This window comes from Erwinia mallotivora, from assembly GCF_000590885.1.
In the GTDB taxonomy this organism is placed as follows: Bacteria; Pseudomonadota; Gammaproteobacteria; order Enterobacterales; family Enterobacteriaceae; genus Erwinia; species Erwinia mallotivora.
This window is the reverse complement of sequence record NZ_JFHN01000045.1, coordinates 1-57671: the sequence shown is the minus strand read 5'-3', so window position 1 is coordinate 57671 and position 57671 is coordinate 1. Positions and strand designations below refer to the sequence as shown.

General features: G+C 51.4%; 52 protein-coding genes (1 of these 52 running past the window's edge). 27 read left to right on the top strand and 25 right to left on the bottom strand.

Annotated elements, in window-relative coordinates; genetic code table 11:
• The 4 genes in view from mlaC to mlaF are tightly spaced (at most 7 nt apart) and all read right to left on the bottom strand, a layout consistent with a single transcriptional unit that may run on beyond the window.
• Positions 1-249, bottom strand: the 5' end (the start) of a protein-coding gene (gene mlaC, locus BG55_RS09075) for a phospholipid-binding protein MlaC (protein ID WP_034937365.1). Its footprint begins 387 nt before the window's first position; the window shows 249 of its 636 coding nt (coding positions 1-249); its start codon is at positions 247-249; its stop codon lies beyond the left edge, outside the window.
• Positions 249-809 (bottom strand): outer membrane lipid asymmetry maintenance protein MlaD, encoded by a 561-nt coding sequence (gene mlaD, locus BG55_RS09070; RefSeq protein WP_034937363.1) that lies wholly within the window; start codon positions 807-809, stop codon positions 249-251. The genes mlaC and mlaD overlap by 1 nt, the downstream gene beginning before the upstream one ends.
• 4 nt (positions 810-813) lie before the next feature.
• Positions 814-1596 (bottom strand): lipid asymmetry maintenance ABC transporter permease subunit MlaE, encoded by a 783-nt coding sequence (mlaE, locus tag BG55_RS09065; RefSeq protein WP_034936735.1) that lies wholly within the window; start codon positions 1594-1596, stop codon positions 814-816.
• A 7-nt stretch (positions 1597-1603) separates the two neighbouring features.
• Positions 1604-2416: a phospholipid ABC transporter ATP-binding protein MlaF gene (mlaF, locus tag BG55_RS09060; protein WP_034936733.1), complete on the bottom strand. Its 813-nt coding sequence runs from the start codon at positions 2414-2416 to the stop codon at positions 1604-1606.
• A gap of 225 nt (positions 2417-2641) precedes the next feature.
• Between mlaF and BG55_RS09055 the strand changes: the two genes are divergently transcribed.
• The 11 genes from BG55_RS09055 (at position 2642) to npr (ending at position 10716) form a co-directional block, all read left to right on the top strand.
• Positions 2642-3622 (top strand): calcium/sodium antiporter, encoded by a 981-nt coding sequence (locus tag BG55_RS09055; protein WP_034936731.1) that lies wholly within the window; start codon positions 2642-2644, stop codon positions 3620-3622.
• Between the two features lie 15 nt (positions 3623-3637).
• A complete protein-coding gene (gene kdsD / locus BG55_RS09050; RefSeq protein ID WP_034936730.1) occupies positions 3638-4624 on the top strand; it encodes an arabinose-5-phosphate isomerase KdsD in 987 nt (328 codons plus the stop codon).
• A gap of 15 nt (positions 4625-4639) precedes the next feature.
• On the top strand, positions 4640-5206 hold the full coding sequence (gene kdsC / locus BG55_RS09045; protein WP_034936727.1) for a 3-deoxy-manno-octulosonate-8-phosphatase KdsC: 567 nt from the start codon (positions 4640-4642) through the stop codon (positions 5204-5206).
• Positions 5203-5778, top strand: a complete 576-nt coding sequence (gene lptC, locus BG55_RS09040; RefSeq protein ID WP_034936724.1) for an LPS export ABC transporter periplasmic protein LptC — start codon at positions 5203-5205, stop codon at positions 5776-5778. The genes kdsC and lptC overlap by 4 nt, the downstream gene beginning before the upstream one ends.
• The gene (gene lptA / locus BG55_RS09035; protein ID WP_034936722.1) at positions 5750-6298 is read left to right on the top strand and encodes a lipopolysaccharide ABC transporter substrate-binding protein LptA; all 549 of its coding nucleotides are present in this window, start codon (positions 5750-5752) and stop codon (positions 6296-6298) included. The genes lptC and lptA overlap by 29 nt, the downstream gene beginning before the upstream one ends.
• A gap of 6 nt (positions 6299-6304) precedes the next feature.
• The gene (gene lptB, locus BG55_RS09030; RefSeq protein WP_034936719.1) at positions 6305-7030 is read left to right on the top strand and encodes an LPS export ABC transporter ATP-binding protein; all 726 of its coding nucleotides are present in this window, start codon (positions 6305-6307) and stop codon (positions 7028-7030) included.
• A 47-nt stretch (positions 7031-7077) separates the two neighbouring features.
• Positions 7078-8511 carry an RNA polymerase factor sigma-54 gene (gene rpoN, locus BG55_RS09025; RefSeq protein WP_034936717.1) on the top strand — a complete coding sequence of 478 codons (1434 nt, stop codon included), beginning with the start codon at positions 7078-7080 and terminating at the stop codon, positions 8509-8511.
• 22 nt (positions 8512-8533) lie between these two features.
• Positions 8534-8821 (top strand): ribosome hibernation promoting factor, encoded by a 288-nt coding sequence (gene hpf / locus BG55_RS09020; protein ID WP_034936715.1) that lies wholly within the window; start codon positions 8534-8536, stop codon positions 8819-8821.
• 205 nt (positions 8822-9026) lie between these two features.
• Complete coding sequence (gene ptsN / locus BG55_RS09015) at positions 9027-9509, top strand: PTS IIA-like nitrogen regulatory protein PtsN (RefSeq protein ID WP_200871613.1); 483 nt, start codon at positions 9027-9029, stop codon at positions 9507-9509.
• Between the two features lie 83 nt (positions 9510-9592).
• Entirely contained in the window at positions 9593-10447 is an 855-nt protein-coding gene (rapZ, locus tag BG55_RS09010) for an RNase adapter RapZ (RefSeq protein WP_034936714.1), read from the top strand.
• Entirely contained in the window at positions 10444-10716 is a 273-nt protein-coding gene (npr, locus tag BG55_RS09005) for a PTS phosphocarrier protein NPr (RefSeq protein WP_034936713.1), read from the top strand. Before rapZ ends, npr begins: the two co-directional genes overlap by 4 nt.
• 45 nt (positions 10717-10761) lie before the next feature.
• On the opposite strand, the gene mtgA is transcribed toward npr, so the two are convergent.
• On the bottom strand, positions 10762-11481 hold the full coding sequence (gene mtgA / locus BG55_RS09000; protein WP_034936711.1) for a monofunctional biosynthetic peptidoglycan transglycosylase: 720 nt from the start codon (positions 11479-11481) through the stop codon (positions 10762-10764).
• An 871-nt stretch (positions 11482-12352) separates the two neighbouring features.
• Positions 12353-14689, bottom strand: a complete 2337-nt coding sequence (gene arcB, locus BG55_RS08995; protein WP_034936710.1) for an aerobic respiration two-component sensor histidine kinase ArcB — start codon at positions 14687-14689, stop codon at positions 12353-12355.
• 1097 nt (positions 14690-15786) lie between these two features.
• On the opposite strand from arcB, the gene gltB reads away from it, so the two are divergent.
• Both gltB and BG55_RS08985 read left to right on the top strand, forming a co-directional pair.
• Entirely contained in the window at positions 15787-20244 is a 4458-nt protein-coding gene (gene gltB, locus BG55_RS08990) for a glutamate synthase large subunit (protein WP_034936708.1), read from the top strand.
• A gap of 9 nt (positions 20245-20253) precedes the next feature.
• Positions 20254-21672: a glutamate synthase small subunit gene (locus BG55_RS08985; protein WP_034936705.1), complete on the top strand. Its 1419-nt coding sequence runs from the start codon at positions 20254-20256 to the stop codon at positions 21670-21672.
• A gap of 90 nt (positions 21673-21762) precedes the next feature.
• On the opposite strand, the gene sspB is transcribed toward BG55_RS08985, so the two are convergent.
• From sspB to zapE, 5 genes are all read right to left on the bottom strand, one after another.
• A complete protein-coding gene (gene sspB, locus BG55_RS08980) occupies positions 21763-22260 on the bottom strand; it encodes a ClpXP protease specificity-enhancing factor (protein WP_034936702.1) in 498 nt (165 codons plus the stop codon).
• Positions 22261-22265: 5 nt separating this feature from the next.
• Positions 22266-22907, bottom strand: a complete 642-nt coding sequence (gene sspA / locus BG55_RS08975; protein ID WP_034936699.1) for a stringent starvation protein SspA — start codon at positions 22905-22907, stop codon at positions 22266-22268.
• A 316-nt stretch (positions 22908-23223) separates the two neighbouring features.
• Positions 23224-23616, bottom strand: a complete 393-nt coding sequence (gene rpsI, locus BG55_RS08970; protein WP_016190582.1) for a 30S ribosomal protein S9 — start codon at positions 23614-23616, stop codon at positions 23224-23226.
• 15 nt (positions 23617-23631) lie between these two features.
• A complete protein-coding gene (rplM, locus tag BG55_RS08965; RefSeq protein ID WP_034936694.1) occupies positions 23632-24060 on the bottom strand; it encodes a 50S ribosomal protein L13 in 429 nt (142 codons plus the stop codon).
• Between the two features lie 244 nt (positions 24061-24304).
• On the bottom strand, positions 24305-25432 hold the full coding sequence (gene zapE, locus BG55_RS08960) for a cell division protein ZapE (protein ID WP_034936691.1): 1128 nt from the start codon (positions 25430-25432) through the stop codon (positions 24305-24307).
• 187 nt (positions 25433-25619) lie between these two features.
• Here zapE and zapG point away from each other — a divergent pair, with 187 nt between their 5' ends.
• The 3 genes from zapG (at position 25620) to degS (ending at position 28661) form a co-directional block, all read left to right on the top strand.
• Positions 25620-26024 (top strand): Z-ring associated protein ZapG, encoded by a 405-nt coding sequence (gene zapG, locus BG55_RS08955; RefSeq protein ID WP_034936689.1) that lies wholly within the window; start codon positions 25620-25622, stop codon positions 26022-26024.
• A gap of 122 nt (positions 26025-26146) precedes the next feature.
• Complete coding sequence (gene degQ, locus BG55_RS08950; RefSeq protein WP_034936687.1) at positions 26147-27526, top strand: serine endoprotease DegQ; 1380 nt, start codon at positions 26147-26149, stop codon at positions 27524-27526.
• Positions 27527-27602: 76 nt separating this feature from the next.
• Positions 27603-28661 (top strand): outer membrane-stress sensor serine endopeptidase DegS, encoded by a 1059-nt coding sequence (degS, locus tag BG55_RS08945; RefSeq protein ID WP_034936684.1) that lies wholly within the window; start codon positions 27603-27605, stop codon positions 28659-28661.
• 43 nt (positions 28662-28704) lie between these two features.
• On the opposite strand, the gene mdh is transcribed toward degS, so the two are convergent.
• On the bottom strand, positions 28705-29640 hold the full coding sequence (gene mdh / locus BG55_RS08940; protein ID WP_034936682.1) for a malate dehydrogenase: 936 nt from the start codon (positions 29638-29640) through the stop codon (positions 28705-28707).
• Positions 29641-30079: 439 nt separating this feature from the next.
• Here mdh and argR point away from each other — a divergent pair, with 439 nt between their 5' ends.
• The 3 genes from argR to yhcN (BG55_RS08925) all read left to right on the top strand — a co-directional run bounded on the left by argR (position 30080) and on the right by yhcN (BG55_RS08925) (position 32114).
• Positions 30080-30550: a transcriptional regulator ArgR gene (gene argR, locus BG55_RS08935; protein ID WP_034936680.1), complete on the top strand. Its 471-nt coding sequence runs from the start codon at positions 30080-30082 to the stop codon at positions 30548-30550.
• 916 nt (positions 30551-31466) lie between these two features.
• Positions 31467-31730 carry a peroxide/acid stress response protein YhcN gene (gene yhcN, locus BG55_RS08930; RefSeq protein WP_034936678.1) on the top strand — a complete coding sequence of 88 codons (264 nt, stop codon included), beginning with the start codon at positions 31467-31469 and terminating at the stop codon, positions 31728-31730.
• A gap of 120 nt (positions 31731-31850) precedes the next feature.
• Positions 31851-32114 (top strand): peroxide/acid stress response protein YhcN, encoded by a 264-nt coding sequence (gene yhcN / locus BG55_RS08925; RefSeq protein WP_034936676.1) that lies wholly within the window; start codon positions 31851-31853, stop codon positions 32112-32114.
• A gap of 92 nt (positions 32115-32206) precedes the next feature.
• Here yhcN (BG55_RS08925) and BG55_RS08920 read toward each other — a convergent pair whose 3' ends face one another.
• From BG55_RS08920 to aaeX, 5 genes are all read right to left on the bottom strand, one after another.
• The gene (locus BG55_RS08920; RefSeq protein ID WP_034937359.1) at positions 32207-32476 is read right to left on the bottom strand and encodes a barstar family protein; all 270 of its coding nucleotides are present in this window, start codon (positions 32474-32476) and stop codon (positions 32207-32209) included.
• A 52-nt stretch (positions 32477-32528) separates the two neighbouring features.
• Complete coding sequence (locus BG55_RS08915) at positions 32529-33980, bottom strand: NAD-dependent succinate-semialdehyde dehydrogenase (protein WP_034936673.1); 1452 nt, start codon at positions 33978-33980, stop codon at positions 32529-32531.
• A gap of 120 nt (positions 33981-34100) precedes the next feature.
• Positions 34101-36059, bottom strand: coding sequence for a p-hydroxybenzoic acid efflux pump subunit AaeB (gene aaeB, locus BG55_RS08910; protein WP_034936670.1), 1959 nt, complete (start codon positions 36057-36059; stop codon positions 34101-34103).
• A 4-nt stretch (positions 36060-36063) separates the two neighbouring features.
• Complete coding sequence (aaeA, locus tag BG55_RS08905; protein ID WP_034936668.1) at positions 36064-36996, bottom strand: p-hydroxybenzoic acid efflux pump subunit AaeA; 933 nt, start codon at positions 36994-36996, stop codon at positions 36064-36066.
• 7 nt (positions 36997-37003) lie between these two features.
• A complete protein-coding gene (gene aaeX / locus BG55_RS08900) occupies positions 37004-37207 on the bottom strand; it encodes a p-hydroxybenzoic acid efflux pump operon protein AaeX (RefSeq protein WP_034936665.1) in 204 nt (67 codons plus the stop codon).
• Positions 37208-37478: 271 nt separating this feature from the next.
• On the opposite strand from aaeX, the gene aaeR reads away from it, so the two are divergent.
• Positions 37479-38396 (top strand): HTH-type transcriptional activator AaeR, encoded by a 918-nt coding sequence (gene aaeR / locus BG55_RS08895; RefSeq protein WP_034936662.1) that lies wholly within the window; start codon positions 37479-37481, stop codon positions 38394-38396.
• 33 nt (positions 38397-38429) lie between these two features.
• Here the strand turns inward: aaeR and tldD are convergent, their stop codons facing one another.
• From tldD to csrD, 8 genes are all read right to left on the bottom strand, one after another.
• Positions 38430-39875, bottom strand: coding sequence for a metalloprotease TldD (gene tldD, locus BG55_RS08890; protein ID WP_034936661.1), 1446 nt, complete (start codon positions 39873-39875; stop codon positions 38430-38432).
• Between the two features lie 194 nt (positions 39876-40069).
• The gene (gene yhdP, locus BG55_RS08885) at positions 40070-43870 is read right to left on the bottom strand and encodes an AsmA2 domain-containing protein YhdP (RefSeq protein WP_034936659.1); all 3801 of its coding nucleotides are present in this window, start codon (positions 43868-43870) and stop codon (positions 40070-40072) included.
• 31 nt (positions 43871-43901) lie between these two features.
• Positions 43902-45371 (bottom strand): ribonuclease G, encoded by a 1470-nt coding sequence (gene rng / locus BG55_RS08880; RefSeq protein ID WP_034936657.1) that lies wholly within the window; start codon positions 45369-45371, stop codon positions 43902-43904.
• The gene (locus tag BG55_RS08875; RefSeq protein WP_034936655.1) at positions 45361-45957 is read right to left on the bottom strand and encodes a Maf family protein; all 597 of its coding nucleotides are present in this window, start codon (positions 45955-45957) and stop codon (positions 45361-45363) included. The genes rng and BG55_RS08875 overlap by 11 nt, the downstream gene beginning before the upstream one ends.
• A gap of 8 nt (positions 45958-45965) precedes the next feature.
• On the bottom strand, positions 45966-46454 hold the full coding sequence (gene mreD, locus BG55_RS08870; RefSeq protein WP_034936653.1) for a rod shape-determining protein MreD: 489 nt from the start codon (positions 46452-46454) through the stop codon (positions 45966-45968).
• On the bottom strand, positions 46451-47482 hold the full coding sequence (gene mreC / locus BG55_RS08865; protein WP_034936652.1) for a rod shape-determining protein MreC: 1032 nt from the start codon (positions 47480-47482) through the stop codon (positions 46451-46453). Before mreC ends, mreD begins: the two co-directional genes overlap by 4 nt.
• A gap of 71 nt (positions 47483-47553) precedes the next feature.
• On the bottom strand, positions 47554-48597 hold the full coding sequence (mreB, locus tag BG55_RS08860; protein ID WP_003855260.1) for a rod shape-determining protein MreB: 1044 nt from the start codon (positions 48595-48597) through the stop codon (positions 47554-47556).
• Between the two features lie 312 nt (positions 48598-48909).
• Positions 48910-50859: an RNase E specificity factor CsrD gene (gene csrD, locus BG55_RS08855; RefSeq protein WP_034936650.1), complete on the bottom strand. Its 1950-nt coding sequence runs from the start codon at positions 50857-50859 to the stop codon at positions 48910-48912.
• 191 nt (positions 50860-51050) lie between these two features.
• Here csrD and acuI point away from each other — a divergent pair, with 191 nt between their 5' ends.
• The 7 genes from acuI (at position 51051) to BG55_RS08815 (ending at position 57637) form a co-directional block, all read left to right on the top strand.
• Positions 51051-52025, top strand: coding sequence for an acrylyl-CoA reductase (NADPH) (acuI, locus tag BG55_RS08850; RefSeq protein ID WP_034936648.1), 975 nt, complete (start codon positions 51051-51053; stop codon positions 52023-52025).
• A 140-nt stretch (positions 52026-52165) separates the two neighbouring features.
• A complete protein-coding gene (msrP, locus tag BG55_RS08845; protein WP_034937358.1) occupies positions 52166-53167 on the top strand; it encodes a protein-methionine-sulfoxide reductase catalytic subunit MsrP in 1002 nt (333 codons plus the stop codon).
• Complete coding sequence (msrQ, locus tag BG55_RS08840) at positions 53167-53769, top strand: protein-methionine-sulfoxide reductase heme-binding subunit MsrQ (RefSeq protein WP_034936646.1); 603 nt, start codon at positions 53167-53169, stop codon at positions 53767-53769. Before msrP ends, msrQ begins: the two co-directional genes overlap by 1 nt.
• A gap of 238 nt (positions 53770-54007) precedes the next feature.
• The gene (aroQ, locus tag BG55_RS08835) at positions 54008-54460 is read left to right on the top strand and encodes a type II 3-dehydroquinate dehydratase (protein ID WP_034936644.1); all 453 of its coding nucleotides are present in this window, start codon (positions 54008-54010) and stop codon (positions 54458-54460) included.
• Between the two features lie 21 nt (positions 54461-54481).
• Positions 54482-54955 carry an acetyl-CoA carboxylase biotin carboxyl carrier protein gene (gene accB, locus BG55_RS08830; RefSeq protein ID WP_034936641.1) on the top strand — a complete coding sequence of 158 codons (474 nt, stop codon included), beginning with the start codon at positions 54482-54484 and terminating at the stop codon, positions 54953-54955.
• Between the two features lie 11 nt (positions 54956-54966).
• Entirely contained in the window at positions 54967-56316 is a 1350-nt protein-coding gene (gene accC, locus BG55_RS08825; protein ID WP_034936638.1) for an acetyl-CoA carboxylase biotin carboxylase subunit, read from the top strand.
• 104 nt (positions 56317-56420) lie between these two features.
• Positions 56421-57637, top strand: a protein-coding gene (locus tag BG55_RS08815) for an IS3 family transposase (RefSeq protein WP_152542550.1) whose coding sequence is annotated in 2 segments (ribosomal slippage) — positions 56421-56765 and positions 56768-57637 — 1215 coding nt in all. Because the reading frame shifts where the segments join, the coding sequence is not laid out codon by codon here.
• Positions 57638-57671 lie beyond the last annotated feature (34 nt).

The window sequence follows — 57671 nt, the reverse complement described above, 5'->3', positions numbered from 1 at the left end:
ACGATAGTAACGCCCCAGTACCAGAGCGCCGGCATACTTTGTCTGAACATAAGGCAACAACTCTTCACGAACAATCTGGCGTAAATAATCAGGATTTTGTTTGATCTTAGGTTGCTCATTTTTAAGGCGGGTAAAGGTTTTAGCTGCCGCTTCATTCATCAGCTGATAAGGATTGGTTTGATCAGCCGCTGCATTAACCGCAATGGGTGCAATAACCAGCATCGCGGCCATCAGGAAACGTTTAAACATCATTTGCCCTCTTCTGAGTGAGTCGTTGCGGTCGGCGCAGATTGTGCATTTGTTTCGGGTGCCGCCGACGAAGCGTTTTTGTTATCACTGGCGTTGCCACTCTTGTACAGGAACTGGCCAATCAGGTCCTCAAGAACCATCGCTGATTTGGTATCCCGCAATGTGCTGCCATCCTTAAGCATAGACGTTCCCATTTCCGGATCGTCAAAACCGACATTCAACGCCAGAAATTGCTCGCCCAACAGCCCTGACGTTCTGATCGCCAGTGAGCTGGTATCCGGCAGTTGATTGTATTTGTCATTAATATTCATCGTGACGCGAGGCGAATACGTTTTGCTGTCCAGCTCTATATCGGTGACCCGACCAATCACCACACCACCGATTTTCACTGGCGAGCCGGTTTTCAATCCGCCAATGTTGTCGAAGGTGGCATACAAACGCCAGGTCGGCTCACTGCCTGACAATTTGAGATCGGCCACCCGCAGGCAGAGGAAAAGCGCAGCACAGAGTGCAAGTATTAAAAATGCGCCCACCCAAATTTCACTTTTTTTCGTTTGCATTGCTTCAATTCCCAAACATCAGTGCTGTCAGCACAAAATCTAAACCGAGTACCGCCAGAGAAGCGTGTACCACTGTGCGCGTCGTGGCCCGACTGATCCCCTCTGAAGTTGGGATCGCATCATAGCCATTGAAAAGAGCAATCCAGCTGACGGTAACAGCGAAAACAGCACTCTTGATTACACAGTTAATGATATCAGTTCGTACATCGACGGCATTTTGCATGGCAGACCAGAAGAAACCGCTATCAATCCCTTTCCAACTCACGCCAACAACCGCCCCGCCAAGGATACCGACGGCAACAAAGATTAACGTCAGCAATGGCATACTGATAAAACCAGCCCAGAAGCGCGGTGAAATAATCCTGCGCAGAGGATCGACAGCCATCATTTCCATGCTGGAAAGTTGTTCCGTCGCTTTCATCAGGCCAATCTCAGCGGTCAGCGCCGATCCCGCCCTGCCTGCGAAGAGCAATGCGGTCACCACCGGTCCCAACTCACGCAGCAGAGATAACGCCACCAACATGCCAAGACTGCTTTCCGCACCATAAGTGTTTAACACGAGGTAACCTTGTAACCCCAACACCATCCCAATAAACAGGCCGGAAACAACAATGATTAACAGCGACAGCACGCCAATGCTGTACAGTTGTTTAATTAATAGCGGCGCATGCTTACGAAAATGCGGTACGCCCACCAGCGAGTGAAAAAGCATTAATCCTGCACGACCAAAGGATGCACAGGTATTGATTGCCTTGCGTCCCACCAATGCCAGTCCTGATAAAAACATCAGTCAATTAACTCCCTGAGCCGGTTAAATCTTGCAGATAGTCTCCCGCGGGGAAACGAAACGGCACCGGGCCGTCAGCAATGCCATCAATAAACTGACGTACCCTTGCATCCTGATTCTCACGCAACGCTTTCGCCGTACCCTGAGCGATAACCTTCTGTCCGGCAATGATATAGGCATAGTCAGCAATACTTAGCACTTCCGGTACGTCGTGGGAAACCACGATGCAGGTCATGCCAAGAGCATGATTCAGCTCGTCAATCAGCTTAACCAGCACCCCCATCGTAATCGGATCCTGACCCACAAAGGGTTCATCGAACATGATTAGCTCGGGTTCCAGCGCAATGGCTCGCGCCAACGCGGCCCGTCGTGCCATGCCACCTGACAGTTCTGACGGTTTTAACTGCGCTGCGCCACGAAGTCCGACGGCCTCAAGTTTCATCATTACCGTGCTGTGCAGTAGCTCAGGTGACAACTGCGTATGCTCACGCAGAGGCCAGGCGACGTTATCAAAGACGTTGAGATCAGTAAATAAGGCACCGGACTGAAAAAGCATGCTCATTTTCTTACGCGCTTCGTACAATCCGGAACGAGAAAGGCTGGGAATATTCTCGCCGTTAAACCAGATTTCACCGTGGTCTGGCCGCAGTTGACCGCCAATCAGACGTAATAACGTGGTTTTACCAATGCCTGAAGGCCCCATAATGGCCGTTACCTTCCCTCTGGGTACCGTCAGCGAGATGTTATCAAATACCGGCCGATCGCCACGGGAAAAACTGACCCCGCGAACATCCACCAAATTCACCTCCGTCTGCCCCATAGTTACCTCTTATCCTCTTTTTCAGGCATAAAATTTTCTCCGATGGTATCGCATATGCGTGCATCCAGGACACTTTTACAGAAACTTACCCTGAAGACGTGGCTAAAGTTGGCATAAGTTTTACTTTTTGCTTTCAGATCGTCAAAATCAGCGCATTCTTTTGCGCTCTTGCCTCAGATGTCGCGCCAGACCAGCCGACGATTATATCCGATCAAAGGACATTACATGCTCGTAGCTACAGCACTATTCATTATCGGTTTGGTCCTGCTGGTATATGGTGCAGATCGTCTGGTGTTCAGCGCTGCCATTCTTTGCCGTGCTTCAGGCATTCCACCGCTGATTATCGGCATGACCGTAGTGGGCATTGGCACCTCACTGCCTGAACTGATTGTCTCTTTCTCTGCGGCCACGCACGGGCAGATGGATATTGCTGTTGGTACAGTGATAGGTTCGAATATTACGAATATTCTGTTAATTCTCGGAGGCGCTGCCCTGCTTCATCCATTGACAGTGCATTCAAATTTAATCCGCCGCGAGCTGCCGCTGATGCTGCTGGTCACTCTGCTGTGCGGCGTGATGCTGTTCGATAACAACCTGAGTCGCAATAACGGACTGGCGCTGATCACTATCGCCGTCATTTACCTGCTTTTTATTATCAAAATCGCCCGTAAAGCCGAGCGCGATAACAATGATGCTCTCACGCGTGAGCAGCTGGCCGAACTGCCACGGGACGATGTGGGCAATACGGTAGCGTTTCTCTGGCTGGCGGTGGCGTTGATTATTCTGCCAATGTCGACGCGGATGGTGATCGACAACGCAACGGTCATTGCAGATTTCTTTGGTATCAGCGAACTGGTTATTGGGCTGACAATTATTTCGGTTGGCACCAGCCTGCCTGAACTGGCAACGGTAATCGCAGGTGCCCTGAAAGGCGAAGACGATATTGCTGTGGGAAATTTGATCGGCTCCAATATCTACAATATCGCGATTGTTCTGGGCATCCCCGCAGTGGTTCACCCGGGAAGTGTCGATATGCATGCTTTTGCCCGTGACTATTGGGTGATGCTGGGCGTCAGTGCGCTGTTCACCCTTATTTGCCTGCAACGCAGCCGCCGTATTGGACGGGTAGCCGGTGCCATACTGTTGAGCGGCTTTATAGCCTGGGTCACTGTACTCTACTGGCAGCCCACGGCCACCTTCTGGTAAAAGGATTAAAAAATTATGTCACCAGTTATCCCTGAGCCCGGTTTTGATTTTCAGCAGGCGGGAAAAGAGGTTCTGAATACAGAACGTGAAGGTCTGGAACAACTCGATCAATACATCAATGCTGACTTTACGGAAACCTGTAAGCGTATCTACAGCTGCATGGGTAAAGTCGTGGTGATGGGGATGGGTAAATCCGGTCATATCGGTAAAAAAATGGCGGCTACCTTTGCCAGTACTGGCACTCCCGCTTTTTTTGTTCATCCGGCAGAAGCGAGCCACGGCGATCTGGGCATGGTGAGCGCCGGTGATATTGTAATTGCCATCTCTAACTCTGGTGAATCTTCTGAGATTCTGGCGCTGATCCCCGTGCTGAAGCGTTTGCAGGTGTCACTCATTTGCATGACCAGTCGGCCAGAGAGCGCAATGGGCCGGGCCGCTGATATTCATCTGTGTGTTAAAGTCCCACAGGAAGCCTGTCCGCTTGGACTGGCACCGACCACCAGCACAACGGCCATGCTGGTCATGGGGGATGCTCTGGCTGTCGCACTGTTGAAAGCGCGTGGCTTTACCGCTGAAGACTTTGCTCTGTCTCATCCTGGCGGGGCGCTGGGCCGTAAACTCCTGCTAACCGTGAATGATATTATGCACAGCGGCGATGAGATCCCTCACGTCAGTCGGGATGCGTCACTGCGCGACGCCCTGCTGGAAATTACCCGAAAAAATATGGGGATGACGGTGATCTGTGACGATTTGATGAAGATCGAGGGTATCTTTACCGATGGTGATTTACGTCGCGTCTTTGATATGGGTATTGATATTCAGCAGGCCAGCATTGCCAGCGTCATGACTACAGGGGGTATTCGCGTCCGGCCGAATACCCTGGCGGTGGATGCTCTGAATCTGATGCAAAGCCGTAACATTACCGCGTTGATGGTCGCAAACGGCGACGTTCTGCTCGGTGTGGTGCATATGCATGACATGTTGCGTGCAGGTGTGGTTTAACAAGGAATAAGATCAATGAGCACAGCTGCAAACTGGATTGAAACTTGCTACGGCAAAGTCAGTAAAGAGGTAATGAGCCGCGCCAGCCGGATCAGCCTGCTGATTTGCGACGTTGACGGGGTAATGTCTGACGGCGTGATCTATCAGGGTAATAATGGCGAGGAACTAAAAGCGTTTAATGTCCGGGATGGGTATGGCATACGTTGTCTGCTGACCTCTGGCGTGGAAGTCGCTATTATCACTGGTCGTAACGCAAAGTTGCTGGTTGACCGCTGTGCGACGCTGGGAATTACGCATCTTTACCAGGGCCAGTCTGATAAGATTCTGGCCTTCCGCGAACTTCTGGATAAACTGTCACTTCAGCCCGAGCAAGTGGCTTATATTGGTGATGATTTGATCGACTGGCCGGTAATGGAACAGGTAGGGCTGAGTGTGGCGGTGGCAGATGCCCACCCGGTACTTGTTCCGCGTGCTGACTATGTCACGCGCATTGCAGGCGGTCGCGGCGCAGTGCGCGAAATTTGCGATCTGATACTGATCGCGCAGGGTAAGTTTGATGAGGCCAAAGGGCAGTCTGTATGAGTAAAACAAGGCGTTGGATTACGCTGTTGCTGGCCCTGGTGGCTATCGTGCTTATTGGCTGGAATCTGGCTGATAACGACAACAGCGCCGCACCCGCAGCGGGAAACGGCCAGGAACCAACCTACACCAGCCAGTCATCGAATACCGTGGTTTATAACCCGCAGGGAGCCCTGAACTATAAGCTCGTGTCAGACAAAGTGACCTATTTTTCCCTTGATGGGGTAAGTTGGTTCGATAACCCAATCATGACCACCTACGATGAGAATAAAATTCCCACCTGGTCAGTGCGCTCTGACAAAGCGAAGTTGACCAATGATCGCATGCTGTATCTTTACGGCCATGTTGAGGTCAACAGCCTGACTCAGGATGCCCAACTGCAAAGAATCAAAACCGATAATGCAGTCGTCAACCTTGTCACTCAGGATGTCACTTCAGAAGATCAGGTGACGCTATATGGCACCAGCTTTAACTCTACCGGCATGAAAATGCGCGGGAATTTACGCAACAAAACTGCCGAGTTGATTGAAAAGGTCAAAACCTCCTATGAAATTCAAAATGCAAAACAATCTTAAGTTTTTGACACTCGGCCTGCTGTTGGCTGCCAGCCTGCCAGCTCTCGCACTGACCGGCGACTCAGATAAACCGGTCAATGTGGATTCCGAAAACCAGGCGCTGGATATGCAGGGTAATGTAGCTACCTTCACCGGCAACGTTATCGTCACCCAGGGTTCGATTAAAATTACCGCTGACAAAGTGGTGGTTACCCGTCCGGGCGGAGACAGTAAAAAAACGATTGTTGACGCTTACGGTAATCCCGCCACTTTTTATCAAATGCAGGATAACGGTAAACCCGTTAAAGGCCATGCCCTGAAAATGCATTATGAACTGGCAACAGACTTTGTTGAGCTGACCGGCAATGCCTATCTTGAACAGCTCGACAGCAATGTTAAAGGCGATCGGATTACCTATCTGGTTAAAGAGCAGAAAATGCAGGCCTATGGCAACACCGGCAAGCGTGTCACTACCGTTCTGGTTCCTTCACAGTTGCAGGATAAAGGTAACCCGTCCACTGGACAGAAAAAGAGTAACTAATCAGCTATGGCAACGTTAATTGCAGAAAATCTGGCGAAAGCTTACAAAGGCCGCCGTGTGGTCGAAGATGTCAGCCTGCAAGTTCATTCCGGCGAAATTGTGGGTCTTCTTGGACCCAACGGCGCAGGCAAGACCACGACTTTCTATATGGTGGTGGGGATAGTACCCCGCGATGCCGGTCGCATCATCATTGATGAAGAAGATATCAGCATACTGCCACTGCATGCCCGCGCCCGACGGGGTATTGGTTACTTGCCTCAGGAAGCCTCCATCTTCCGTCGCCTGAGCGTGTTTGACAACCTGATGGCGGTACTGCAAATTCGTGACGACCTGACGCCAGAACAACGTGAAGATCGCGCTAATGAGTTAATGGATGAGTTCCATATCAGTCACCTGCGCAACAGCATGGGACAGGCGCTTTCTGGAGGTGAGCGTCGACGGGTAGAGATCGCCCGGGCGCTGGCAGCCAATCCGAAATTTATCCTGCTGGATGAACCTTTTGCGGGTGTTGACCCGATTTCGGTTATTGATATCAAAAAAATTATTGAGCATCTGCGTGACAGTGGATTAGGCGTACTCATTACCGACCATAACGTGCGCGAAACGCTGGCAGTCTGTGAGCGCGCTTATATTGTCAGTCAGGGACACCTGATTGCCCATGGTTCGCCAGAACAAATTCTGGAAGATGAACAAGTTAAACGAGTCTACCTGGGCGAAGAGTTCAGACTCTGATAAGGTGTTAAACCCGGTAAGATTTTTGAGGAATTTCTATTCTGAATATGAAGCAAGGTTTGCAACTCAGGCTTAGCCAACAGCTTGCCATGACGCCACAACTGCAACAGGCCATTCGTCTGCTGCAACTCTCTACGCTTGAACTACAGCAGGAAATTCAGCTGGCGCTGGAAAGCAATCCGTTGCTAGAGCAAACCGACATTCATGAGGAAGTCGACTCGCGAGAGTACGAGGAAAAGGAATCGCTGGATACGCGTGAGGCTTTGGAACAAAAGGATATGCCGGAAGAGTTACCTCTGGACGCCACCTGGGACGAAATTTACACTGCGGGAACCCCTTCCGGAACCGGAACCGATTATCACGATGATGAACTCCCCGTTTATCAGGGAGAAACCACCCAAACGTTGCAGGATTATCTGACGTGGCAGGTGGATTTGACGCCTTTTACTGATACCGATCGCGCCATCGCGACGTCCATCGTTGATGCGGTAGACGACACCGGTTATCTGACGGTGTCTCTGGAAGAGATTCTGGAAAGCACTGGCAATGAAGAGTTGACGCTGGATGAGGTTGAAGCCGTTCTTAAACGTATGCAGCGTTTTGACCCGGTTGGTGTCTGTGCCCGCGATCTGCGTGACTGCCTGCTGGTCCAGCTTTCCCAGTTTGCAGAAGACCTGCCCTTTCTCAAAGAAGCACGGCTGATTGTCAGCGCCCATCTCGATTTACTGGCCAATCATGATTTCCGCAGCCTGATGCGTGTCACGCGGCTGAAAGAAGACGTGCTGAAAAACGCCATGCAACTCATCCAGTCGCTCGACCCCCGCCCAGGCCAGTCGATCAATACCAGCGAACCTGAGTATGTTATTCCTGATGTGCTGGTGCGTAAGGTCGGTACGCGCTGGACGGTCGATCTGAACACGGACAGCGTCCCCCGACTGAAGATCAATCAGCACTATGCATCGCTAGGCGGTTCAGGTCGCAATGATAACGACAGCCAGTTTATTCGCAGCAACTTGCAGGAGGCGAAGTGGCTGATTAAAAGCCTGGAAAGCCGCAATGATACGCTGTTGAAAGTGACCCGTTGCATTGTCGATCAGCAACAGGCCTTCTTTGAGCAGGGGGAAGAATTCATGCGCCCGATGGTACTGGCAGACATCGCCAGTGCGGTGGATATGCATGAATCCACCATTTCACGTGTTACCACGCAAAAGTATTTGCACAGCCCACGTGGTATTTTTGAACTGAAATATTTTTTCTCCAGCCACGTCAATACGGAGGGGGGGGGGGAAGCCTCTTCAACCGCAATTCGTGCTCTGGTGAAAAAATTAATCTCGGCGGAGAATCCCGCCAAACCGCTTAGTGACAGTAAGCTGACGACTCTGCTTTCCGAGCAGGGAATTATGGTGGCACGGCGAACCGTCGCAAAGTATCGAGAGTCTTTATCCATTCCGCCATCAAACCAACGTAAACAACTGGTCTGAACGCACAGATAAGGAAAAGCGTATGCAACTCAACATCACCGGACAAAATGTAGAAATCACTGAACCTTTAAGGGAGTTTGTCACGGCTAAATTTGCCAAACTGGAGCAGTATTTTGACCGGATAAACCAGGTGTATATAGTGCTTAAGGTTGAGAAAGTGACCCAAATCGCTGACGCAACCCTGCATGTTAACGGCGGCGAGTTGCATGCCACCTCCGAAGAGAAAGATATGTATGCAGCAATCGACGGTTTGATTGACAAGCTGACCCGACAACTGAATAAACATAAAGACAAGTTGAAACAGCATTAAATTTCACTCAGAAATTGAATATTTTTTCGCCACCCTTATTTAATAAGAACGTGACGTAAGATGTGTCGGCTCGTACTCTTCTCCCGGAGTACGAGCCGTTGATCAATAAGGCATGAGCAGTCGACCGATGGCAGGCATGGTTCCCCGGGGAACACCTAAAGTCCGCTATCTTGCAGGCGAAGATAAACACGTAAGTGAAACTATGATGAACAATGACTTAACACTGGAACTGAGCTCGGTACTGAGCGTGTCCTGTACCCGCAATGGCGTACATTGCCAGAGTAAAAAGCGGGCGCTGGAGATTATCAGCGAGTTAGCAGCCAAACAGCTGAATCTTCCGCACCAGACCATTTTCGAAGCAATCCTCACTCGGGAGCGGATGGGCAGTACCGGTATCGGCAATGGTATCGCTATTCCACACGGTAAGCTGGTGGAAGACACGCTGCGCGCCGTCGGCGTCTTTATTCGCCTCGATCAGCCCGTCGCTTTTGATGCCATTGATAATCAACCAGTCGATTTGCTGTTTGCACTGTTGGTGCCTGCCGATCAGTGTAAAACGCATTTACACACTCTTTCCCTGGTGGCTAAACGGCTGGCAGATAAAACGGTTTGCCGCCGGCTGCGTGCCGCACAGAGTGATGAAGAACTTTTCGGGATCATGGCAGAGAGCCCCGAAGATGATCACTAGTCTTGCCGGACAGGCTAAGGCATTAAGAACATGACCCGGATCGCTGCTAACCCCCGTAAACCGGCCAATCAGGAGAATAAGTCATGGTGCTGATGATCGTCAGTGGTCGATCGGGTTCTGGCAAATCCGTTGCGTTGCGTGCACTGGAAGATATGGGCTTTTATTGCGTGGACAATCTGCCCGTAGTGCTGCTGCCGGAGCTGGCAAATTCTCTGGCAGAGCGCAATATTTCAGCCGCAGTCAGCATCGATGTGCGCAACATGCCAGAATCACCAGAAGTATTCGAAAAAGCACTTACCAGTCTGCCGGAGAGCTTCTCTCCTCAGCTGCTGTTTCTGGACGCCGATCGTAATACACTGATACGTCGCTACAGTGACACACGGCGATTGCACCCTCTGTCGAGTAAAAACCTTTCACTGGAAAGTGCCATTGATGAAGAAAACGATCTGCTGGAACCTTTACGTTCAAGAGCAGACCTGATTGTTGATACTTCTGAAATGTCGGTCCACGAACTGGCTGAAATGCTACGCACACGTCTGCTGGGGAAACGTGAACGTGAGCTGACCATGGTCTTCGAGTCATTCGGTTTTAAACATGGTATTCCGATTGATGCTGATTACGTCTTCGACGTTCGTTTTCTGCCTAATCCACACTGGGATCCGAAGCTACGGCCAATGACCGGACTGGATCGGCCTGTAGCCGCATTTCTTGATCGCCATACTGAAGTACATAATTTTATTTATCAGACCCGTAGCTATCTTGAGCTGTGGTTGCCGATGCTGGAAACTAACAATCGTAGCTACCTCACCGTTGCCATAGGCTGTACCGGAGGTAAGCACCGTTCGGTTTACATTGCCGAACAGCTGGCAGAATACTTTCGTTCGCGCGGCAAAAACGTCCAGTCCCGCCATCGTACCCTGGAAAAACGCAAATCATGACAGTCAGACAAACCGTTGAGATTAAGAACAAGCTGGGAATGCATGCACGCCCGGCGATGAAGCTCTTTGAACTGGTTCAGAGCTTTGATGCGGAAGTATTATTAAGAAATGAAAGCGGTACTGAGGCCGAAGCCAGTAGCGTTATCGCCCTGCTGATGCTGGACTCAGCAAAAGGGGGGCATATTGAAATTGAAGCTACAGGTCCTGAGGAAGAAACAGCGCTGACTGCGGTCATTGAGCTTTTCAATGCCGGTTTCGACGAGGATTAACGCATCAGGCCAGGAGAGTTCGCTCTCGTCCTGGCCTGTGTGGCGTTAACGCAATTTATGTTGTTGCAGGAAGCCTTCGCCACCCAGCTGACGCATTTGTCGTAAAATCCACTGCTGTCGCTGCCGGACATAGGCTGAAGGCGCATCAGCCCTGAAACGGATCGGATTAGGCAATACTGCGGCAAGCAGAGCCGCCTCTGACATGGTCAGACGGCTTGCCGGTTTATGAAAATAGCGCTGCGAGGCCTCTTCCACCCCAAAAACACCTTTACCAAACTCGGCCACGTTCAGATACACCGTCAGAATCCTTCTCTTGGTCCATACCGTTTCAATCCCTACGGTCAGACCCGCTTCCAGACCTTTACGTATCCAGCTCCGCCCATCCCACAAAAACATGTTTTTCGCAGTCTGCTGTGACAACGTCGATGCACCTCTCATCCGGCCACCCTCATTATCCAGCACGGTCTGAATCGCCTGAACATCAAATCCCCAATGTTCGGGGAATTTCTGGTCTTCTGCCGCTATCACCGCAAGTGGCATCCACGGCGCAATGTCGTCCATCCCAACCCAGTTGGAGTGAGCCACATAGCCAAAATCGCCTCTGAACCAGGCTGTAAGCTGCCGCTCTGCCATCACGGCTGAAAAAGGTACCGGAAGAAAAGAAAAAAGTAGAATTCCAGCTATCCACAATCCGATAATGCTGAGTAAGGCTTTAAACACGACGTTCTTAACTTGCTGTAAGATTCCGCTCTTACGCTGCTTCATAGATTTGTATCCATAACATTCTTAATCATTTCAGAAGCCATTTATCGTCCCCAGTCTTCCCAAATCGCAGGTTAACGTATCCGGTAAATGCTCTCAAAACCACTTTTTAAACCTTTGTGGTTCCAGGAAAAAATAAATGCCTCAACAGCTTCAACCACTTCCGTTCATCAGGAATCGGTTCCATCCGCTAAACAAGCCAGGCTGACCGGAAAGAGGTATTACCAGCAGCCGGAAAATGTAAAAACCTATAGATTCACAAATCTAATGCATTACACCTTCTGGCTTTTGCAAAATTAATCTTATCGCCCATATATCACCCAGGGTAAGCAGTTATCAGGCTTTTTACAGCGGATCTCAGCAGCTAATTTGAACATTAATTGCTGACCATGGTTCTGGTAAAAACGATTCTTAAAATCTTGTCATCCGGCTTTTTTCACTTCATTGCGAATCATTTTTCATCAGAGACCTTAATCTCATAAAAAAAGATGTTTTACAGACAGTTAAATATTGCCTTTTGACAGTGAATTTTATTCAGCATTACTGCTAGCGATCATTTCAGCGCGTAATGAAAACCTGTTACCCTGACAGGGCTGTAAAACGCCCAAACAGAACATTTATTGACCAATACAGCGTATAAATTCATTCCGTGCTTGACTGTGTCATCAAATTAATGTTTTCTGTCTGGAAACGCTGCTCAACATCACACATTTTAATGAATCTGGTAACATGTGATGTGAGATTTGCTAAGGTAGTTCCTGAGCGTTTTAACCAATACCTTGCCTGTGCTTTTTTACACTCTTATCAGAATAGCGCAGGTTACCCTTTTCCCTGGTGTTGGCGCAGTATTCGCGCACCCCGGCTTCGGTCGGGGTCATTTTTTTTGTGAAGCTGTAACCCATTCCCGTAACACTTCCACATCATGCCGCCAGTCCTGCTTTAGCTCCTCAATCCATTCCTGGACATTATCCCACCAGGCCGGTAGTTCCGGACTCTGAATCTGTTTCGCCAGTTGTTGCAAATGCACCAATCCTACCGAACCCGCCGCGCCTTTGATTTTGTGTCCTTCTTCGGTAATGCCTTTCTGATCTCGCGCCATCATATTGGAATCCAGAACGGCGAGATAACCCGGCATCATCTGCTCAAATATTGTCAGGCTCTGGTGAATCAGTTCAGGCCCTACCAGCTCGATATAGTCCTCCAGCATGGTGATATCGAGCAGCTGGCTTTTCTTTTCATCCAGTTGGTACTCCTGAGTCTGTTCATCACCTTGCTGATAGTCCCAGTATTTTTGAATTATTGCCGTCAGTGCAGGTACAGCAAGGGGCTTGCTTAATACGTCGTCCATGCCCGCTTCGAGATACTCTTTCTTGTCTTTAAGCACATTGGCCGTCAGTGCTATGAGCGGCGGCAGTTGCTGACCGGCATAACGTTGATGAATTTCTCGCGCGACCTCCAGCCCGCTCATATTAGGCAATTGAATATCCAGCAGCACCAGGTCAAATTCAGCGGGATCAAACAGGGTGAGAGCCTCCTCGCCGGTCATCGCCACTTCAACGCTGTTACCCAGCTTTTCAAGTACCGAGCGCGCTACCACGACATTCAGTTCGATGTCTTCGACCAGAAGAACATGCAACGCGGGGAGCGGTAACTCATCGATGGGTTGCTGCTCTTCATCCTGCTGTGCCAACCGTGGTGCCATAACGGTTAATGTAAAACAGGAACCGGCACCGGGTGCGCTGCGTACCGTGATGTCCCCACCCATCCCTTGTGCCAGCCGCTTCGAAACGGCCAGGCCAATGCCGGTGCCGGTCGCAGGTTTGCCACCGCGCTGGTCTTTAACCTGATAATACATGGCAAAAATCTTATCCTGTTCGTACTGCGGAATGCCCATTCCGGAATCTTCAACGTCGAACCGCAGGCATCCATCCGGTTGGTAGCAGACGCGCACCACCACACTGCCCTGCTGAGTAAACTTCACCGCGTTACCAATCAGGTTCCACAAAATTTGTCGCAACCGCGTGCCGTCGGTGACGACGGTATTGGGTAAAGGCAGTTCAGGTTGCAACATAAACGTCAGACCTTTTGGCTGCACCAGCAGGCCGGACAGGTTTTCCAAATCAGCAAGGAAACCAGTAAAATCGACAGGCTGATTATCCAGTTGCACCTTACGTCGTTCAATTTTGTCCATTTCAATAACATCATTAAAAATATTCCCCAGCGTGATGGCCGAGACGTGAATCGTTTTAAGATATTTTAATTGTTCAGCATTCAGATCGGTGTCCAGCAGAATACGACTCAAACCCACAATGCCGTTAAGGGGCGTACGAAGCTCGTGGCTGATCGTTGAGATAAAGGTGGTCTTTTCCCTGCTGGCATTCTCCAGCGCGTCCTGGTAGCGCTTACGCTCCGTAATATCGCGTCCAAATCCCATCAGGCCGCTTCGTTTGCCTACCCGATCGTAGTAAGGCACTTTACGGATTTCGAAGCAGGCCTTTCTGCCATCCGGATATTGCAGCCACTGCTCATAGGTCAGCGACACATTGTGACGAAAAACTTTTTCATCCGTTTCCAGGACTTTATTCGCGCCTTCCTGGTCATAAACATCACGCGGTGTCAGGCCAATCAGTTGTTTCTCACTCTTCCCTGTTAACAGCTCCATCGCGCGATTGCAGCCGGAAAATTGTTGGTCAATATTGCGGTAAAACACCAGATCCGGCGAAGCATCAAGGAATGAACGTAAAAAAGAGGACTGCTGTTCCAGTTCAATCTGCGCCTGCTCACGCCTCTCCATTTCTTCGGTCAACTTATCAAGCACTTGCAGGCGAGCCTTTTCAGCCCTGATGCGGTCGGCAATTTCCTGATTAAGTTGTGTAATATTGCCTTTCATCTGCTGATTGAGTTCCAGGTCACGATGGCGCATCTCCTCAAGCTTATCCACCAGCCGCGAAAGGCGCTGTCGGGACTCTTCCAGTTGCTCCACCACCACGGAAAGAAAATAGACCGCCCACGGCGTAATCAGCAGACCAAAAAACACCGAACGAACCATGTCGATGCTCTCCACATGGCCGCGCAGCACCATGGTCACCGCCATTTGCACGATCATTGCCAGCACCACCAGCGCCGAAGCCAGCAACAGAGAAAAACGTACCAGGCCCAGTTTCACCATCAGATCAACGTAATACTGGGCTAACAAACGAATTTGTTTCATAAAAAATTCCTTCCAGACCGGTAAATTTAATCATACCGTAAAAGCGCTGAAGACCAACGCGGGCAGTTACAGCGTTGTTACGCACTGGAATAGTGCAGAGACAACAGACAATTAGTGATTAAGCAGACAACCGCCTGCTGGAAATATCAGTCCGGGGATAGTGAGCGAAGGCAGCCCGAAAAATAAGGGAGTAGTCCTTTTCCGTACCAACAGCCGAAAGTGCTGTTAAATAGTGTCTGCAACCAGGATTATCAGCAGAAAACTACAGGCTGCTCTTTTTGCCCTGTTAATCATTGAAGCCGCACCACGCCTTAATTCATTAAGCGATGACGGTTGATACCATGCAACTGGCTCTCAGCAGACTTTCTGCTGTACAGATTAAGCAAAACCAGCAGAGGATAATATTCAGTCACTGCATAACCAGCGCTGTGATTGTATTGGCACGAATTCTTTCCTGCTTCAGGTTTTTCATAACGATAAACATTATGGCAATTGTCGCTCAATGCAATTGAAATGAATAAAAATTCATAAAAAATGAAATTAAAACCATATTCAGGGTGATTAATTTTACTAATAATGCAAGCCACTGCGATTCAAATGAGACAACTGCTAAAAAACAGTTTATTTCAGCGCTTAAGATACCCTTTACAGAGTATTATGCTATCAATATCCCCGGCACCAGCATGGTGCAGAGATTTGTCGCCTGCACTACAGTGAGACAGCTCACAGTTTCCCAGCCCACCCCGGCAGGGTAACAGTAAGAAAAAGTGCCACTAAAACCCTATTAATCATATAGATAAACGATAACAAGCACAGAAAAGCCTCCTCAGGAATGCTATTTGACCTGAGTACGCTTTCCCGATAAGTTGGAAATCCGCTGGAAGCTTTCTGGATGGGTGTTCCACCCGTCATATTTATGCAGTTATTGAGATTCCCTCTGTAGCAAGTTCTCAACGCTTGTGACACCGATGCTAACGGCCAGACGTGAGGGCGACATAATAGGTGAGCAGTAAGCTCAAAACCTGTCGCTATGCCCTTACTGCGCCTGTCCTTCGTCGGAGCAGGGGATCTCCCAGAGCCTGGGGAGGTTCACTGATATGTTGTACGATAAATCCCTTGAAAAGGATAACTGTGGTTTCGGCCTGATCGCCCACATAGAAGGCGAACCCAGCCACAAAGTGGTGCGTACCGCCATCCACGCACTGGCCCGAATGCAGCACCGTGGCGCAATCCTTGCTGACGGCAAGACCGGTGACGGCTGCGGGCTTTTATTACAAAAACCCGACCGTTTTTTCCGCGTAGTTGCACAAGAGCGCGGCTGGCGGCTGGCGAAAAATTATGCGGTGGGAATGTTGTTCCTCAATCGGGATGACGCACTGGCCCGTGAAAGCCGCCGCATTGTTGAAGAAGAAGTATTGCGTGAAACCCTGTCCGTGGTTGGCTGGCGTGAAGTTCCCATCAATCAGGATGTGCTGGGTGAAATCGCCCTCTCCTCAATGCCACGCATTGAACAACTTTTTATCAATGCTCCGGCAGGCTGGCGTCCCCGTGATATGGAACGCCGCCTGTATATAGCACGTCGCCGTATTGAAAAACGCATTGAAGATAAAGAGTTTTATGTTTGCAGCTTTTCGAATCAGGTGAACATTTATAAAGGTCTGTGTATGCCGGCGGATCTGCCGCGCTTTTACCTGGATCTGGCCGATCTTCGTCTGGAATCAGCCATTTGTCTGTTCCATCAGCGTTTTTCTACCAATACCGTACCGCGCTGGCCGCTGGCACAACCCTTCCGTTATATGGCACACAACGGTGAAATCAACACTATTGCCGGCAACCGCCAGTGGGCGAAAGCACGAGCCTACAAATTCCGCACCCCGCTGATCCCTGATTTGCAGGATGCGGCACCGTTCGTTAATGAAACCGGATCTGACTCCAGCTCAATGGATAACATGCTGGAGCTGTTCCTGAGCGGCGGAATGGATCTTATCCGTGCCATGCGCCTGCTGGTGCCACCGGCATGGCAAAACAATCCGGATATGGATCCGGAGCTGCGTGACTTCTTTGACTTTAACTCCATGCACATGGAGCCGTGGGATGGCCCGGCGGGCATCGTAATGTCAGACGGCCGCTATGCTGCCTGTAACCTTGATCGCAATGGCGTGCGTCCAGCACGTTATGTCATTACTAAAGACAAATTGATTACCTGTGCTTCCGAAGTAGGCATCTGGGACTATCAACCCGATGAGGTAATGGAAAAAGGCCGTGTCGGTCCTGGCGAACTGATGGTGATCGATACTCGTGCGGGCCGGATTCTGCACTCAGCTGAAACCGATAACGATCTGAAAAGTCGCCACCCTTACAAAGAGTGGATGGAGAAAAACGTCCGTCGACTGGTACCGTTTGAAAATCTGTCAGACGATCAGATGGGTAGCCGGGAAATGGATGACGATCTGCTGGCAACCTTCCAGAAGCAGTTCGGCTACAGTAGCGAAGAACTTGACTCGATCATCCGTGTGCTTGGCGAGAATGGCCAGGAAGCCGTAGGCTCAATGGGCGACGACACGCCTTTCGCCGTACTTTCCAGCCGTCCACGCGTAATCTATGACTATTTCCGCCAGCAGTTCGCTCAGGTAACTAACCCACCGATCGATCCGCTGCGTGAAGCACATGTTATGTCGCTGGCGACCAGCATCGGCCGTGAAATGAACGTGTTCTGCGAGGCAGAAGGCCAGGCGCATCGACTGAGCTTCAAATCGCCAATCCTGCTCTATTCAGATTTCAGGCAGCTGACGACGCAGGAAGAAGAATTTTATCGTGCTGATACGCTCGACTGTACTTTTGATCCAACCGAATCCTCGTTGAAAGAGACCATTCTGTTGCTTTGCGACCAGGCTGAACAGCTGGTACGTAATGGCACCGTGTTGCTGGTGCTATCGGATCGTGCCATCAGCCCTCAGCGCCTGCCAGTTCCGGCACCCATGATGGTCGGTGCCATTCAGACCCGGCTGGTCGATAAGAGCCTGCGTTGTGATGCCAACATTATCGTTGAAACCGCAAGCGCCCGCGATCCTCATCATTTTGCCGTACTGCTCGGCTTTGGCGCGACCGCCATCTACCCTTATCTGGCCTACGAATCACTGGCGAAAATGGCGGATGGTGGGGTGATCAATAAAGATTATCGCAGTCTGATGTTGAATTATCGCAACGGCATTAATAAAGGCCTCTACAAAATCATGTCGAAGATGGGGATTTCCACCATCGCGTCATATCGCTGCTCGAAACTGTTTGAAGCGGTGGGCCTGCATCGTGACGTCTCTGACCTGTGCTTCCAGGGTGTGGTAAGCCGCATCGGCGGGGCTAACTATGCTGACTTCCAGCAGGACCTGATCAATCTGTCGCGTCGTGCGTGGCTACAGCGCAAACCGCTGGATCAGGGCGGTCTGCTGAAGTACGTGCATGGCGGTGAATATCATGCTTACAACCCGGATGTGGTGGGGACACTACAAAAAGCGGTGAACAGCGGAGAGTACAGCGACTATCAGCAGTACGCCCGGCTGGTCAACGAACGTCCGGTCGCCGCCCTGCGCGATCTGCTGGCGGTAACGCCATCCGGCGATGCCATCAGCATTAATGATGTTGAGCCAGCCAGCGAGCTGTATAAGCGTTTCGATACTGCGGCCATGTCGATTGGTGCGCTCAGTCCGGAAGCACATGAATCTCTGGCCGAAGCGATGAACGGCCTGGGAGGCTTCTCTAACTCAGGAGAAGGCGGAGAAGATCCCGCCCGCTACGGCACAAATAAAGTATCCCGCATCAAGCAGGTTGCCTCTGGTCGTTTTGGCGTGACGCCAGCCTATCTGGTCAATGCTGACGTGATCCAGATTAAAGTGGCTCAGGGGGCAAAACCGGGTGAAGGTGGCCAGCTGCCAGGCGATAAAGTGACACCTTACATCGCTAAATTGCGCTATTCCGTCCCCGGCGTAACGCTAATTTCACCGCCACCACATCATGATATCTACTCGATTGAGGATCTGGCCCAGCTGATTTTTGACCTTAAACAGGTCAATCCGAAGGCGATGATTTCGGTCAAATTAGTTTCCGAGCCAGGCGTTGGTACCATTGCCACGGGCGTGGCAAAAGCCTATGCGGATCTGATTACTATCGCTGGCTATGACGGCGGCACCGGTGCCAGCCCACTCAGTTCGGTCAAATATGCAGGTTGTCCGTGGGAACTCGGTCTGGTTGAAACACAGCAGGCACTGGTCGCTAATGGCCTGCGTCACAAGATTCGTCTGCAGGTAGACGGCGGCCTGAAAACCGGACGCGACATTATTAAAGCCGCCATTCTTGGTGCTGAAAGTTTCGGTTTTGGTACGGGTCCGATGGTTGCGCTCGGTTGCAAATATCTGCGTATTTGTCATCTGAACAACTGTGCAACCGGGGTCGCAACTCAGGATGAAAAACTGCGTAAGAACCACTACCACGGTCTGCCTTATCGCGTGACCAACTACTTTGAGTTCATCGCCCGTGAAACCCGCGAGATCATGGCTGAACTGGGCGTGAAGCGCCTGGTTGACCTGATTGGCCGTACCGACCTGCTGACCGAGCTGGACGGCTTTACCGCCCGGCAGCAGAGTCTGGATCTCTCTGCGCTGTTAAAAACCGCAGAGCCGATGGCGGGTAAAACCGTGCACTGTACCGAGAATAACCCACCATTTGACCAGGCGGTGTTGAACAAAGCACTGCTGGACCAGGCGATGCCGTTTGTGGAAGCGAAACAAAGCAAGACGTTTTACTTTGATATTCGCAACACCGACCGCTCAGTAGGTGCGACGCTTTCAGGTGCTATTGCCCTCCTTCACGGCGATCAGGGGCTGGCATCCGATCCGATTAAAGCTCACTTCAGTGGCACAGCGGGTCAAAGCTTTGGCGTGTGGAATGCGGGTGGCGTCGAGCTTACGCTGACTGGTGATGCGAATGACTACGTGGGCAAAGGTATGGCAGGCGGTATGCTGGCGGTACGTCCTCCAGTGGGATCGGCCTTCCGTAGCCATGAAGCCACAATTATTGGCAACACCTGCCTGTACGGAGCAACCGGCGGTAAGCTGTTTGCTGCGGGCCGTGCGGGTGAACGCTTCGCGGTTCGTAATTCCGGAGCGATTACCGTGGTAGAAGGTATCGGTGATAACGGTTGTGAATATATGACCGGCGGTATTGTCTGCGTGCTGGGCAAAACCGGCGTTAACTTTGGCGCCGGAATGACCGGTGGTTTCGCTTACGTTCTTGATGAAGACGGTGAATTCCTCAAACGTGTTAATCCGGAACTGGTTGAGGTGCTGAGTGTTGACGATCTGGCGATTCACGAAGAGCATCTGCGTGGTCTGATCACCGAACACGTCCACCACACCGGCTCATCCCGTGGCGAAGAGATTCTGGCGAACTGGCCTGCCTGGTCGTCTAAATTCGCACTGGTTAAACCGAAGTCCAGTGATGTGAAGGCATTATTGGGTCACCGTAGTCGTTCCGCAGCGGAGCTGCGGGTGCAGGCGCAGTAAGAGGTCACGATGAGTCAAAACGTATATCAATTTGTCGATTTGCAGCGTGTCGACCCACCCAAAAAACCGCTCAAGATCCGCAAAATTGAATTTGTGGAAATTTACGAGCCGTTTTCTGAAAGCCAGGCTCAGGCACAGGCCGATCGTTGTCTTGCCTGTGGCAATCCTTACTGCGAGTGGAAATGTCCGGTCCATAACTACATACCTGACTGGCTGAAACTGGCCAATGAAGGGCGGATCATTGAAGCGGCAGAGCTGTCACACCAGACCAACAGCCTGCCGGAAGTATGCGGACGAGTCTGCCCTCAGGATCGTCTGTGTGAAGGTTCCTGTACGCTAAATGCAGAGTTTGGCGCGGTGACTATCGGCAATATTGAGCGCTATATCAATGATAAGGCGCTCGAAATGGGCTGGAAACCTAACCTCGATGGTATTAAGCCAACCGGTAAACGTGTGGCCATCATCGGCGCGGGTCCTGCTGGTCTTGCCTGTGCCGATGTGCTGACCCGCAACGGTGTGAAAGCCGTGATCTACGATCGCCATCCTGAAATTGGCGGTCTGCTGACCTTCGGCATTCCGGCATTCAAGCTGGAAAAAGCGGTGATGACCAAACGCCGCGAGATCTTCTCTGGTATGGGCATTGAGTTCAATCTGAATACCGAAGTGGGCCGGGACGTGCAGATGAGTGACCTGCTGACAGATTTTGATGCCGTGTTCCTCGGCGTCGGGACCTACCAGTCAATGCAGGGTGGACTTGAAAATGAGGAGGCAGACGGCGTTTACGACGCCCTGCCATTCCTGATTGCCAATACCAAACACACGATGGGTTTTTCCCACTCAGCAGAAGAGCCATACATTTCGATGAATGCGAAGCGCGTGGTGGTGCTCGGCGGGGGTGATACCGCTATGGACTGTGTGCGCACTTCGGTTCGTCAGGGAGCCACTCACGTCACCTGTGCTTATCGGCGCGATGAGGAAAATATGCCAGGTTCACGCCGTGAAGTAAAAAATGCGCGTGAAGAAGGGGTGGAGTTTCAGTTCAATGTGCAGCCGCTGGGAATTGAAATTAACGGCAATGGACGCGTTTCCGGGGTGAAAATGGCCCGCACCGAGATGGGCCAGCCCGATGCAAATGGCCGTCGGCGTGCCGAAATCATTGCAGGCTCAGAACATGTTGTGCCAGCCGATGCGGTAGTGATGGCGTTCGGGTTCCGTCCACACGCAATGCCGTGGCTGGAACAGCATAGCGTCGAACTTGATTCACAGGGCCGCATCATCGCGCCTGAAGGCAGTGAGAATGCTTTTCAGACCAGTAATCCAAAAATTTTCGCCGGTGGTGATGCCGTACGCGGTTCCGATCTGGTTGTTACCGCAATAGCGGAAGGACGAAAAGCAGCAGAAGGGATTATGGACTGGCTGGAAGTCTGAAAGAGAATCAGGGGTTATTGAGCATAAAAAAGCTCCGTATATTACGGAGCTTTTTTTAGCCGGAAAAAACGTCGCGACCGGTTGGCAATGCTATTTCACAACACGCAGTGCCGGACGTCCACCACGTGGTGGAGGCTCGTCGTCGGGACCATCATCATCAGGCTCGCTGTCATCGGGACGATCACCGTCAATCACCGACATCATCGACTCTGTTGATCCATCCGCCTGTGAGGATGGGTACTCTTCTCCGGCATTTTCATAGACCGGCTCGGGTTCGAACATCGTCCCTGCACCATTTTCTCTGGCATAAATCGCCATAACAGCAGCCAGAGGCACAGTAACCTGACGCGGCACACCACCGAAACGGGCATTGAAGGTAACTTCATCATTACCCAGTTGCAGATCGCCTACGGCTCGCGGGGCGATATTTAATACGATCTGACCATCCCGCGCGTACTCCAGCGGCACCATTACACCAGGCAAATTAATGTCCACCACAAGGTGAGGTGTCAGCTGATTGTCCAGCAGCCAGTCATAGAGCGCCCTGAGCAGATAAGGACGGCGGGCAGTAAGTTCAGATATTTCCATCTTAATCAGCCCCGCGTTTGCAGGCGCATTTCACGTTCCGCTTCAGTCAGGGAAGCCAGGAAGGAATCACGCTCAAAGACACGTGTCATATACCCTTTAAGCTCTTTCGAACCCGCACCGATCAGTTCGATACCCAACTGTGGCAAACGCCAGAGCAAAGGAGCAAGGTAGCAGTCCACGAGGCTAAACTCTTCACTCATAAAGAACGGAGTACGTGAGAACAGTGGCGCTATCGCCAGCAGCTCTTCCCGAAGCTGTTTCCGTGCAACTTCTGCTTCCTGATCGTTGCCATTTTCAACTTTACGCATCAGGCTGTACCAGTCCTGCTCAACACGGTGCATCATTAAACGACTTTCCCCACGGGCAACCGGATAGACAGGCATCAGTGGGGGATGCGGAAAACGCTCATCGAGGTATTCCATAATGATACGAGATTCGTACAGCGTCAGTTCACGATCAACCAGCGTCGGGACAGTACGGTACGGATTGAGGTCGATCAGATCCTGAGGCAGATTGTCCATTTCTACCTGCTCGATCTCTACGCTGACACCTTTTTCCGCCAGGACGATACGCACCTGATGGCTAAAAATGTCAGTCGGACCAGAAAACAGCGTCATTACCGAACGTTTGTTGGCAGCGACAGCCATGTAAACCTCCAAGTTTATCCAGAAAATTACTGCGCAAGCCCGTCATGAGATGACGGTTGTGCTTAATAAAAGCCATTAACAGAGACGAGTCCCGAATCCATCTTCACAGGCAGACTCATATCAGTGCCCTGCGATGCGGGCGCAAAGTGACAGTCAGTTTACCAGATTTTAAACAACTTGTGGGGGCAGGAATAAGGATTTGCCATGAAAATGGCCAGAGTTGTCGTGATCTTACGGCTTGCTCAGAAGCCGAAAAGAAAAAGCCCGGTGCTGACACCGGGCTTTTCGATAATTGATGCTGCCGAAGCAGTATAAATTAACGTTTGGAGAACTGTGGACGGCGACGTGCTTTACGCAGACCCACTTTCTTACGTTCAACCTGACGAGCGTCACGAGTAACGAAGCCAGCTTTACGCAGTTCGCCACGCAGAGATTCGTCGTACTCCATCAGAGCGCGGGTGATACCGTGACGGATCGCACCAGCCTGACCAGAGATACCACCACCTTTAACAGTGACGTACAGATCAAATTTACCAACCATATCCAGCAGTTCCAGCGGCTGACGAACTACCATGCGGGCAGTTTCACGACCGAAGTACTGTTCCAGAGAACGTTGGTTAATAACGATGTTACCACTGCCCGGCTTGATAAAGACGCGAGCGGTAGAGCTTTTGCGGCGACCAGTGCCGTAGTTTTGATTCTCAGCCATTGCCTGTAATCCCGATTAAATGTCAAGAACTTGCGGTTGCTGTGCCGCATGGTTGTGCTCATTGCCCGCGTAAACTTTCAGTTTACGGTACATAGCACGACCCAGCGGGCCTTTTGGCAGCATGCCTTTAACCGCGATTTCAATCACACGCTCAGGACGGCGAGCAATCATCTCTTCGAAGGTCGCTTGCTTAATACCACCGATGTGGCCGGTGTGATGGTAATAAATCTTATCGTTACGCTTGTTACCTGTTACAGCAACTTTATCAGCGTTAAGAACGATAATGTAATCACCGGTGTCAACATGCGGAGTGTATTCCGCTTTGTGCTTACCGCGCAGGCGACGAGCCAGTTCAGTCGCTAAACGACCTAAAGTTTTGCCTGCCGCGTCAACAACATACCAGTCACGTTGTACGGTTTCTGGCTTAGCTGTAAAAGTTTTCATCTAAAAGCTTACCCAAATATTAGTTACACGTTGGTGAAAACCCAAACGCTTGAATAAACGGTTGAGGCTCACACGACCATCTTGACCAGTAAGCCACCCCCTCGGATAGCGTTACCGGAACACAAAGAGTTTTAGGAAAGAAACCTTTGTTGTAACGTGGGGTCGCAAGATTATAGAGAAGTCGCTCACAAAGCGCGACCCCTTTTTTCAATAAAATCTTTCCCCATCCGCTGTTTTTTTCATCTCAGGGTAAATGGGGCAACTTCAGGTACTCTTCGCTCTGCATCTCCTGCAATCGCGAAACACAACGCTGATATTCAAACCTGAGTTTTGTCCCCTGATAAATTTCATAAAGCGAGGCCTCAGCAGAAACCACCAGCTTGACATGCCGTTCGTAAAACTCATCCACTAACGCCAGAAAACGTCTGGCCTGATCTTCAGTTTTATAGATCATCACCGGCACATCAAACAGCAGTACGCTATGGAAACGTCGGGAGAGTTCAATGTAGTCATGCTGACTACGGCCTTCACCACATAAGGTTTTGAAGTCCATCGCTACTACGCCATCGGCTACGCCCAGCGTGGGCAACGTGCGATGGTTAATATCCAACTGAGGTTTGTCGGTGCGCTTCTTACCACTGAGGGCAGTGAACATCCTTTCCATTTCCTGCGACGTCGTCTGGTTCAGCGGCATCATCCATAAGTGGGCCGAGGTTAAAGTGCGTAAGCGGTAATCAATCCCGGCATCGACATTCATCACCTCACAATGTTGTTTGATTAGCGCTATGGCGGGCAAAAAACGTGCACGCTGTAAACCATTGCGATACAGCTCATCTGGTGGAATATTAGAGGTGGCCACCAGGGTTATTCCTCTGGCAAACAGCGCCTCCATCAAGGTACCAAGCAGCATCGCATCAGTAATGTCCGAAACAAAAAACTCATCGAAGCACAGCAGATCGGTTTCACTTTTGAAACGATCTGCCACAATTTGCAGAGGGTCGCTTTGACCCTGTAATGCGGTGAGTTCCTGATGAACACGTAACATGAAGCGGTGAAAGTGTAGCCGCTGCTTACGCTCTCCAGGAATTGACTGAAAAAACATATCCATCAGCCAGGTTTTGCCTCGCCCCACGCCTCCCCACATATACAGGCCGCGAACTGGCGTCTGCTCTCGCTCTTTTCCTTTGCCAATCAGCTTATTTAATTTGCCAAAAAGTCCTGTTCCTGAAGAAGGGGCGACAGGCGTAAAGCGGGTCAGGCTCTGGTATATGTTATCCAGTCGGCTGACCGCTGCATGTTGAACATCGTCGGGTTGATATTCACCACTTTCCAGCGTCTTTTGATAAAGCGCCAGAGGAGACATCGTTTGCATAATTTATTCACATTCCCTGAAATATTTGGAACGTCAGGTGGTTAATTGTCGAAAAAAAGGCCGTTCCACACTAAGCGATACAGCCGCAGGATTCCACTTCCATCAGATTAGCGGTTATAGTGACTCACAGTGAACTGGCAACAGCCAGGTGACCCTACGGAACAACGAAGACAACACGGGAGTTATTATGACCTGGGAATACGCGCTTATTGGTTTAGTAGTTGGATTGGTTATCGGCGCGCTGGTAATGCGTTTTGGTAACAGAAAGCTGCGTGAACAGAGAAGCATGCAATACGAGTTAGAAAAAACCAAAGCTGAGCTGGCGGACTATCGTGAAGAGTTAACCAGCCATTTTGCTCAAAGCGCCGAACTGCTCGACAACATGGCACGAGATTACCGCCAGCTTTATCAGCATATGGCGAAAGGTTCGAATGACCTGTTACCCAATCTACCTGGTGAGAAAAACCCATTTGCTTACCAGTTGACTGAATCTGAAGCCGATAACGATCAGGCTCCTGTACAGATGCCTCGTGATTATCCCGACAGTGCATCTGGCTTGCTGCGTGGCGAAAGACGCTCGCACGATAAATAAGATGGGTTAACGAAAATCCGGTACTTTTGCGCCGCTGGTCCAGTGCCAGGCACTGTGCCAGCAGGCATCCGTCAGTCATTACAGTTTTGTCCCCCCTTACATGTAGCGAGAGCGGCCTGGCAATGAAGAAAAAATCATTACTGTTAAGCGCATTAGCATTGAGTACCGGCCTGAATCTGGCCGTCGCACCCGTGGCAATGGCTACGCTTCCCGCACAAATTCAGGGGCAACCGATGCCAAGTCTGGCTCCGATGCTGGAAAAAGTGCTGCCCGCCGTGGTCAGTGTCCATGTGGAAGGGACTCAGACACAGGCTCAGGCCCAGGACATCCCGGAGCCGCTAAAACGCTTCTTTGGTCAGCAGGGACAAAGTGGTGAAGAAGCGCAACCGCAACCTTTTGAAGGTCTGGCTTCAGGCGTGATAATCAATGCTGAAAAAGGTTATATTCTGACCAACAACCATGTCATCAGTGGGGCAGATAAAATCAGCGTTCAGCTAAGTGATGGCCGTGAATTTGATGCCAAATTGATTGGGCACGATCAGCAGACGGATATTGCATTGATCCAGATAAGCGGCGCCAAAAACCTGACACAGGTGAAAATTGCCGATTCAGACCAGTTGAAAGTGGGAGATTTTGCCGTTGCCATCGGCAACCCTTTCGGACTGGGGCAGACTGCCACCTCCGGTATTATCTCCGCTCTGGGACGCAGCGGCCTGAATCTGGAAGGGCTGGAGAACTTTATTCAGACTGATGCCGCAATTAACCGGGGTAACTCCGGTGGTGCTCTGGTCAACCTTAACGGCGAGCTGATCGGCATTAATACCGCCATACTCGCCTCTTCAGGCGGTAACATCGGAATTGGTTTTGCCATTCCGGGTAATATGGCAATGAATCTGGCGCAGCAATTGATTGATTTTGGCGAGGTAAAGCGCGGCCAGTTGGGTATTAAGGGCACTGAAATGACCGCAGAAATGGCGAAGACCTTTAAGGTCGATGCACAGCGCGGTGCTTTTGTTAACGAAGTGCTCCCTGGCTCTGCGGCAGCTAAAGCCGGGATAAAAGCAGGCGATATCATTACCAGCCTTGATGACAAACCTGTTGAAAGCTTTGCCGCATTAAGAGTGAAAATTGGCACCACCGCACCAGGTAAAGATGTCCGGGTCGGTCTGTTACGTGACAGTAAGCCGCTGACAGTCACCGTCAGACTGGATGCCAGCACTCAGACCGCCACCACTCTTGAGGAGATAGCACCGGCACTTCAGGGCGCAACGCTGAGCGATGGTGCCGCGAAGGACGGCACTAAAGGAGTCAGTGTGGATACCGTTGATAAATCCACCCCAGCTGAGCAATCCGGGCTGCAAAAAGGGGATGTCATTGTGGGCCTGAACCGCTCTCCTGTCGGAAATCTGGCCGAACTGCGTAAACTTCTGGAAGCAAAACCACCGCTGATGGCGTTAAATATTATTCGCGGCGATCAAAACATCTATCTGCTTTTACGCTAAATCATCAAGCGGACACCTGCGTGTCCGCTTAACTCATGTTATCCTGCCTGTGTTCATTCACTCACCGTTTAAAGCCATGATCCCTAAACTATTGCGTTCAGTGCTAATTGGCCTGGTTGTGGCAGGCATTTTGCTGATTACCGTTCCGGCATTGCGAATTGGCAACGATTTTTTTTCGTACAAAGATGGCAGCCAGGATCAGATGCCTGTCAGTTATAACCCGGCGGTGAGACGTGCAGCGCCAGCGGTAGTGAATGTTTACAATCGTAGTGCTAATGCCTCTGCTGAAAATCTGGAAATTCGCACACTCGGCTCCGGCGTCATTATGGATAATCGGGGCTACATTCTCACCAACAGGCATGTGATCAACGATGCCGATCAGATCATCGTCGCACTTCAGGACGGACGGATTTTTGAAGCTATGCTGGTGGGATCAGACAGCCTGACTGACCTGGCTGTGCTGAAAATCACCGCGTCTGGTCTGCCCGTCATCCCAATCAATGCCAAACGCACCGCACACATTGGCGATCTGGTAATGGCCATCGGCAACCCTTATAACATTGGTCAGACCGTGACCCAGGGCATTATCAGTGCGACGGGGCGTGTGGGCCTCAGCCCTTCCCGGTATCAGAATTTCCTGCAAACTGACGCCTCGATCAACAAAGGTAATTCAGGTGGCGCATTGATTAACTCGTTGGGAGAACTGATGGGCATTAACACGCTCTCGTTCGACAAGAGTAATGACGGTGAAACACCAGAAGGAATCGGGTTCGCGATCCCTACCGCGCTGGCGGTGAAGATCATGGATAAATTGATTCGTGATGGCCGGGTGATCCGCGGCTTTATTGGTATTAGTGGTCGCGAGATCCCACAAATGCACCGGCAAAATGCCAGTCTGGACCATACCCAGGGGATTATCGTCACCAACGTTGCGCAGGGAGGGCCTGCGGCAAAAGCCGGATTACAGGTCAATGATGTAATTACCTACGTAAATCATAAGCCTGCCGTTTCAGCGCTTGAAACCATGGATCAGGTTGCTGAAATTCGTCCGGGGACGGTTATCGAACTGGAAATTATTCGTAACGATCGAAAAATGACCCTGCCGGTAACCGTACTGGAATACCCGGCAAGTTAATACTCAGATACGGGCCAGAATACATCTGGCCCGATGTGGCAACTTACTTTACGAAATCTTCGCCCAGCTTGATATCTTTTTTCAGCGTATCCAGCATCCCGTTCAGCGATTGCTGCTCATAAGCGCTCAGAGTACCCAGTGGTTTTCGTTCAACAATGCCATTTTTGCCGAGCAGCAGCGGCTGCGAGAAGAAACGAGCGTGCTCACCGTCCCCTTCAACATAAGCACATTCAACAACATTGCTCTCGCCACTCAGCGCTCGTACCAGCGCGAGGCCGAACTGAGCGGCAGCCTGGCCCATTGACAGTGTGGCTGAACCCCCACCCGCTTTCGCCTCTACCACTTCCGTGCCGGCATTCTGAATTCGCTTCGTCAGTTCTGCTACCTCGCGCTCGTTGAGGCTGATGCCGGGGATTTGCGATAACAGTGGTAAAATCGTCACGCCAGAGTGACCACCAACAACGGGTACATTCAAATTTGCCGGATTTTTACCTTTCAGTTCAGCCACAAAAGTATTTGAGCGGATGATATCCAGAGTGGTAACACCGAACAGCTTGTTTTTATCGTAGACACCCGCTTTTTTCAGCACTTCTGCCGCAATGGCAACAGTGGTGTTGACCGGGTTAGTGATAATGCCAATCAATGCCTTAGGGCAGGTGCTGGCGACCTGTTCAATCAGGTTACGAACAATACCCGCATTAACATTAAACAGATCGGACCGGTCCATGCCGGGTTTACGCGCCACGCCTGCTGATATCAACACCACATCAGCCCCCTGTAACGCCGGGGTGGCATCTTCACCACTAAAACCATTAATTTTCACTGCGGTAGGGATATGACTCAAATCGACGGCAACGCCGGGAGTAACAGGAGCAATATCATACAGGGAGAGTTCTGAACCTGCCGGAAGCTGTGTTTTCAGCAGAAGTGCGAGAGCCTGGCCAATACCGCCGGCTGCGCCGAGAACTGCAACTTTCATCTTTAACTCCTTATTATAGTAAACATTAATTGCCGGGGATCCATCTGGTTACGAACACAAACAACCTGAATGGTGGTGCTGAAAGAATTCATTCCGTATGACGTAAGACGCAGAGCACCGAATGAAGTAAGGAGATTGCGCATTATGTCAGGAGGAAAGCACCGTTCATAGCAGCATGCAGACAACGCGCATTTTGGCGTTACATTACACCCACAGCACTTATCAATACAATATCAACTGTATAACATATCGTTCACTTTTCCAGCATTGTAAGGTCATGGCGCATAATTGTTTTTTGCCTTAAATTTTGTCAGACTGCCACTCCCGATGCTATGGATAGCAGCATATCAGTTCATGTTTGCATAAAAATTCACTTGATTGCATAATGATGCAGCACCTCGCCGGGAGTACCCTTTTTCTCATTTCTAGTGGATATCTCATGCGCAACCCTTCAAAACAAGAAGACCTGATTAAAGCCTTCAAGGCCCTGTTAAAAGAAGAAAAATTCAGTTCTCAGGGAGAAATTGTTACGGCACTGGTAGAACAGGGCTTTGAGAACATCAACCAGTCAAAAGTTTCACGTATGTTGACGAAATTTGGTGCCGTGCGGACGCGAAACGCAAAAATGGAAATGGTCTACTGTCTGCCAGCGGAGCTGGGCGTACCAACCACAACCAGCCCACTTAAAAACCTGGTGCTGGATATTGATCACAACGATGCGCTGATTGTCATTCATACCAGTCCGGGGGCAGCCCAGTTGATCGCCAGGATGCTGGATTCACTGGGTAAGCCGGAAGGTATCCTTGGCACAATTGCAGGTGACGATACAATATTTATCACCCCCGCACGCCATATTAATGTTCGTAAGTTACTTGATTCGATTCTTATTTTATTTGAACAAGAATTATAAGTCAGGGCGTAGTGTGCCGCTCATGATTTATTCAGGTATCATGTCTGCCGGTCTTTTAATTTAAATGTTGATATTTCAGGCAGGCACAAGCTTCATATTTAAGGCCAGAGCATTAAATTTATGCTTCGCGAAGACGCCAGTGATATATTCAGTCAGCCGCTGTAGAACAATGATTCAGCCAGCTTAACCGGTTATCACTGCACGGCGAAAGATATTCCACTTCGGTGTTAAGATAATTTACTGCTGTTTGGTGACTGCGTAAATGATCAGCCAGATACTGTTATGCCACTTAATTATTTAGCTAATATTATTGTATTATGAGTCAATATACAGAGCATTGGCATTTATTGTTGAAGGGATATTCTGTACGGCAATAATTGCGTTGCCTGTCCTTTTATTTAATATGCAGTCTGTCCCTCACCGTTCTCTTTTTGATTACAGTAGTTTCATCAATACAACCTCTCCTTCGCTCTCTGGAGGTTTTTGACGGAAACCATCTCAGCTGATCTTCACGGTATTGATGATTTGTTAAGCAAACCCTGTGTGTACTGAAATCGGGGAATTCGCGTCCTGTCTCACTGGAATAGGGTCAGACAAATGAAAATTATTTGTATCTCTGGTTGATAATCAGCTACCGGGAAAGATTAGCTAATAACATGCTCCTAACAGACAGCTGTTATGCGCACAAATGGCTAAGGTTTAATTTTCTCATTATTTACATGCAGTTAACAACGATGTAGGGAGTAATAAGTTTTTATTATAACTAAAAGTTATTAAAGGCACACCAATTGCTTATGTATCTTGATAAAATATTATTAGCAAGCTATTAATTTTTGTCGTTATCAGATCTATACTTCTTTCCGTGACGTAAATCACACTTCATAAAAAGATAAAAATCAATGACGAGGAAAAATTTATGAACATTAAAACTACCATCGCGACATTTAGCGTTCTCTCTGCTCTGTCTTTTGGTGCTCTGGCAGCTAATTCTGTTAATGCTGAACAGGCGCAAAATATGCAATCTCTGGGCACGATCAGCGTCAGTGGAGTCAGCGCCTCACCGATGGACATTCGCGCACAGCTGGATCAAAAAGCTGAAGCTCAGGGTGCCAGTGCTTATCGTGTGATTGAGGCTTACAACAACGGCAATTATCACGCCACCGCTGAACTGTATAAATAATTGTTATTATTTCCGGCAATATTGACGTTGCATCTGTTCTGACAAAAATGGCAACCCCAAGAATAATAAAAGTTTTTTAGCCCTTTCGGTTGCCCCCCTTTTCTTTCTGGAGCATATATTATGAAATTCACAATCGCTGTACTCAGTCTGGCCTCTGTTCTTACTTTTGGTGCAAATGCAGCAAATCTGGTGACAACTCAGCAGGTAGAAAATGAAAACCTGCAATCTGTTGGCACCATTAGTGTCAGCGGAATTGCTGGTGCCCCTGGCGACATCCGTCAGCAGCTTTCACAAAAAGCAGACGAGCAGGGTGCAAAAGCTTATCGGGTGATTGAGGCTTACAATAACGGCAACTACCACGCCACCGCTGAATTGTATAAATAAGCCAGCAACGCCCCGACTCTTCCTCGTCAGCAGACCCGGTCTGCCTTTGACGGCCCTCTGGCCCCGCAATGCGGGGCTTTTTTACGTTTGCCCTAGCGGATGTTGAAACGGAGCTTTCCTTCCAGCTCCTCCTCTGCCTCATCGAAGAGTAAAATCAATGCGCCGTATCGTCTTTTCTGTCCGCTGCCAAGATGGATAAACTCAATTTCCACAGGTAAGTGCATGAATTCCGAGGTAATGGCATCCCACAGACTGTCCAGATCGTTAACTTTTCCACCGGGCAGCGCAAAACGCTCACTGAACTGACGATAGAAATGCATCTGATCAACAATTTCGTCAAAATCAAAGATCTCTGTTCTCATACTGGCCGCTCCATAAGGCAAACGGTCAGGCAGCATTAAGCCACCCGGTGAGTTATAATCCCCCGATATGCAGGGCTTTCACTTCCATAAACTCTTCCAGTCCCAGTACCGACCCTTCACGGCCCAGCCCGGATTCCTTCACACCGCCAAACGGTGCCAGTTCTGTTGAAACAGCACATTCATTGATGCCGACCATTCCGCTTTCCAGAGCGGCAGCAACCCGAAAAACACGTTGCAGATTCTGCGTGTAGAAGTAGGCGGCCAGCCCAAACTCGGTATCGTTAGCCCGACGGATCACTTCATCTTCGTCATCAAAGCGGAAGCAGGCTGCCACTGGTCCAAATGTCTCTTCCTGCGACAGCTTCATTTTTTCGTTCGCCTCGGCGATTACCGTGGGTTGCCAGAAATTGCCCCCAAGCGTATGGGGCGCACCACCAACGACAATTTTCCCGCCATTCGCTACGGCATCCTGCACATGTTCCGCCACTTTCTTCACCGCAGAAGCTTCAATCAGGGGACCAACCACCACCCCTTCTTCTGTGCCGTTACCCACTTTAAGTTTGCCTACCTCTTCAGCCAGCTGGTTAACAAACTGGTCATAGACGGCATTGTGAACATAGAAGCGGTTAACGCTGACACAGACCTGCCCGGCATTTCGGAACTTATTAGCAACAGCCCCTTTGACGGCAGCATCAATATCCGCGTCATCAAACACGATGTAAGGTGCATTGCCCCCAAGCTCCATTGATACTTTCTTCATGGTGTCAGCGGCGTTACGCATCAGCAATTTTCCTACCTGAGTGGAACCGGTAAAGGAAATTTTTCTGACCGCCGGACTATTCATAATTGTTTCGCTGATCGCCTGAGTATCACCGGCAACAGCATTAAGCACCCCGTCCGGTACCCCCGCTTTTTTCGCCAGTGACAGCAGCGCGAAAGCCGAAAGTGGCGTGTTGTTAGCGGGCTTGATGATGCCGGTACAGCCCGCCGCAAGTGCAGGACCCAGCTTGCGGGTCAGCATCGCCATCGGAAAATTCCACGGCGTGATGGCCGCAACCACTCCTATCGGTTCGCGGGTAGCGAGGATCCGCGAGCCCGGTTTTGCCGGAGGAATGATCTCCCCGTTGGCACGTTTTGCCTGCTCAGCAAACCATTGAATAAAACTGGCGGCATATTCCACTTCGCCTTCAGCTTCTTTCACTGGCTTACCCTGCTCTGCGGTCATCAGCCTGCCCAGCCACGCTTTGTTTTCAATAATCAACTGATACCAGCGATAAAGAATTTCACTGCGCTCTTTTGCCGTTTTCGCCCGCCAGGCAGGAAACGCCTTAACAGCGGCATCAATGGCTTGTTTTGTCTCACTTTTACCTGCACGGGCTACCTGAGCAATGACCTCGTTGGTGGCAGGATTCAGTACGTCAAAAGTCGCGGAGCAGTGTTGCCACTGCCCGCCCGCAAGATAGCCGGTCTGGAATAATTCGTTGTCCTGAAGGGAGTGACTCATTGTTTTCTCCTGCATTGTTTGCCCGATGCGGTAAGTATAGATGGCAGCCATGATGACTGTATGAATCCGCAGAACGGTGTCAGCAAAAGTTATGCTGACATCAGGATGATGAGTTATTCGTCAGATACGAATAAGGGTGTTCTGATATTTCTTCAGCATCGTGGCAAGCCGCTGTACCGGTTCGGTGACGCTGAGAGGCGCATCGTAATATCGCAATTTTTCCTGGTAGGTCTCCAGCTCAGCTAACAAGCGTTCGAAGTATTCACGTCGTCTGGCATCACTTCTGGCCGCTATTACATGGTCGGCAGTATGCCGAAGTTGCTTATGAAACGCAGAGAGATCGTCGTTCACTGGAATATCAGCATTGCGCAGGCGCTGATGACCAATAATCAGCGTCAACGCAATACGAAATTTATCAACGTCGCCCGGAAACATGTTCAGCAGCATAAACAGCTGATGGTAGAGGGCTGGCAGATGGTTTTCGCGTCGCCGTGCCTGATTAGTGGTCATCGCCGACACCGCCGCGTACATAAAGCGATTAAGCAGCGTTCTGCCGGTACGGGCCTTACTGTTATCACGGATTAACAGAATCACCAGTATTGCCAGAAAACAGCCAATGGCCTGACCAAGGGCGCTGTCGAGAAATGAACTGACTTTAAAGGTCATTGGATTATCAAGGGTAATAATATTGAGGGTCCCCACCAGCGCGCCCAGCGTACCAATCTGCCGACGCTGGATAAGGATCCCGCCAATAAAAGCCATCACCCCCAGTGCAATACATAGCAACAGCATACTTTGCTGGGTCGCAGGCATGATCACCATGTAATAAAGCGATCCCAGTGGAATCGCGACGATCATGCCGTAGAGAAAATCCTTTGCCATCATCAATGGATTCGGCATACGCATCGCCAGAGCGGTGATCACCGCGATCATCACCATCGCCCCGCTGCCAGACGTCCAGCCGCTCCATAGCCAGAACAGTGAACCGGTCGCCGTCGCGGCAAAGGTACGAAGCCCGTTGATCAGCGCATGACGCGATTCGGCGGAGCGCATTTTTACCACCGGTTCGGCAATAAGAATCTCTTCTTCGATACGGCTGATACTGCTGTTGGTATGAATACCTTTCAACAACAACAGATAACGCGTGGCTGCTCCCACCCAGTTGCCGATAGTCACCGGGGTATTTCTGCTGCCGCTGGCGGTGATAACCCTGCGCATGATTTTCATCCGCTTATGAATATCGCCGATGCTCCCTACCGGTTTCTCAAAGAACAGATGAAACTGCGGCGGAATATATTCCTGCCGGGTATTCTGAATCAGAAAGGTTTCACAGGCCTGGGTGATAAGGGTCAGCGACAGGGTGTTGAGCGCGCGCATACGTCGGTCGATCTTCTGCCAACGGCCCGACTCCATCATCAGGTGGCTGCGCATCACATTCAGTGCAGTAGTACGCCGCACCAGTCCGGTCCAGACTTTATCCACCTCTTCTTTATCACCATGAGCCACGCAAAGCTGCATCAGCTTGTACTGCTCCACCAGCAACGCGTCAATTTCACGATCGATATCCTGTTTAACTGAACGGGGCGAAAACAGCATATCGGCGAGGATAGCGCAAACAATGCCAATGATAATTTCGCTACAGCGTTCGACGGCAAACTGAGGGGCCAGCAAAACCGAGCCATTCGCGTTCACACTGACCACGATAATTAATGCGGTATACCCTGCCAGTCCCAGTGCATAGGAGTTTTCGACTTTAATCAGCGAAGAGAGCCAGACGCAGAAGCCCGCCCAGATACAACACAATAACAGCATCAACGCAGGCGCGCGGATAGTGGCAATCATGATTGCCAGAGCGGCAATACAACCAAGAAAGGTGCCAATAATACGCAACATACCGCGATGGCGTAATGCCCCGGAAAAAGGATCGCCACCTGCCGCAAACGCAGTCCCACCCGCCACAATACAGGCGGTCATCACCGCCCAGCGCGGCGTTTCCAGATTAAAGTGGAAACCAACCAGCAGCGCCAGCAGGATGGCAAAGGTCAGCTTGGCCGGGAATCGTAGACGATGCAGTTGCATGGGCTTAACCAAACTCACGCAGACGCTGCATTAACTTCATTAGCGGCGGCATCTGTTCAGGCTGGCGGTCCTGTGCGCCGGTTACCACTACCGTTGCCGTGGTGCCCGCAGGGTAAAGATTGCCCTGCTGCTGATCAAGACGTATGCGAATTGGTACGCGTTGAGCAAGACGTACCCATTCAAGGTTAGAGTCAATTGTCGCCATACCCTTGCTGTCAACGGTGCTGCTGCTGTTAGTAACACCGGCAGCGATGCTGTCTACCGTACCGTGCAGCACCCGCGTACTTCCCAACGGGGTGATTTCCACCCTGAAGCCAGGGCGCACCCCATGCAGCTTGGTTTCTTCCATATAGGCCTGTACATAAAAAGTATGCTGCTGAACCAGCGCTACGGCGGTAGAACCTCGGGTGATAAATTCACCACGATAAACATTAAGATTGGTAACCCAGCCATCTGCCGGCGCTTTAACGACGGTACGATCCAGATCCAGTTTCGCCGTGTCGCGGGTAGCAACCGCCTTTGCCAGCTGATGTTCACTGGTCTGATAGTCATTATTTGCCTGGTCAATCGCCTCGCGGGACATGGCAGATACCCCCAGCTTATTGCGTCGGGAAGCCTCTCGCCGTTTCTCATTCAGCAACGCCTGGTAGTATGCGACATCCGCTTCAGCTTCATTGAGTGCCTGCTGATAGCGCGGCTGATCGACAACGAAAAGCACCGGATCTTTCTTTACCAGCTGGTTATCCCGCACACGCACATCAGAAATCAGGCCGCTGACATCCGGAGCAATTGCCACCACGTCAGCAGTAAATTTAGCGTCACGGGTCCAGGGTGACTCGGTGTAAAACACCCACGCCCTGAAAATAACGATAACAGCAAGAATGACCAGAATGATGGTGATGGCGAATCGGGAGATTTTTCTAGTTAGCGCTTTCACTGTGACCTCAGACAAACAATCGGGAAACCAGGTAGAACAGACAGCACCACAGTGCTGTATTAAACAATGCGGGGTGCCAGACCAGGTCATAAATCCCGGTAGGGGTCAGCAACCGACGCACCAACCAGAACAACATTAGTGACACAATAATTTCGAAAAATATGGGCGGGAACGAAAGCCCGAATATCACAATAACCGGGAGTACACTCATTTCTTATCCTTGCCAGTACCTGACCGGGCAACCTCTACGCCGAACGCAACTGCCCCTGTGACAGGGTGGCCGTTGGTTTACATGTTGATAATGGAATAACCGACTGGCCGTCTTACTCATCATCACGACGCCTGATGAATAATAGCGTAATCTGCACGGCTTTTTGATGTGTTGAGCAGCAAAGGATTTTTCCGGACGCACTATAGTAACGCGGTTGACTATGTGTTATCTACTGAATGTGATCTAAATCACTTTTAAGCCAGGGTTAATAATGGAAAGACTTAAGGGGATGTCCGTTTTCGCACGCGTCGTTGAATTGGGATCATTCACCGCAGCGGCCAGTCAGATGCAGATGAGCGTATCAGCCGTCAGTCAGATTGTCGCCAGACTGGAAAATGAGCTACAGGTTAAACTGTTAAACCGCAGCACCCGAAGTATCGGTCTGACTGAAGCAGGTAAAATCTACTATCAGGGCTGTCGCCGGATGTTGTCAGAGGCACAGCAGGTTCATGAGCAGCTCTGGGCTTTCAACAACACGCCGGTTGGCACGCTGCGGATCGGCAGCTCCTCAACCATGGCGCAGAATGTGCTGGCAACGATAACGGCAGAAATGTTGCGGGAGTATCCGGGACTGACGGTCAATCTGGTCACCGGTATACCGGCCCCGGACCTGATTGCCGACGGGCTGGATTTGGTGATCCGCGTGGGTGCTCTTCAGGATTCCAGTCTGTTTTCGCGGCGACTGGGAGCGATGCCAATGGTGGTTTGTGCCGCCAAAAGCTATCTCAGCCAATACGGAATGCCCGAAAAACCGGGCGACATCAGCAATTTTTCCTGGCTGGAATACAGTGTGCGGCCGGATAACGATTTTGAGTTAACCGCCCCTGAAGGCATCTCCACCCGTTTGTCGCCGAAGGGGCGCTTTGCCACCAATGATTCACAGACGCTGATCCGCTGGCTGGTTGCTGGCTGTGGTATTGCCTATGTGCCGCTGATGTGGGTAACAGATGAGATTAATGCCGGAAAAATCGAGATTTTGTTTGCCCACTACCATTCAACTCCCCGCCCGGTTTACGCAGTTTATACCCAGAAGGACAAACTGCCCCTTAAGGTGGAAGTGTGTATTAACTATCTGACAGAGTATTTTGACAAGGTTGCCGAGATATATCAGGAGTTTCGGGCAGGGTAAGCGGGGCGTCTGGCGCCCCGTGAAGACAACGGTTCAGGCTGTGCCGCCAACCGTCAGTTTATCCAGTTTAAGCGTTGGCTGGCCGACACCTACTGGCAGGCTCTGGCCTTCTTTACCGCAGACACCGACGCCTTTGTCCAGCGCAAGATCGTTACCCACCATCGAGATTTGCTGCATTGCTTCGATGCCGGAGCCAATCAGTGTTGCGCCTTTTACCGGTTTAGTCACTTTCCCTTTCTCAATCAGGTAAGCCTCTGAAGTGGAAAAGACAAATTTGCCGGAGGTGATATCGACCTGACCTCCGCCGAAATTCGGCGCGTATAAGCCATATTCCACGCTTTCAATAATGTCCTGCGGCGTGGATTTACCTGCCAGCATGTAGGTGTTGGTCATTCTGGGCATTGGCAGATGGGCATAAGACTCACGACGACCATTCCCCGTGGGGTTAACTCCCATCAGCCGGGCATTGAGCTTGTCCTGCATATAACCTTTCAAAACACCGTTTTCGATCAGTACGTTGTATTGTCCGGGCACACCTTCATCGTCAATAGCCAGAGAGCCGCGCAGCCCGTCAAGAGTGCCATCATCGACAACGGTACAAAGCTCAGAGGCCACCTGTTGCCCAAGCTGCCCACTGAACACCGAAGTCCCACGCCGGTTGAAATCACCTTCCAGTCCGTGTCCTACCGCTTCATGCAGCAGAACGCCGGGCCAGCCGGCCCCCAGCACCACTGGCAGCGTGCCGGCTGGTGCGGCAACCGCGCTCAGATTAACCAGCGCCATGCGAACGGCTTCCCGCGCCCAGGCTTCAGCCCGAATTTCTCCTGATTCGTCAGCCAGGAAGAATTCATAGCCGAAACGGCCACCGCCACCGCTGGAACCCCGCTCGCGCTTACCGTCTTCTTCTACCTGAACACTGACTGAGAGCCGGACCAGCGGACGGACATCTGCCGCCAGCGTACCGTCGGTGGCAGCGACCAGCACCATCTCATAAACCCCACTGAGGCTGGCACTCACCTCCTGTACTCGCTTATCAGCCGCACGGGCCGCAGTATCGACCCGATGCAACAGCGCAATTTTCTCTTCGCGGGAAAGGCTTTGTAATGGATCGACCACCGAATAAAGTTGACGATTGATTACCGCCCCAAGCACATGTGACTTCCCGTCGCCCTGCTCACGCACGATGCTGCGGGCAGCATTCGCACTCTGGGTAAGGGCCGCCAGCGTTATCTGGTCGGCATAAGCGAAACCGGTTTTCTCGCCGCTGACGGCGCGAACACCGACTCCCTGATCAATATTCCATGAGCCGTCTTTAATAATGCGATCTTCCAGTACCCAGGATTCATGAAAGCTGGACTGAAAGTAAAGATCGGCATAGTCGAGCTTACGCTCAGACAGCTGACCAAGAAGGGAAAAGAGATCGGCTTGATTAATGTTGTTAGCAGTCAGTAACTGCTCACTTACCAGATTCAGACTCATGTATTCTCGCTCTGTTGGGAGGAGCCAGCCACAACTGGCAACGCACGCCTTTAGTCATACTGTTTCGGCTGGCACCAGGAAGCGTGAACTTCCTTACTGCCCACCCGCTCAGGATAATTGCACCCCGCAAACACGCCAGTAACATCGGGTATGACGGATATACAGCCTGCGGCAATTCTCCGTTGACGTCAAATTCACTTCGCACTCTTCTCACGTGGCTTGCGCAGTACTTCATCAATTTTTGGTTTATCGATGGGACCGGAAATATGGTAGCGCAACACGGAAATCTTGTTCCACAGCGGCCCCAGCACTTTACTGGCGGCAAACACCGCTGCTCCCACCACCGGATTCACCGCAAAAGCTGCCGCTACACCCACAGTGGCTGAAATTTCTGGCGCAACCACCGCTTCCATATTGAGTTCACGTCTGACCAGATCAATTTTTCCCTGCATAGCAATGTCAGCTTCAAGGCCATCCACCAGCAGATTATCAGTATGCATTACCCCTTTATCTATCCAGGCCGTACCGTTGATCGAGTCGTAATAGAACCCCTGACTGAAGGTATCAGTAAAATCGAGGCGTAACTTACGCAATAGCGCATCGACACTGACCAGACGCAGCAGCTGCGCGGCGCGCCCCGTATTCACATCGGCAATCTGACCCGCCCCCAGGTGGGATTTCAGTACCCCACTCAACGTGGATTCAGAAGGTTGCCAGGGTGTTGACTGCCAGTGCAGGTCGTAATTGATATCAAAAGGGGAATCCCGCAGCGGGGTACTCATGCCAAACCAGTCCACGGCGTCGTTAATTTTTTTCCCGCTCAGAACGCCTTTGACTGCCGTGCGCTGTGCTCCAGGGCGATTGACCCACTCTCCTGCCAGGGTCAGACGGGCGCTGCCGGTATCAACAAGACCATTTTGTAGCGTCAGCGTGTCGCCGCTGTGAGTCAGATTGCCCTGTATCCGCCCGAAATTCTGCCCCCGTAACCAACACTGATCACAGGTGAGATTGAGCGCAGGCCAGCTGCGGAAATCAACTGAAGTCTCCGCAGGGGGCAGAGAAGAGGCGCTTTCACCAGTGGACCACTGTGGGTTGTAATAAAGATAGTTGAGATGTGCCAACCAGGCTGAATGCGCGTTCATCTGTAACTGCCCGGCAATCTCCTTCCCTGTTACCTTGATCTGCATATCTCCGGCGACCGTCTGATTCAGGGTGGCATTGAGGTCATGCCACTGCTGTCCGCCTAAGGTCAGTGCCGGCGTCCGCAGAGTGATATCACCCGGTAACCTGGCACGGCTATCAGCACTCCGATCGCTGCCAGCTGCACCTCCCAGCAGAGCAAGCCAGGCCTCTCCATCCAGCGGCGGCAGATTGAGGACCATGCCGTTCGATTCAGGTAATGCCGGGATCTGGGAGGCATCGTTCTCCCAGATGCCCCGCTCAACGCGCAGTTGCTTACCCAGCAGCCACTGGCTGTTAAAACGGTGACTGCCACCAACAACGCCACTCAGGTTAAAGGTATGGAGATTGCCTTTGGCGCTGATTTTAACCGGCAGAGCGGCGCCTTTTTTCTTCTCCAGCGGTTCAGGTAAGTGACTGCTTACATCCGTTAAGTCCCCGCTGAGGGTTACCTGATAGTCGGCTCCACCGCCGTGAGGCAGATTAACTGACACGTTACTTTGCCAGCCTGCGCTGCCATTCAGTTTTTCGCGAACAGCAACAGGGACCACTTTCATATCACCAGGTCGCCAGTTACCCTCTAAATCAACCCCAATCTGATAGTTTTTTTCACCTTCCTGAGTGTTAAAACTGACGTTGATCGGCTGACCAAACCAGCTGCCCGTAAGCGCCCCACTTTGCAGATTGCCATTGTCATAGGTAAAACGCCCGGCCAGCTGTTTAATCGTGCTGTTAAGCGGCTTTATAAACAGCTGATTGTTTTTGAGATTAACATCACCTGTGGCCCTGACCTGTTCACCATCAAGCGGGATATTAAGATGCAAGTGACCACTTACATCTCCACCAACCTGGAGTTCATCCAGCGCTGCACCCAGCGTATCCTTCAGCGGTGTCTGGTTGAAATAGCTGCCGACGTCCGTCCCTGCACCACTGATATCGCCATCAATGATCAGCTTTTCTTTCAGGTAGTCCGGAATCACTGCTGAAATATTTTTGCCCTGCACATTCCCCAGCATGGTCCGATCGGCTTTCATAAACAGCCCGTCATTAACAAAGTCCAGGTTAATATCCTGGTTCTCAAGATCGGGCCAGCCAGGCTGGAACTGATAGGTTGCCTGTTTCAGAGGCACAAAGACCTGAAACAGCCCCTCATTGTTTTTGAATGGGAACAAGTGCGGATTACCGGCAAAAATCAACGAGGCATTCTGCACCTGCCCCCCTTTAATCGCGCCACTGAGATAGTTAACCAGCGTGGTGCCCATCAGCGGCTCAGGAAAATAGCGCCAGGCATCTCCGGCGTCAGTGACGTTAATTCCAGCCAGAATATTCAGTACTGGCTCACTGTTTTCACTTTGTGACCAGTTGAAATCACCTCTGCCCCACAAGGAACGTGCCCGGACGTCGAGGTTATGACCGGCCAGTTTCAGGTGATCAGCGTCGTATTGCCAGTTGAGCGCGCCGCTGGCCTGCTGAATTTCCAGCGGAGCACGAAACATGTCGCCGTAGGGCAGGCTGGCGTTTTTAAGCACAAAGTCCAGCCGCCCGTCAGCTATGCTGCCACTGGCGGATCCATTGAGATGTTCCATGCCTGGCAACAGCTCCCAGTGCTGCCAGCCCAGATCTTTCCAGCGAGCCTGAAAGCGGCTTTTCTCCGGTTGCTGAACCGGAACATCCACTGCCAGCGACTGAATCTGTCCACGCGGTTGCAGGGAACGCCAGTTATCCAACAGCCCGGGAGACAATCTGGAAAAGAGCGGGATAAGCGCGTCCAGACGCTCCAGTTGCAGGTTCGTCGCACGAACACGCACTTCCTGCTGATGATCCGGGCCAGGCAACAGGCTGTCTTCCGGCAGCCATAACAGCGAAAACATGCCTTCAGGCCAGGGCTGTCCATCGGTAATAAGATGGGTTTGCGGAACGTCAATACGCCAGCCACCGTTGAATCGGGCGATGTGGGCAGTAAGAGGCTTGATGGTTAGCTGGTGGGATTGCTTATCACCCTGCCACTGAGCTTTCCCTTCAGAGAGTGCGATATCACCATCATATATATCGCCCTCTTTCAGACTCAGCCAGCCAGCGAGGCTGAAACGGGCACTTTTCAGTGAAGTATTATTGCGCATCCACTGCCCCAGCCAGGGTTTCAAATCGACATCATCTGCCCGCATCCATGCCCGGCCAGTATCCAGATAGCCGCTGGTATCACTGAGATCAAGACGAACCTGAACCACCCCATGTTGTCCCGTAAAGCTGGACAGGCTGACCAGCCCTTCAGCCCGGTGACGATTTTTTTCATTCAGCCAGGTGAGCTGTGGAATATCCAGCCTGGCCCGCTGACCGGAGGGCGTGACGAAACTTATCTGGCTCTCGCGCAGATCAAAATGGTCAAACTGGCGGAGGAAAAGATCGCTCAACTGGCCCGGCCTGAGTTGCATTTTATTGTTGCTCTCAGCAAACAGCGGGGTGTTGGTTTCCAGATTGAGGTTGTAAAAGACAAGATTACGAAACTGCCAGCGAAAATGCAGTAGCGACTGCCAGACATCCAACGCCAGCGTCACCCGACCAACGTTCAGTTCACCCTGGTCATTCAAACCGATACGGATGTTTTTGATATCCAGTACCGGACCGAAGTTTTCCCATTTTCCGTTCAGCTCACTGAACTGCACCGGCACACCGGTCACCTGAGAAGCCCGCTGCTGAATGCTTTCGCGCCAGCTGTTCATGTGCGGCATGACCAGGCGCAGACCACTGACCAGCAACGCGATAATAACCACAATGCCTGTTGCGGTGAGTAGCAGGATCCCCGGCAATCGCCTCACAAACTTCTCCTTGCCTTGCGCCACTCCTGGATCACATCATAACCACGTCGAACTGCTCCTGAGTATAGAGCGGTTCGATTTGCACTTTCACCTGCTTACCAACGAAAATTTCCACTTCCGCCAGCGCATGGGACTCATCGGTTTTCAGCGCTTCCCCCACGGCAGGAGAAACATAAACCAGAAAGCGATCTGAATCATAAGCATGATGAACCCGGACAATTTCACGCATGATCTCATAGCAGACGGTTTCCACGGTTTTCAGCGTTCCACGACCTTTACAGACCGGGCAGTCCTGACAGAGGACATGTTCAATACTCTCCCGCGTGCGCTTGCGCGTCATCTCCACCAAACCCAGCGCTGAGAAACCACTGATCCCGGTTTTGACCCGATCTTTGCTCAATGCCTGTTCCAGGGAATGCAGTACCCGCCGCCGGTGATCTTCATTATTCATATCAATAAAGTCGATAATGATAATTCCACCCAGATTGCGCAGCCGCAACTGACGGGCAATCGCCTGCGTCGCCTCGATATTGGTATTAAAGATGGTTTCGTCGAGATTACGATGACCAACAAACGCCCCGGTATTGATGTCAATGGTGGTCATCGCCTCGGTCTGGTCGATGATCAGATATCCGCCGGATTTCAGTTCAACTTTACGATCCAGGGAGCGCTGAATCTCATTCTCAACATCAAACAGATCAAAAACAGGCTGCCTGCCGGTATACAACTCCAGTCTGGCGGTCATCTCCGGGATATATTCACTGGTAAACTCCACCAGATGCTCATAAGTCAGTCGCGAGTCGATGCGGATACGATCCAGCGCCGCGCCAGCAAAATCGCGTAAAATGCGTTGCGACAACGCGACTTCTCCGTACAAACGGCAGCGGGTCTGATTGCGTTTTTTACGCTCAATCACTTTGGTCCAAAGTCGCTTAAGGAAAGCCGCATCAGAGGCCAGCTCCCGTTCGCCAACGCCTTCAGCTGCCGTCCGGATGATATATCCACCCAGATCGTCGCAGTAAGATGCCACTACCGCCTTCAGACGCTCACGTTCAGTTTCACTTTCAATACGCTGCGATACACCAACATGCGAAGCACCCGGCATAAACACCAGATAGCGGGATGGCAGAGTGATGTCGGTGGTCAGCCTGGCACCTTTGGTGCCCAGCGGATCTTTTACCACCTGTACCATCAGGTCCTGCCCCTGACGCACCAGCTCGGAGATATCACGCACGGAAAAATTTTTTCGCTCATCGCCAGCCACACATTCGGTATGCGGCACGATATCTGATGCGTGCAAAAAGGCGGCCTTCTCAAGGCCAATATCAACAAAAGCAGCCTGCATTCCGGGCAACACCCGGCTTACCCGGCCTTTATAGATGTTGCCGACAATGCCTCTGCGCGCTTCGCGCTCAATATGGATTTCCTGCAAAATACCGCCATCGATTAAAGCAACGCGCGTTTCAGATGGGGTGATGTTAACCAGCAGTTCAGCGGTCATGATGTTCTTCCTTCACCTCACGCAGCGACTGGAAATGGCTGAAAAGCTCCGCCGTTTCAACCAGAGGAAGTCCAACCACCGCGTGATAGCTTCCGTTAATTTTTCTGACGAAGTTTCCGCCGTACCCCTGGATGCCATAAGCACCCGCCTTATCCATGGGCTCACCACTGGCGACATAGCGGGCAATGTCTTCGCCAGACAGTGTTCGGAATGTCACCTCGGTGATAACCAGACAATCCAGTAAGTGCTGACGGTCTGCCAGCGCCACGGCCGTCATCACCAGATGCGTCTGGCCCGAAAGTTTAGCTAACATTTCGACGGCTGCCTGCTCGTCTGCCGGTTTTTCCAGTACGTCGTTGTTTAACACTACAATGGTGTCCGCCCCCAGCACCGGCAAATCGTACTTTGCGACGGCTACGCCAGCCCGTGCTTTTTCACGCGCAAGACGGCAGACATAGACTTCAGCGGTTTCATCAGGACGTTTTATTTCTTCGATTTGCGTACTCAGTGGCGCAAAACTGAAGCCAAGCTGCGTTAACAATTCACGGCGGCGAGGAGAACCGGAGGCCAGATAGAGGGAAACCATAGTCTTCCTTATTGAACAGCAAACTGACGGCGAATTTTTCTCATCAGCAAGAACAGCCAGGGCCACAGAATACCGTCTATTAAGCTACTCCAGAAAATTTCTGGTCGGAACGAGACATTAATCACTAAAAACTGGGCCCAGAAAACGATGACATCCATTGCCAGCGACAGAACCATCACCATCAACGCCTGCTGCCAGAGCGCCAGATTGCGAAACAGCTGAAATTTGAAGGCCACAAGATAGGCAACAATGCTGAATGCCAGCGCCCGTACACCCAGCGTGGAGCCTGAGATCAGATCCATTATAGAACCCATCAGGAAGCCCGTACCAACATTCACACGGTGTGGTAACGCCAGCACCCAGTAGATCAATATGAGTAGCAACCATGATGGCCTGAACATAAACAGCTGGTCAGGCCAGGGCATGATTTGCAGCACCAGTGCAACCAGGAATGACAGCCAGATAACCCAACGCCCGTGGCTGCGATAACTGGTCAAGGCTGGCCTCTGCGAGACGCTGGTGCAGACTGGGCGGTAGCCGGAGCCGAACCTGCGCTGGAAGGATTCACTGTGGCAGAGTTTTCAGGTGCAGGTGGTCCCATGATTTCACTGGCAGCAGGCAGAACCTGCGGCATCATCTGCATCAGACGTTCGTTGGCCACGCGATGCACCTCATTTGGTGCCAGTGCTGGCATGGTGCCATTACGATCGGCACCCCACAACAGCAGCAGGTAGCGCAGGCGCTGTAAACCCGCGGTGGGACGTGCCTGAATCACGGTATAAGCACGTTGCGTGTCCAGCTTAACGCTGGATACCACGCCGACGGGATAGCCTTCCGGGAAACGCCCACCAAGGCCAGAGGTAACCAGCACATCTCCCGGACGAATATCGGTGTTTCCTGGCAGATGCTCGAGCTGAAGATCTTCTGCACAGCCGTTGCCCGCAGCAATCACACGAATGTCGTTGCGCAGCACCTGGATAGGTAACGCATGGGAGGAGTCACAAATCAGCATAACCCGACTGGTAATTTTACCCACGGCAACCACCTGCCCTACCACCCCTTTATCGCTGATGACCGGCTGACCTTCATACACACCGTTCAGACTGCCTTTGTCGATCACCACCTGATCGGTATAAGGGTCGGTGCCAGTGGAGATAACCTGCGTCACCATTTTGTGCTCGTCCTGACGTAACGGTGAACCCAGTAATTCGCGCAGCCGGGCATTCTCCTGCTTGAATTGCCCTGTCAGCAGCAGTTCACTGTTTTTCAACATCAGTTCACGATGTAACGCTTTATTTTCCAACTCAAGCTGCTGGCGCGAGGCCAGTGTTTCAGAAACACTGTCCAGAACCTGACGTGGCCCATTGGCAAGAAAATAGAAAGGACTGACCGCCGTATCCATATAGGTGCGAATCTGGCTGAAAGCGCCCAGCCGGCTGTCGGCGATAATTACCGCTATCGCCACCACAACCGCTAAAAACAAACGTAGTTGCAGAGAAGGGCCTCTGCTGAAGATCGGCTTCATAAATTCGGCGTATTCCTCGACATCTTAAAAAAGGAGCGCAGAGAGGTGATTCCACACTCCTTTGTGGCAGATTATTCTTCGCTGAACAAATCGCCGCCGTGCATGTCGATCATTTCCAGGGCTTTTCCGCCACCGCGCGCCACACAGGTCAGTGGATCTTCTGCCACCACAACCGGGATCCCGGTCTCTTCCATCAGCAGGCGATCCAGGTTACGCAGTAATGCACCGCCACCGGTCAACACCATGCCGCGTTCAGAGATATCAGATGCCAGTTCTGGCGGGCACTGTTCCAGCGCCACCATCACCGCGCTGACGATACCGGTCAACGGCTCCTGAAGAGCTTCGAGAATTTCATTGGAGTTCAGCGTAAAACCACGAGGCACACCTTCCGCCAGGTTTCGGCCGCGGACTTCAATTTCACGCACTTCGTCGCCTGGGTAAGCCGAGCCAATTTCGTGCTTAATTCGTTCTGCGGTCGCTTCGCCAATCAGTGAGCCATAGTTGCGGCGCACGTAATTGATAATGGCCTCATCAAAACGATCGCCACCAATTCGCACAGATGAGGAATAAACCACGCCGTTGAGGGAGATGACCGCCACTTCAGTCGTGCCGCCACCAATATCCACCACCATCGAACCTGTTGCTTCAGATACCGGCAGACCGGCACCAATCGCTGCGGCCATCGGTTCTTCAATCAGGAACACTTCACGTGCGCCAGCCCCCTGGGCTGATTCACGAATTGCACGGCGCTCAACCTGGGTGGCACCAACGGGTACACATACCAACACACGCGGGCTTGGACGCATGAAGCTGTTGCTGTGAACCTGCTTAATAAAGTGCTGGAGCATTTTTTCAGTGACGAAAAAATCAGCGATCACACCATCTTTCATTGGACGGATAGCGGCAATATTGCCTGGAGTACGACCCAGCATCTGTTTGGCGTCATGACCGACAGCCGCTACACTTTTTGGGGAACCGGCACGATCCTGACGGATAGCAACAACAGAGGGCTCATTAAGAACAATGCCCTGTCCTTTCACATAAATGAGGGTATTGGCTGTACCCAGGTCGATGGACAAGTCGTTGGAAAACATGCCACGGAATTTTTTAAACATACTGAAGGATAATCCTGCTAGCTGGGGGCGGATGATAAAATCCGCTTACTTTACCAACCACACGAAGCAGCGACAAGGCGCAAAAACAGTCTGCTTCGGTGAAAAATCACGCTGTGTCCCGCTTCATTTACCGGTCCACCGAGAGCAATAAAAGCACCTGAATTCAGGCTCCCTGCTCCGACATTAAGGCCGATATACGAACACAACGCACACAAAATCTTACATTCCCCGGTCTTACTGGTTGACCCGGTTAATCATTGCCGGCACCACAGCCGCGCGGCTATTCTACGTGAAATCCAGCTTAACGGCAGACTAAACTCTGTATCTTTGCGAAAATTTTTTAACATCACTGTTAAGAAGTTCAGAAGGAGCAAAATAATCGCCCTGACCGCCTTCAACGCCCAGTTCAGCCAGCGTCTGCCATTGCGCCCCCGTCTTGACGCCTGCGGCAAAAACCCGCGTTGTCGTTCCTTTACAACTCTCCAGCAGGCTTTGCACAAAAAGCTGGTTTTCAGTACGCCGTTCGATATTACGAACCAGCCCCGGATGCAACTTAATCAGTTCCACATCATACTGCGTAATGTAGCCAGTGCTGACTACCGTTAGTCCCGCCTGACTTATCGCAATTCGACAACCAAATCCTTTCAGCAAACGAAAAGCACTCCCCAGGCGATTGATGTGTTGACAAACATCAGCTTCCGCAAGTTCAAATAAAATGCAATTTCTTTGCGATTTAGTGTATTGCAGCAGCATATCGCGTAGCCAACACTGAAAAGGGCGTTGTAACAGTGAGTCTGGGGTTAATGGAATGGCCAGTGTCTCACCAGGCCAGAGTGGCAACAGCGCCAGTATACGGCTAACCAGCTGGCGGTCGTAGCCCTCCGCCATGCCCAACTGCTGAACAAAGGGTAAATATTCGGCCGATGACACTTCTTTTTCGCCGTCAAAGATTCGGGGCATCATTTCGCGATGGTGGACGTCACCTTTACAGGTGACCGCGGGTTTTTGGTATAAACGTGGTCCCCCACGCTGGAGCGTATTCTCCAGCAACGTCCGCCACTTCACGCTCCCCCGGCTGCGATCCTGCTGGGGGACTTCGCCCACCGACCAGTTATTTCCCCCTGAAAGGGTCGCATGGCGCGTCGCCAGCTCCACACTCTCCATTACCTGTTGCGTGCTCTGACCACTGTGCCAGCCGCTGATACCGATATGAATCATGTCCTCGCGGTCCAACATTCGCGTTGTCGGCAATGCATCCACCGCATGGATCAGTTGCGAGGCGATGCCGTCGGCATCTTTCAGACTGCGGTGTGGCAGTAATACGGCAAAATCGCTGCGAAAATAGCGCGCCAACAGCGCACCGGGGTAGCGCATGACAAATGTGGAAAGCAGATTGACCAAATCAAACAGGTAGTCTTTGGTCTGGCTGTTCCCCCAGTTATCCCGCAGGGTGTCAAAATCGGGCAGGCGAATCATCATCACCATACCGTGCGCGCCAGCACCTTCAGTGTCTTCCAGCATAGTGGACAGCTGGTTATCGAAGAACATACGATTATTCAGCCCGGTTTTTGCGTCTTTAGCAGCAAAAGCGCGAATCAGCGTATCAATACGGTTGCGCTGCTCGCCAGCTTCTTGCAGATCCGCTAACAGCAGATCGATAGCACTGCTGGCTTTCGGGGGCCATTCATGTACGCTGCCCTGACGTACAGAACCTCTTTCCCCTTTCAGCACCAGGCTGGCACGTGACTCCAGATGTTCCATCCCCTGCAACTGGTTGTACAGCCAGCGGTGGGTCACCAGCAGAATCAGAATCAGGCTGCTGACGATAAAAATAACGATGGTAAAAATGGAGGCGCCGACGAAAGAGCTGAGCCATGTTTTCGTGGTATCGACCCAGACAATCTGAAGTGTAAAGCCGGAATGCTGCTCAAGCCTGATTTCCGTCTGACGATATTTGTTCGGCTCATCCTCTATCACCGCATCCTGATGGTGAGCAAACTCCAGACGTTTCTGGCCGTTTTCAAGGAAGGTAACCCGGAGGATTTGCAGTGGCCCCATTACCTGAGGTAGCCAGGCAACCATCTGCTCGGGTGTTTCAGCCACCAGGGCGGCATCAATATCTTCCGCCATAGTCTGCAATCGGTGCTCAGCACGTTGATCGCTGAGGTAAAAGAAGCTGATTACACAGCCCACCAGCGTCAGTAACATCGCCAGCGCACTGAGAAGCGTAATCATTGCTGAAAGTTTTGTGGTTAATCGCATCCCTGTGCTCTTGGACAGTTAAAGAGAGTTCATTAATCGCTGAAACAACTTAATGACCAATACCTGCGGGTGAAAATAACATATCCTCATACACTATTTCGTCACAGATTTCAGAATAGTGATACGTGTCAGGAGTATAGTGTGCTCAGATTTTAATTATACTCTCAGGTGCTATTTTTCAGGAGATTCTCATGCAAGCTCTTGTTATTGAACAGACTGAAGGAAAAACTCTTGCGTCCGTGAAAACGCTGAACGCCGATACGCTCCCGCCGGGTGATGTGCTGGTTGATATCGACTGGTCGAGCATTAATTACAAAGATGCTATGGCGATCACCGGCCAGGGGAAAATTATCCGCCAGTTCCCGATGATTCCGGGGATCGATTTCGCCGGTAAGGTTCATCACAGCGATGATAACCGCTTTCACGTCGGACAAAATGTGCTGCTGACCGGATGGGGCGTCGGAGAGAATCACTGGGGCGGACTGGCGGAACAGGCCCGGGTGAAAGCCGACTGGCTGGTCCCCTTGCCGGAGGGGCTTGATGGCCGTAAGGCCATGATTATCGGTACCGCAGGTCTGACCGCCATGCTCTGCGTCATGGCGTTGGAAGAAGGGGGAATTACGCCCGACAGCGGGGAAGTGGTGGTCACCGGGGCCAGCGGCGGCGTCGGAAGTACTGCCGTGGCACTACTGAGCGCACTTGGCTACCGGGTTGCTGCGGTCAGTGGCCGCGCCTCCACCCATGATTACCTGCGCCAGCTGGGGGCGGGTGAAATTCTGCCTCGCAGTGCTTTCGGCGATTCTCGTCCGTTGGAAAAACAGCGCTGGGCGGGTGCTGTAGATACCGTTGGCGATAAAGTGCTGGCCAGCGTACTGGCGCAGATGAACTATTCCGGGGTGGTGGCGGCCTGTGGTCTGGCGGGTGGATTCGCGCTCCCGGCAACGGTAATGCCTTTTATTTTGCGCAATGTACGTCTGCAAGGGGTGGACTCTGTTAATGCCCCAATGCCTCGCCGGGTTGAGGCCTGGCAAAGACTGAGCGCTGTCCTGCCAGAGACTTTTTACCAACTGGCTACCCGTGAAGTCTCGCTGGCTGAAGCGGCTGAAAGCGCGCTGAAGCTTATCAACAACGATGCAACTGGCCGGATGCTGGTTAAAATCCGCTAACTCTTCGCCCCTGCCACTGGCAGGGGCGATCTTCCCTCTCCTTAAACAAACGCCACTTTTTTTGCTGCCTGACCTCGCTGAATGTCCGCTCTTTGCGCATGCTGAAAGCTGCAAAGAAACAATTTGTGGAGAAGAACCTGATGAAGTCTGTCAATAAGCTGACTGAAAACGATGTCACACCAGAAAGCGTTTTTAACGCCCAACGCCGGCAAATCCTGAAAGCGCTGGGAATAAGCACCGCGGCCCTCTCTTTTCCTTCTGCGCAGGCGGATGTGCTGTCATGGTTCAAAGGAAACGATCGTCCGAAGGCGGCCTCCGGCAAATCACTCAACTTTTCCAGTCCAGCACAGTATCAGGCTACATTGCCGCTGACACCGGAAGATAAAGTCACGGGTTACAACAATTTTTACGAATTTGGCCTGGATAAGGCAGACCCGGCAGCCAATGCCGGTACGTTGAAAACCCGCGACTGGAAAATTGAGATTACAGGTGAAGTCGCGAAGCCTTTAACACTGAATATGGACGACATTTATAAACGCTTTCCGCTGGAGCAGCGCATCTATCGCATGCGCTGTGTGGAAGCCTGGTCAATGGTCGTCCCCTGGATTGGTTTCGAACTTGGACAATTGCTGCGGGCAGCCGAACCCACCAGCAATGCCCGCTATGTCGCCTTCCAGACTGTTTATGCTCCGGATGAGATGCCAGGTCAGAAAGATCGCTTTATTGGCGGAGGGATTGATTACCCCTACGTCGAAGGCTTACGTCTGGACGAGGCAATGCATCCACTCACCCTGCTGACCACCGGGGTTTATGGCAAAGCGCTGCCGCCGCAAAATGGCGCACCAATCCGCCTGACCGTCCCCTGGAAATATGGCTTCAAAGGGATTAAATCTATCGTCAAAATCACGCTGGTAAAGGATATGCCACCCACCACCTGGAACCAACTGGCGGCTAATGAGTATGGATTCTATGGCAACGTCAACCCGCATGTTGACCATCCACGCTGGTCGCAGGCGACAGAGCGCTTTATCGGCGCGGGCGGCATCCTGGATGTGAAACGCCAGCCAACGTTGCTGTTTAATGGCTATGCACAACAGGTTGCTTCGCTCTATCGCGGTATGGATCTGCGGGAGAATTTCTGATGTATCGCCTGACCGTTAAACAGATTACCGGCCTGAAAATTGTGCTTCATCTGGCGGGCTTTTTACCGCTCGTCTGGCTGTTTTTTGCCCTCGATCACAACATGCTCAGCGCCGATCCGGCAAAAGATATCCAGCATTTTACCGGCAGAATGGCACTAAAATTTCTGCTGGGCACCCTGTTAGTGACGCCGCTGGCCCGCTACGGAAAACAGCCGTTGCTCATCCGTGTTCGCCGCCTGCTCGGGCTGTGGTGTTTTGCCTGGGCCACACTGCATCTGCTCAGCTATTCACTGCTGGAGCTTGGCATCAGTAATCTTGCTTTGCTCGGCTCGGAACTGGTTACACGCCCCTATCTGACACTGGGTATCATCAGCTGGTTCATTTTGTTATTACTGGCCCTGACCTCTTTCCGGCAGGCACAAATCAAGCTGGGCAAACGCTGGCAAACATTACACAACACGCTGTACATTGTGCTGATTCTCGCCCCCATTCATTATCTCTGGTCGGTTAAAACCTTCTCTCCTCAGCCGTGGATTTACGCCAGCATTGCTTTCATCCTGCTGGCATGGCGGTACAAAAAGTTTCGGCAGTGGTGGCGCTAAGGTCATCAGGACGAATTCTGTTGTATGCCGCGAGGGTGCCACCCATTCCGGTCATAAAGACCCAGGGTGGATAATCTTCGCTGATAAGACCAGTATTTAGCTGCGAATTGCCACGAAATCGTTATAATGCCCGGCGTTGAAACGGCTGAGAGCCCAAATTTCATCGTTAAAGGTGACAAATGGCTTTTGGCATTGTATTTTGTGCGATGATTCAATTATCGCAGGAGATAGCAGCAAGATGGCTGAAAATTTTCATATCCTTCTCCTGAATGGTCCCAACCTGAATCTTTTGGGTAGCCGTGAACCAGAGAAATATGGGAAAACGACGCTGGCAGAGATCGTTAGCGACTTAACATCGCAGGCTGACGCGCTCAAGGTGAAGCTGAGTCATCTCCAGTCCAATGCGGAGTATGCGTTGATTGACCGCATTCATGAAGCAAAAGGTAACGTCGATTATATCGTCATTAACCCGGCAGCTTTCACCCATACCAGCGTAGCGCTTCGTGATGCTCTGCTTGCAGTCAGCATCCCGTTTATTGAAGTGCATCTGTCGAACGTGCATGCACGTGAGCCATTTCGCCATCATTCTTATCTTTCTGATATTGCCGCTGGAGTCATCTGTGGCCTTGGTGCCGATGGTTATTCCTGGGCTTTACAGACAGCTGTGAAACGCCTGTCACAATCTAATTAAACAGAGTACGGAACCACACTCATGGATATTCGTAAGATTAAAAAACTGATCGAACTGGTTGAAGAATCCGGTATTGCTGAACTGGAAATCTCTGAAGGTGAAGAGTCCGTTCGCATCAGTCGCTCTCCGGTTAACACTGGTTATCCGATGATGCAACAAGCCTATGCAGCACCAATGATGCAGCAGCAACCCGCACTGGCCACCGCCGTTGCGCCAGCCACCACACCTGCCATGGAAGCCCCTGCGGCTGCCGAGATCAGTGGTCACATCGTACGTTCACCAATGGTCGGTACTTTCTACCGTACGCCAAGCCCTGACGCGAAAGCGTTTGTTGAAGTCGGGCAGAAAGTGAATGCCGGCGATACCCTGTGCATCGTTGAAGCGATGAAAATGATGAACCAGATCGAAGCCGATAAATCCGGCGTAGTAAAAGCGATCCTGGTCGAAAGCGGTCAGCCAGTTGAATTTGACGAGCCGCTGGTAGTCATCGAATAACGAGGCGAACCATGCTGGATAAAATTGTTATAGCTAACCGTGGCGAGATTGCGCTGCGTATTTTACGTGCCTGTAAAGAGCTGGGCATTAAAACTGTTGCCGTGCACTCCAGCGCGGACCGTGATTTAAAACATGTTCTGCTGGCAGATGAGACCGTTTGTATCGGCCCTGCTCAGTCAGTAAAAAGCTACCTGAATATCCCTGCGATTATTTCAGCCGCTGAGATAACCGGAGCAGTAGCTATCCATCCGGGTTACGGTTTCCTCTCGGAGAATGCCGACTTTGCCGAACAGGTTGAGCGTTCAGGCTTTATCTTTATTGGCCCCAAAGCTGAAACTATTCGCCTGATGGGGGACAAAGTTTCCGCCATCACCGCGATGAAGAAAAGCGGTGTGCCAACCGTTCCGGGTTCTGACGGCTCGCTGGGCGAAGACATGGAAAAAAACCGTGCCATTGCCCAACGTATCGGCTATCCGGTAATTATCAAAGCCTCTGGCGGCGGCGGCGGTCGCGGTATGCGCGTGGTCCGGGGTGATAAAGATCTTGAGCAATCCATCAACATGACGAAAGCGGAAGCCAAAGCGGCTTTCAATAACGACATGGTGTATATGGAAAAATACCTGGAAAATCCGCGTCACATCGAAATTCAGGTACTGGCTGACGGTCAGGGAAATGCCATTTATCTGGCCGAACGCGACTGTTCAATGCAGCGTCGTCACCAGAAAGTGGTGGAAGAAGCGCCAGCGCCAGGCATCACCCCGGAAATGCGCCGTTTCATTGGTGAGCGTTGTTCAAAAGCCTGTATTGAAATCGGCTATCGCGGCGCAGGTACTTTTGAGTTTCTGTTTGAAAACGGTGAGTTCTATTTCATTGAAATGAATACCCGTATTCAGGTTGAACATCCGGTCACCGAGATGATTACCGGTGTGGATCTGATCAAAGAGCAACTGCGCATCGCTGCCGGTCAGCCGCTGTCGATCAAACAGGAAGATGTGGTGATCCGTGGTCATGCGGTGGAATGCCGTATCAACGCCGAAGATCCCAACACTTTCCTGCCAAGCCCCGGCAAGATCACCCGCTTCCATGCACCCGGTGGTTTTGGCGTGCGCTGGGAATCGCATATTTACGCAGGCTACGCTGTACCTCCGTATTATGACTCAATGATTGGTAAGCTGATCACTTACGGCGACACCCGTGAAGTGGCTATTGCCCGCATGAAAAATGCGCTGGCTGAGCTGATCATCGACGGCATCAAAGTTAACGTTGAGCTACAGATGAAGATTATGACCGATGAAAATTTCCAGCGTGGTGGTACTAATATCCACTATCTGGAGAAAAAACTTGGTCTTCAGGAAACCTGATCCGATTGTGTGGACAAAAAGGCCGGTATCCCCGGCCTTTTTCTTTGCTTTGACCCGTCCTGAATAGCGTTGACACATTTTCCCGCGATTCTGAGGAGAATGTGATGAAGCAATATGTTAAACGTACACAACGCGACTACTCTCTGTCCTTTAAACTGGCCGTCGTTGAGCAGGTTGAAAAAGGTGAGATGACTTATCGTCAGGCTCAGGAGCGCTACGGTATCCAGGGGTGCTCCACCGTTCTGAAGTGGCTGCGTAAATATGGCCAGCTGGACTGGCACTCTTCAAAGCAGCGCAGCGCACGTGGAGGACTCATGAAAAAATCCCTTCCCCTTACGCCTGAACAACGAATCAAAGAGCTTGAGCAGCAGCTGGCTGAATCCGAAGTGAAGGCGCAGTTCTTTGAGGCCGTCGTGAAGGTCATGAACACTGAGTTCGGTGCCACGCTGACAAAAAAGCAGTTAGCTTCGTTATCGCGCAGGCAAAAACACCCGGACTGACCATCGTCAGGGTCTGCCGGTTTTTAAAAATAAGCCGTCAGGCCTGGTATCAGGGGTGTCAGCGCGTGCAACGTAAGTCAGAGCAGGCCTGCCGCATTACTGAGGAAGTGAAAAACCTCAGGATGCAGCAACCGCGCCTGGGCACGCGCAAGCTGCACCATATCCTTAACTGTCGGGATGCACCTGAACTGCATATCGGGCGGGACAGCCTGTTTACCGTACTCCGGGAGGCCGGGCTGCGGGTACGTCCGGCCAGGGCTTATCATAAAACAACCCACAGCCATCATCGCTTTTATAAGCATCCAAACCTGCTGAAAGACGGGCCGGGGCGGACCGTCATCTCCGGCCCGGAGCAGGTTTGGGTGGCGGACATTACCTGGCTTCCGGTCAGAACCGGCACGGCTTACGTGAGCCTGGTAACCGACGCATTCTCACGGAAAATAGTGGGTTACCATGTGCATGAAAGTCTTCATACAGAGCACGTGGTGAAGGCGCTACAGATGGCACTGAAAAACCGGCATGGCAGGACACCGCTGATCCATCACTCCGATCGCGGCATACAGTACTGCTCAGCGATGTACCAGTCGGTGCATGAAAGACACGGGCTAATCTGCTCAATGACGGATGGGTATGACTGTTATCAGAACGCCATTGCGGAGAGGGTCAACGGAATACTGAAAAACGAGCTGCTGATAACGCGCCCGGCAGACATCGTTCAGGCAGAAATAATGGTGGCGGAGTCGGTAAGAATCTACAATAGCCAGCGACCGCATCTGTCGCTGAAATATAAAACGCCAGATGCAGTACATCAGGCGTTTTGAGGGCGTAAAGTGTCAACCTATGCCAGGACTAGTC

Bases quoted from the DNA above. Each gene is read 5' to 3' on its own strand.
- lptA (WP_034936722.1), top strand. From the start codon at position 5,750: ATGAAATTCAAAATGCAAAACAATCTTAAGTTTTTGACACTCGGCCTG.
- BG55_RS09055 (WP_034936731.1), top strand. From the start codon at position 2,642: ATGCTCGTAGCTACAGCACTATTCATTATCGGTTTGGTCCTGCTGGTA.
- tldD (WP_034936661.1), bottom strand. From the start codon at position 39,875: ATGAGTCTGAATCTGGTAAGTGAGCAGTTACTGACTGCTAACAACATT.
- zapG (WP_034936689.1), top strand. From the start codon at position 25,620: ATGACCTGGGAATACGCGCTTATTGGTTTAGTAGTTGGATTGGTTATC.
- yhcN (WP_034936676.1), top strand. From the start codon at position 31,851: ATGAAATTCACAATCGCTGTACTCAGTCTGGCCTCTGTTCTTACTTTT.
- mtgA (WP_034936711.1), bottom strand. From the start codon at position 11,481: ATGAAGCAGCGTAAGAGCGGAATCTTACAGCAAGTTAAGAACGTCGTG.
- yhcN (WP_034936678.1), top strand. From the start codon at position 31,467: ATGAACATTAAAACTACCATCGCGACATTTAGCGTTCTCTCTGCTCTG.
- rplM (WP_034936694.1), bottom strand. From the start codon at position 24,060: ATGAAAACTTTTACAGCTAAGCCAGAAACCGTACAACGTGACTGGTAT.
- acuI (WP_034936648.1), top strand. From the start codon at position 51,051: ATGCAAGCTCTTGTTATTGAACAGACTGAAGGAAAAACTCTTGCGTCC.
- kdsD (WP_034936730.1), top strand. From the start codon at position 3,638: ATGTCACCAGTTATCCCTGAGCCCGGTTTTGATTTTCAGCAGGCGGGA.
- msrP (WP_034937358.1), top strand. From the start codon at position 52,166: ATGAAGTCTGTCAATAAGCTGACTGAAAACGATGTCACACCAGAAAGC.
- csrD (WP_034936650.1), bottom strand. From the start codon at position 50,859: ATGCGATTAACCACAAAACTTTCAGCAATGATTACGCTTCTCAGTGCG.
- aroQ (WP_034936644.1), top strand. From the start codon at position 54,008: ATGGCTGAAAATTTTCATATCCTTCTCCTGAATGGTCCCAACCTGAAT.
- BG55_RS08985 (WP_034936705.1), top strand. From the start codon at position 20,254: ATGAGTCAAAACGTATATCAATTTGTCGATTTGCAGCGTGTCGACCCA.
- sspB (WP_034936702.1), bottom strand. From the start codon at position 22,260: ATGGAAATATCTGAACTTACTGCCCGCCGTCCTTATCTGCTCAGGGCG.
- lptC (WP_034936724.1), top strand. From the start codon at position 5,203: ATGAGTAAAACAAGGCGTTGGATTACGCTGTTGCTGGCCCTGGTGGCT.
- sspA (WP_034936699.1), bottom strand. From the start codon at position 22,907: ATGGCTGTCGCTGCCAACAAACGTTCGGTAATGACGCTGTTTTCTGGT.
- accB (WP_034936641.1), top strand. From the start codon at position 54,482: ATGGATATTCGTAAGATTAAAAAACTGATCGAACTGGTTGAAGAATCC.
- kdsC (WP_034936727.1), top strand. From the start codon at position 4,640: ATGAGCACAGCTGCAAACTGGATTGAAACTTGCTACGGCAAAGTCAGT.
- degS (WP_034936684.1), top strand. From the start codon at position 27,603: ATGATCCCTAAACTATTGCGTTCAGTGCTAATTGGCCTGGTTGTGGCA.
- rpsI (WP_016190582.1), bottom strand. From the start codon at position 23,616: ATGGCTGAGAATCAAAACTACGGCACTGGTCGCCGCAAAAGCTCTACC.
- mlaE (WP_034936735.1), bottom strand. From the start codon at position 1,596: ATGTTTTTATCAGGACTGGCATTGGTGGGACGCAAGGCAATCAATACC.
- aaeR (WP_034936662.1), top strand. From the start codon at position 37,479: ATGGAAAGACTTAAGGGGATGTCCGTTTTCGCACGCGTCGTTGAATTG.
- BG55_RS08920 (WP_034937359.1), bottom strand. From the start codon at position 32,476: ATGAGAACAGAGATCTTTGATTTTGACGAAATTGTTGATCAGATGCAT.
- rpoN (WP_034936717.1), top strand. From the start codon at position 7,078: ATGAAGCAAGGTTTGCAACTCAGGCTTAGCCAACAGCTTGCCATGACG.
- ptsN (WP_200871613.1), top strand. From the start codon at position 9,027: ATGAACAATGACTTAACACTGGAACTGAGCTCGGTACTGAGCGTGTCC.
- accC (WP_034936638.1), top strand. From the start codon at position 54,967: ATGCTGGATAAAATTGTTATAGCTAACCGTGGCGAGATTGCGCTGCGT.
- npr (WP_034936713.1), top strand. From the start codon at position 10,444: ATGACAGTCAGACAAACCGTTGAGATTAAGAACAAGCTGGGAATGCAT.
- BG55_RS08915 (WP_034936673.1), bottom strand. From the start codon at position 33,980: ATGAGTCACTCCCTTCAGGACAACGAATTATTCCAGACCGGCTATCTT.
- degQ (WP_034936687.1), top strand. From the start codon at position 26,147: ATGAAGAAAAAATCATTACTGTTAAGCGCATTAGCATTGAGTACCGGC.
- lptB (WP_034936719.1), top strand. From the start codon at position 6,305: ATGGCAACGTTAATTGCAGAAAATCTGGCGAAAGCTTACAAAGGCCGC.
- BG55_RS08875 (WP_034936655.1), bottom strand. From the start codon at position 45,957: ATGGTTTCCCTCTATCTGGCCTCCGGTTCTCCTCGCCGCCGTGAATTG.
- mreC (WP_034936652.1), bottom strand. From the start codon at position 47,482: ATGAAGCCGATCTTCAGCAGAGGCCCTTCTCTGCAACTACGTTTGTTT.
- msrQ (WP_034936646.1), top strand. From the start codon at position 53,167: ATGTATCGCCTGACCGTTAAACAGATTACCGGCCTGAAAATTGTGCTT.
- rapZ (WP_034936714.1), top strand. From the start codon at position 9,593: ATGGTGCTGATGATCGTCAGTGGTCGATCGGGTTCTGGCAAATCCGTT.
- arcB (WP_034936710.1), bottom strand. From the start codon at position 14,689: ATGAAACAAATTCGTTTGTTAGCCCAGTATTACGTTGATCTGATGGTG.
- hpf (WP_034936715.1), top strand. From the start codon at position 8,534: ATGCAACTCAACATCACCGGACAAAATGTAGAAATCACTGAACCTTTA.
- mlaD (WP_034937363.1), bottom strand. From the start codon at position 809: ATGCAAACGAAAAAAAGTGAAATTTGGGTGGGCGCATTTTTAATACTT.
- aaeB (WP_034936670.1), bottom strand. From the start codon at position 36,059: ATGCAACTGCATCGTCTACGATTCCCGGCCAAGCTGACCTTTGCCATC.
- mdh (WP_034936682.1), bottom strand. From the start codon at position 29,640: ATGAAAGTTGCAGTTCTCGGCGCAGCCGGCGGTATTGGCCAGGCTCTC.
- mreB (WP_003855260.1), bottom strand. From the start codon at position 48,597: ATGTTTAAAAAATTCCGTGGCATGTTTTCCAACGACTTGTCCATCGAC.
- gltB (WP_034936708.1), top strand. From the start codon at position 15,787: ATGTTGTACGATAAATCCCTTGAAAAGGATAACTGTGGTTTCGGCCTG.
- argR (WP_034936680.1), top strand. From the start codon at position 30,080: ATGCGCAACCCTTCAAAACAAGAAGACCTGATTAAAGCCTTCAAGGCC.
- aaeX (WP_034936665.1), bottom strand. From the start codon at position 37,207: ATGAGTGTACTCCCGGTTATTGTGATATTCGGGCTTTCGTTCCCGCCC.
- mlaF (WP_034936733.1), bottom strand. From the start codon at position 2,416: ATGGGGCAGACGGAGGTGAATTTGGTGGATGTTCGCGGGGTCAGTTTT.
- rng (WP_034936657.1), bottom strand. From the start codon at position 45,371: ATGACCGCTGAACTGCTGGTTAACATCACCCCATCTGAAACGCGCGTT.
- zapE (WP_034936691.1), bottom strand. From the start codon at position 25,432: ATGCAAACGATGTCTCCTCTGGCGCTTTATCAAAAGACGCTGGAAAGT.